Origin of the sequence: Ruminococcus sp. RTP21484sp1_RTP21281st1_A8_RTP21281_210402, from assembly GCF_040914025.1 — a bacterium.
GTDB lineage: Bacteria > Bacillota > Clostridia > Lachnospirales > Lachnospiraceae > Blautia_A > Blautia_A faecis.
On the sequence record NZ_JBCPGE010000009.1, the window covers coordinates 1 to 57671 of the forward strand.

The following is a 57671-nucleotide window of genomic DNA, read 5'->3' on the forward strand; positions in this document are numbered from 1 at the left end:
TTCATCTTAAGAATCCTGCGTTGCAGGATTCTTACCGCTTTTTAGTCAGGATTGCGAACTTGTTTCGCAATTACCTAAATGATATCTGCACCCTGAATACGCTCTGACAGCTGCTGTTCTGTTGTATCATCATATACTGTAACATCAGAAGATAAAACGGAAAAATCCAGCTTCCCATCAAAATTCATTTTCTTTGCATTCAATACCACACATTTATCGTTCATACTATAAATTTCTCCTTTTAAATTACTTTAGGCTATCGAGATTGCACCTCTTTATCAGTCGGCCATGATCTCCGAAGAGCCACATAGGATATTAAAAAGTTTGCAAACCAACCTGCTGGTACAGCAAGCCAGACAAACACAATGCCAAAACGCGGTGCACAAATCAAAGCAACCGACAGACGGATCGCCAGATTCACCATATTTGCAATAAGGAACGGGCGCATGATTCCAAGACCACGAAGGACCCCATCGGTTGCCATTTTGATTCCCATAAAGATGAAGAAGTAACCGAGCCATCTCATATAACCCTCGGATACCTGATAAGCCAGGGCAGTTCCATCTTTACCAAGGAATAGTGAGGAAATCTGAGTATGCAATGTTTCAATGACTATAAAAGCAAGAACTGCAAAACATACATCTAACACCAGTGCAGCGTGATATCCTTTTTTGATCCGTTCAATTTTCTTTGCACCAAGATTCTGGGAAACATATGGGGAAACCGCATTGCCAATGGATACAAAAATCAATGAAAAAACATTCTCTACCCGCATCGTCGCCGCATAACCCGCAAGTGCCTGTGTACCGAAAGGATTTACAACAGCCTGTACGATCATCATACCGATGGACACTGTAGACTGCTGAAGAACCGAAGGTACAGCAATTTGAAGCATGGAATATAACTCCTGCCTGTCAAACCAGTCAAAGCGACTTTTATATCGACGCATCCGGCTAAGGAAAAGAAAAAGTGAAAACACCGCAGAAATCCCCTGTGCTATAAGAGTCGCAAGGGCTGCACCAAACACACCGAGACCAAGTCCTGCCACCATCCAAAGATCCATAAAAATATTTAAGATTGACGAGAATACCAGGAGCCCCAGTGGGATTTTTGATTCACCAATGGAAGTGAACATGTTGGAAAGAATGTTATACATAAACAGAAACGGAAAGCCCACAAAATAGACCCGCAGATATAACACTGCATCATTCAGTATATCGCCAGGGGTTTGTAATACTCTCATCATCGAGTGGGAAAAGCAAAAGCCAAAAACACCAAGGACTATGCTTAAAATTAAAAAGCTAAACAAGGACGTTGACACGATGGTCTTCATTTTTCCATACTCCCTGGCACCGAAATAGCGGCTCACGAGCACACCGGCACCGACACCTGCCCCCAGTGCCACACAAATGAAAACATTGGTCAGCGCTGCGCAGGCCCCGACAGCTGCAAGTGCAGAGGAGCCAACAAATTGGCCGACGATGATAGAGTCAGCCATATTGTATATTTGCTGAAAAAAACTGCCCAAAATCATTGGCATTGCAAAAACCGTCAACGCTTTAAGAGGCGTATCTGTGAGCAAATATTCATCTTTTGACATTATCATATTCCTCCAAAGCCTTTATAATTTCGCTTATTCTTTCCTTCACCAGAATCTATTCCATACATTCAAAACGCAAGTTTTAAATTACGTTATGAAACAATTATATGTAGCTACAGCTGCTAAGTCAAGCCCGCGTTTACTTTCAGCTAAATAAATGATATGATATTTAATATCCGGAGGATATTATTTTACAGGAGGGACACTTATGTAACTGAACGGTTTAGATGAACTGGATCAGAAAATCATCCAGTTGCTTATAGAAAATGCACGTATTTCTTACTCTGATATCGGTAAAGAAACCGGTATTTCCAGAGTGGCAGTAAAAGCCCGGATTCAGGCTCTGGAGAAACAAGGCATAATTGAAGAATATACAACTATAATAAACCCTCAAAAGATCAGCGGTGCTGTTTCATGCTATTTTGAAATCGAGATAAAACCAGACCATCTGTCGCAGGTGACAGATATATTACATAATAATGATACTGTCACGCAGATTTACCGTGTCACAGGAAGAGACAAGCTGCATGTACATGCCGTTGCTTCATCAAGTGATGAAATGGAACACTTCCTGCACACAGTCATTGATACACTTCCCGGCGTTATCAGCTGCAGCTGCAATACGATCTTATCACGTATTAAAGATATTAAAGGATTACGGCTATAGAAGCCGACATAAAAGGAAATGATTTTTGCTAAGAAAATGCCGGTTTTGACTGGCAAATTTATAAGCTACTTTCATATTTTTAAACACGGACATAACCAGTAGATGGACCTGCACCAACTTTTGCGATATACCCACTCTTAACCAGATTCGTCAAAGTCCTTTCCACGGTAATTTTGCTTATATCAGGACAAAGCTCCATGATTTCTTTCTTTGTAATTTTGCCAACCTTGTTATCAATAACCGCTTTAATTCTATCAGGCTTAGAAAGACTCCGATGCTTCAAATACTCTACACGGCTTTCGAATTCATTGTATGCTTTCAACATGATACCCAGATAATATTTAACAAAAGGCTCATAGCTGTTTTCGCCCTCATGCCAGCCAGTAGAACTTGCTTGAAGGGCTTCATAATATGTTTCTTTTGTCTTTTCAATCAGCATTTCCATACTGACATATTTTCCAACGATGTATCCCGCCTTGTAAAAAAGCAGTAAAGTGAGCAAACGGCTCATCCTACCATTTCCGTCATGCAATACCACATTGGGACTCACAAAGAAATCTATAATTGATTTCCACTTTTTGAGTACGTTCTTTGCCGGTTCCCTCTGCTTGATACACATATATACTGTCAATCAGTTCAACCAGCATAGAACGGTTTAACTCTGTTACATTTTCATACTTGCGTATGGTTTCTAAAAATTTGTTTGTATTTTTCGTCTTGTAGTCCTCGGCTTCGATTTTCTCTTTTAATGCCTTACGCCTTTCTTCAAGTTCTCTCTGCTCATTTTCATAAGTTACAGACATTTTCTCAAAACGTCCATCAGAAATCTTTCCTGCTACATTCTGCTCAAACAGCTTCATTATGATACTGTCAATTTCAGCAATACGCTTTTCTGCCAGTTCCAATTCCTGTTTAAACTGCTTGATTTTCTTACCGCCGCCGGATTCACTCAACACCCTCATTTCTTCAATGAACTGGTCGCCTAATGTTTCCATATTCTTGATATGCTTTTGAATGTCGTCCATGACAATCTTCACTAATGCGTCATAGGAAATTGCATGAGTTGTGCAGAGGTTGCTGTTTCTGGCATATGTCCTGCAACGAAATCTCGGCTCTCTCCCGTTTGGATTGGAGAACGCCATATTGCGTCCACAGTCCGGGCATTTTACAAGCCCCACAAACATATTTGGTCGTCCAGTCTTATTTGGTCTTTTCTTTACACTGATGAATTTCTGTACCAGTTCAAAGGTTTCTTCATCAATGATAGCTTCATGGGTGTTTTTTACAACAATCCAATCTTCCTTAGGAACCGCTACCAGTTTTCTGTTCTTGAATGATTTTGTCTGTGTCTTGTGCGATACCATATGACCGAGATACACTTGATTTTCCAAAATCATCTTAACATTTTTTCCAACCCAGTCGGTAGGGAATCGGAACCCTGTGCTTGTTTCCAGCGTGCCATTCTTCATTGCTCTGTAGGCTCTCGGAATCAAAATCTTTTCTTCACACAATGTTCTTGCTATCTGATGAACACTGTTTCCCTGTTTCGACATTTCAAAAATACGCTTGACGATAGGCGCTGTTTCCGGGTCTATCAGTAGTTTACGCTTATTGTTCGGGTCAACCCTATAACCATACGGAGCGAATGAACCGCAGAACCCGCCACTTAAAGCAGTTGTTTTCTTGACGCTTCGGATTTTCTTTGAGGTATCACGTGCATAATACTCATTCATAATAGATTTGAATGGCATCATCTCGTTATCCTCATATCTTGTGTCAACATCATCATTCAGTGCGATAAAGAGAATGTCATTGTTCGGGAAGATTTCTTCCACGTAATACATGAACATGGCATTGTTGCGACCGAACCTTGACATATCCTTTACCATGATTCCACTAGGCTGTGTATCTTCCATAGCGTCCTCAATCATGCGGTTTAAATCCGGTCTGTTGAATGTTGTGCCGGAATAGCCATCATCTACATACTCGTCAATGATTTCAAATCCTTTTTCCTTTGAATAATATCGGAGCATTTGCAACTGGTTTGTGATACTGTTGCTTTCTTTATCAGCGTCACCATCATCTTTGGATAAACGTGCATATAATCTAACTCTTAATCTTGCTTGCTGTTTCGTCATTTTTACTCCTTTCCAACAGCAAACAAACAACTTATATCCTGTTAATATTATACCACGCTACTTAATTATTTTCAGCCGCTTATTACACTGTTCTCAATTTAATATCCATTGTTTTCCTGCTCGATTTCCTTTTGAATCAGCCTTTTAATCAAATGCTGCAAATCCACTGTACCGGAGAACACTGACGTTACATAAAAGGTCGTATTTCCTATTTTTATTGTATTGGACTGTACTGTTTTTCCTATAATCCCACCTCATTTCTTCCAACAAAAAAACACCATTTCTGGTGTCTTTCTGCTAATCTACACTGATTACTTTGCGTTCATACTTCTTTTCCTGCAAATCAATCTCCGCATAAACCATGTATTTGTCATTAAGTTCCGTCTGTCCAGTCTGAATACAGGTTGTCTGATGAATCTGGTTTATCCACTTTCCTTTCTCTGTGTCAGGACTTTCATGTATATGTCCGTGCAGAGAAAGAAGTGGCTGTTTTTCTTTCAGAAATTCGTAAATATCAACAGAGCATATATCCAAATCTTGATAGCGCAACTGTCCTAATCTCAATCCCGCAGGCGGCATGTGCATAACGTAAACCGCTTTTTGTCTATCGTCCGGCAATGGAAGTTTCTTCAGCACATCACACATATGCGGTAATTCTGTTCTGGAATATTCCAGCCAGTTGTAAATCCTGTCATAATCAACAGCATTAGAGATTCCGGCTACAGGACTTAACTGACGCTGCGGAATATAATGTGTTTCTGTAACAACCCTGTCTTTACAACCGAACGGATGGTCTAAAATATAGTTCATGCCGATAAATTCATATCCATTGACAGAAAATTTCCTACCAGCTATATTGCAGACATTTTCAAATCTGTCGCAAAGATTGTCAAACATTTCATCTGCTGCCAGTAAATCATCATTTCCAAGCATGGCAAGGTATGTGATGTCCTGCTTTTTCAGTTCCTCAAAATATTCATCAAGGAATCCATTGATAAAAAACGATTGCTCACTGTGGCGGTCACATTGTTTTGGTAACATATCCCCGCCATTTACAATGACTTTGATTTCCTTTTCAATGGCTACGTCCAGAATCTTTCTGTACTTCTTTTTATCTCCGTGTAAATCTGTAACATACAATATCTTCATATCACTTTCTACCCCTTTTAATACAGCATTTCTTCCTAATCATAGTTAAAAGTATACCATATCAGAGATAGATTATCAGCAGCTTATATCTGACATACAGACTGCAAAATTTTTGCCTTATGCACCTCCTTTACTGTGTGTTTCCGAAGCAGTCAGATGGCTTTGGAAGCTCCACTGGACTTTCACCATTCTCATTCCTATGAGCAGAACCGCACCATGCGAGTGTATCATTATTCAGATATACAGGTCATGGCAGAACGACCATTCCACAAGTCGCTCTCGGATCATTGCATGAATCGCTCGCTTTTTTAGGTCATGGCGTACAATTTCCGCTGGCTCGCTGCATATCAAACGTATCTGACTGCTTTATTCAGTTGTCAAAGAACTACCGACTGTATTTGCCAGTCTATGAAAATCCACTACCTAGATAATGGACTTTCATAGATTGACAAGCGGAGCAGAGGAAAGGGGAAAATGCTCCGCCCGTCTGAATGATTAGATTACGACTATCTCAAAGTTTGCAATCATATCCATGACTGCTGCCTGTATTCTGCCTTTTAATTCAGAATCCACTACCATGTAGACGTTACCGTATTCGTCATACAATTTGCGTAAGCTCAACTTTGATATGTACCCGTCATAGAAATCCAAGATTTCCTGTATTGCAGTTTCATCACCATTCGTAGCCGCCACAATCACAGCAAACGGTATATGTTTTTGGTCTTTGTCCATGCTTATTCCTCCTCCATCATTTTTCGTAATTCTTCCAGAGTGCTTGTCCTGTGACGGTAAACAGTAGTGCGTACCACGTTCATAAGCTCTCCGATTTCTGCGTCAGACATATCCATAAAGTATGACAACAAAATGATATTGCGTTTTCTCTCTGGCAAACATTTGAGTGCTTTGCTTAACTGGTCGTCAGATACTTGTACTTCCATGCCAAGAACATTGAACGCTGTATAATCGCTGGAATACTTGTCATAAACGCCTGCTTTGTTCAATTCCAAATCTGAAATTTCAGAAAACGGAACTTCATGTTTCAAGCGTCTTGAAATATCACGGTTATACTTCATTGCTGCTCTTTTAATGACTTTCTTTGTAAGGCAATCAAACTGTGCTTGAATAGCCTGTTGGAAAGAAGATGACTTCATGCTGATTCACCTCCTTTCTGCGTGAGAGTAGATGAGGGTGTTTTCCCTCTATCCCCCTTTCCGCACAGTAGCTACCCACGCAGCAGCTATTTGTTGCGTTTTCAGAAATGAACTTGAAAAATATTTTTACGCACGAAAAAAGCACAAGAGAAAAGGCTGTATAGCGTTCTTGTGCTTTATCATTTGTACCTGTTATATGATGTAAAAAACCACATTCAAGGGTGTATTGTCCTGCTATGGTAATTTCAGTTTTTTTGACAATAAAGGGTATGTCATAAAATGTCGATTATGAGATTCTTTCAATGCGGCTACCTCCTAGAGCCGCAAAACAAAAAAACCTTATATGATTTATCCACCGAATTGAGGAAAAAGAAAAACGGCGGCTTTATCTTGACCGCCATCAAATCAGAAATATTTTTGGATAAGCAAAAAGGTTACTGCCGATAACGGTTTTTTTTATTTACCGTATAACAGTAATTTTGTTCTTTTAACACACTAGGAACTGACAAACCATATAACACGTTTTTCTATACCTGTTAGAAAATCAACAGGAACAGTAAAATGTATTGAGGTGATTACATATGCGTAAAAAAGAAGATAAGTACGATTTCAGAGCTTTTGGTCTTGCCATCAAAGAAGCTCGTATGAAACAGGGTCTAACCCGTGAACAAGTGGGAGCAATGATTGAGATTGACCCACGTTATCTGACAAATATTGAAAATAAGGGGCATCACCCAAGTTTACAAGTGCTTTATGACATTGTTCATTTATTGAATGTATCAGTAGACGCTTTTTTTCTTCCTGCTTCTGATCTGGCGAAAAGCACCAGAAGAATACAGTTAGAAAAGCAGCTTGATAACCTGTCTGATAAAGATTTAGTTATCATGGAAAGTGTCGCTGACGGAATTATTAAATCTAGGGAAGTGGAGGAAGATTAAACTTCCTCTTTTTCACTCCCTATACGAGTTGATTCTTTTAATTTTTGAAAACACTCGTCACTGATTACGTGTTCCAGTTTGCAAGCGTCTGATTCTGCTAGTTTTGGGTCTACACCCATTTCTGTAAGATATTTTGTAAAAAAGCAATGTCGCTCATAAATTTTCTCAGCCATAGCCTGCCTACTGTCTGTTAAAAGCAATTGACCATTATTATCCATTAGTAGGAATCCTTGTGTTTTAAGTTGCTTTACTGCATGACTTACACGAGGCTTTGAAAATCCCATATAATCAGCCACATCAATAGAGCGAACCATGCCTTTTTTGATTTTAAGTATAAGTATTGTTTCTAAATAATCTTCTAATGACTTTCCCAATGTCACATTATTATCACCTCTTAAATATTTGATTCAATCAGTTTTTAAATTGTCCACCCAAGACTTTCTTGCTGAATATGATACAATTTTTGATATACACCTTTTTTCTTCATCAATTCATTATGTGTGCCATATTCAACTAATTTGCCATCATCTAATACTAATATTTGGTCTGCGTCTACAACTGTTCTTAAACGGTGAGCAATCATAATTACTGTTTTGTTTTCAACCAATTGAGCTATAGCCTTTTGCACTAAAACTTCGTTCTCCGGGTCAAGAGAAGCAGTTGCTTCATCTAAAAAAATAATTGAAGCATTTTTTAATAAAGCACGTGCAATAGATATTCTTTGTCTTTCACCACCAGATAATGTACTACCATTTTCACCTAAAACAGTTTGATAACCGTCTGGCATATTACGCACAAATTCATCACAGTATGCAGCTTTAGCAGCCGCCATAACTTCTTCCTCTGTGGCGTTAGGGTTTCCAATACTGATATTGTTAAAAACAGTATCATTAAATAATGTTACGTCTTGAAATACAAAAGCCATTTTTCGCATAAGACTTTCTGGCTCCATTGTTCGTATATCTTTACCACCAACACGAATTGTACCTTTCTGTATATCCCAAAATCTTGCAATCAATTTTGAAATTGTACTTTTCCCGCTTCCAGATGAACCTACCAATGCGGTGATACTTCCTTGTGGAATTTTACAAGTCACATCTTTAATGACATCTTTTGTATTATATCTGAATGTAACATGTTCCAACTCTATATCACAATTTTCAATTTCTTTATCATTTCCTTGCATTACAGATGTACTTAAAAGAGTACGCATTCTTTCTGTAACAACATTAAGATTTAGTAATGTAGTTAATTGTGAAAGAATCGCAAGAATTGGTCCATATATACGAGTAACCATCAAAAAGAACATTAGTAATGGGAGCAGTTCTATTTCACCTTTAACTAACAACATTGTTCCAACAAAAATGACAATACCAATTCCGGCTTGCAAAATCATGCTTGCACTCGACATAAATACGCCACAAATCATTTCTACTTTCACAGCAATCTTTTTCATAGATAATAATGCTTTGTTAAGAGCAGAAAAGTGAGAACCACTTAAATTACATGATTTAATAATTTTCATTCCCTCAAGGTATTCTTGTACTTGACTAGAAGCGTCTAGCTTTGCTTGTACTTGTCGTTCAAATAATTTTTTCTGATAGTTCTTACTTAACCAAATTATCAAAAATGCAACTGGCAGCGTAATATACATACATAACGCTAAACGCCAATCAAAGAAAGCAAGTAAAATACAAGTAAGAGTAACAGTAATACCATTTGCAATGAGAGGTGGAATTGTACTACTTAACATTGATTCCATGCTGCTACAATCAGACATCATGTTAGTTGTCAATTCTGACAAATCCTTTGTATTGAAGAAACTCATTGGTAATTTTCTTAAATGCTCTGCAATATTAAGTCTTGTTTTATTTGATTCTTGATAAGACGCAATGTATGTCTTTCTATAATCATTTCTTGCTGCTAAAAACACCAAAACAGCAGAAACAACTCCAATTCCCCAAAGCAACCATATATGATTCCATGCAATTTGCTTTCCTACATACGGGTTCAGTAATTCATTAAATAACATTACTGTAACACAAAACGGTAGCATTAAGGCTAGATTTGTTATCGTACAAGCAACAATAGCTTTTTTTAAATCTTTATAACCTTTATCTGATAGAAAAAGAAACTCTTTTAGTTTTTTCATCTTTATTACACCGCCTTTCCGCTGATTTTCCAATCAACCGCTTCTGTGTAATGGTTCCACATTTGCGAATAACGTCCACCAGCAGCAACTAATTCATTATGTTTACCTTCTTCAACTAGATGACCTTTTTCCATAACAATAATTTTGTCAGCATTACGAATCGTAGATAAACGGTGAGCAATAATAATAACTGTTTTATTCTGCATAAGTTTCTCGAATGCTTTTTGAATTAAATACTCATTTTCTGGGTCGCTAAATGCAGTTGCTTCATCAAGAACAATAATAGGGGAATCTTTGATAATAGCTCTAGCAATAGCGATACGTTGACGCTCACCGCCAGAAAGATGAATACCTTTTGTTCCAAATACAGTTTTGTAGCCATTAGGAAGTTTTGAAATAAATTCATGGCATTGTGCAGCTTTCGCGGCTTCAATGACTTGTTCTTCTGTAGCGTTTGGATTTCCCATGCGAATATTATCTAAAATACTCTGCTTGAATAAGAAAATATCTTGAAATACAAAGCTAACATGATTCATTAAGTCTTTTTCTGAAATATCTCTTATATCAACACCGCCGATTTTTACACTTCCCTCTGTAACGTCCCAAAAGCGTGAAATTAAATTTGCAATTGTACTTTTTCCACCACCAGATAAGCCAACAATAGCTGTTATTTGTCCTTGATTGGCTTTAAAAGATACATTTTCAATAGCCATTTCTTCTTTTTTTCCTGTATATGTAAAGCTAACATTATCAAACACAACATCATCTTTTTGAGTTTTTTTAGGACTGGTAGTTTGTGGTAGAACAGGTATATTGAAAATTTCGTCCATTCTTGCTACATTTCCGTCAATTTGCATAAATGATTCAGAGATATACATTATTTTGTTTAAAATACCAGCGATTGCCGGAACAAAAAGCAAGTAAAATATAAATGTCATAGTAAAGCTCTTATAATCTTGTGCATTAGCTCCTAACAAAATACCTACAGGAACGATAACCAAATATATATTGTTAATGATGGTAGTAAACGCTGGCATATAATTTTGCCAACCTAGAGAGAACTTTAGAACCCATTCTGTGTATTCTTTAATAGCATGTTCTAAACGAGCAAATGAAGAAGCTGTTTGATTAAATGCTTTCACAACAGGCATACCACGAACATATTCTACAGAAGCATTGTTCATATCTTCCAATGCGATCTGATATTTTCCCATGTTTTCTTTCATTGCTCCGCTACCAAATCCACTGAATTGTACGACAAAAGCAAGCACAATTCCAACTAATGAAGCAATACCAAATCGCCAATCAATAGCCAGTAGAATAATAACCATAACAATAGGCGCAGTTACAGAAGCAACAAAATCTGGAAATTGATGTGCAATGAAACCCTCAATGCTCTCAATGTTTTCATCCATTATTTTTCTTAAACGACCACTACCTATGGTTAAGTGATAACCTAAAGGAATTTTGGTAATATGTTCTGCGAAGTGAAGTTTTAATTCATAAAGTGTTCCAAATGCTGCCATATGAGAACTGAAAATTGCTAAAAAATATAATAGTATATTAGCAATAATACCAGCTAAAGCTATCCAGCCATAATTCATAACCTTGCTCATATCCAGCAATTCTAAATTAGGATAGACTTTTAAAATGGAACTAATAATAAAATATACCGCAATATACGGAACAAACGACGCTATAGCCGCTAACGAGGAAAGTATAGCCGATAAAAATACTAATCCTTTCTTATTGGAAGCTAATTCTAAACATCGTGCTAAACCCGTTTTGGGTTTGTTTTGTTTTGGCTTTTTGTTTGCCATAGTACGAATCCTCCTTAAATATAAAATACGTGGTGGGTTAGCTTAATCTAACCACACCACGTATTCTAAAGGAAATACTATTTTTCTTCTACTCCATCTCTAGTATATTTGGGTAAAAATAGCCCAAAAGTGTTATTTTTGTTTTCTGTAATCTTTCGGTAAAATACCATAAACAGATTGAAATGCTATTGCAAATTTACTAGCATTATTATATCCAAGACTTACCGCTATATCTCCAATTTTCATATTTTCATTTAAAAGCCAATGTGCTGCAATATTCATCTTATATTTCTTTAAATATGAATATGGTGTGTCACCATATATCTGTAAAAAAATTTTATGAAACAGTGATAAGTTAATTTGATTCCGAAAGGCGAGTTGTTCTAACGATACTCGTTCATCTAAATGAGTTATCATATATGTTTGAATTTCTTTAGTAGCTTGAATCTGACGTTTATCATAATATTTGAAATCACAGCCATGATTTTTAGTTAGCTGGTCTATATGGTAAAGTAATTCAATTGCTTTAATTTTGAAATATCCTAATTGTTCTATGTTAAGTGCTTCATATAATTCAGAAAATAAATGATGTAATTTAGGTGGAGTGGAACTTAAATATCCATTATTCTCAATCCCTAATGTTGAACCAATTTTATCAAGGTTAAGCGGAATAGTTTCCATCATTTTTTTGATTTCTTCTGATAAGGATTGTTTATCAATCACAAGGCTAAGTCCATAATATTTTTTTAATGGAAACGAGAAAGAAACTGGTAAATGTTGTGTTCCAGTCACACTAAAATATCCCTCTGGTAAATACGAAACTGTATGATTGGCATACTCACATTCATAGCGTCCAGAGCGACAATGTGTAATTGAAATAATATTAGGATTGAATTTTTGAGAAGGCATACTTATGTCTGTATCAAAGTCCAAAAAAGAGAGTTGAATACCATCAAAAAGCGTGTAACTTGTAACAATTCCTTTCCCTTGACACCCATAATCTATAATCATAAAATTTTCATCTTGCTTGATAATTTTTGCCTTATCACTGTACCAGTCTTTATTAAATGTAGAACTCACATTATGTACCTCCATATGTCGATTAGCAACATCTAACTATTATCATACTGTATTTTTTATCCCAAAACAATAAAAACATAAGCGTGCAAATCCGATTTATGTGAAAATGCACGCTTTTCTTCATGTTATTTTACAATCTTCCAGTTACTATCTTTTTCCAGCGTTAAGTCAAACTGTGAAATTTGCGTTGCTTTTGTCCTCTGGTCGAGATACTTTACCGATACCGATACTTTCACTTGTTCTCCATCTTGTATAAAGATAGGATTTACCAGCTCCGAGAACATATAGTCACAGTTGACAGGTTCAAGCACATTCCCCGATACATAGTAGGCAAGCTCTTTTTCCGTTGCGGTAGGGTACAGCTTAAAGAATGTTTCCAAAAACTCTGTCACTTCCTCTGTAGTGGCAGCGTCCACCGTTCCGTCCGATTCCTTGACTTTTGGTTCATAGCCGGATTTTGTTGGTATGCTGCTGATGGTCGGATTCTGTGTAATAACCAGATTTCCGTCACCATCTACATGAACTACCACCATGTAAGCGGAAGTGTAACCGATAGAAGTCTCTCCCTCTGTTACCGTTTGATCTACCGAGTAGACAACGGTAAAGTCGTCCGTTCCAGTCGCTTCAACCTCCCAAATCTTAACGTCCGTTACCGTAGAGCTTGTAGGTATGTCCATACAGACAGTATCAACATTCAAATCCTGCAAGCTCTTTGTAAGGTACTGGTTAATGGCTGTGGTTCTTTTCTCAATGGATTCCTGCGTGTTGCTCCAAGAATAGTAGGACTTCGCAAATGCCTTGACGAAATTCTCTATCTTGTTGGTATCAACAATACGCTGCTCAATGACTTCTTTCTCATGTACCGTGTGCATATCAATGGCGGTGAAATTCTTATACACCCCAAAGCTGATACTGGCAATCAACACCAGCCATAAGGCAATCACGGTTTTTTTATGCGTGCCAACTTTCATCACAGGCACTTTCTTTTCCTTTTTTGGTTTTGATTCCTTATCCTTTTTCTTAAATAGCATAGCACCATTCCTTTCTAATTGGTTTTCACCCGTCCGGCACCAATCAAGTGTTGCTGCCAGTACGAGCTTGTTAAATCTGCATATCCGATAGGGTCGCCAGCATGATACATTCTGTTGTTTCCAGCATAGATTCCTACATGAGTGACGTATGTTCCAGCGTTATAGGTTGAATGGAAGAACACCAAGTCACCAGCCTTTGCCTGTGACAGCGGTATGTGCTGTGCAGCGTCATACTGTGCCTGTGCGGTACGAGGTAAGCTGATACCAGCTTTTCCATAGCACCAAGACGTAAGACCAGAACAGTCAAAGCTAGTGTTGGGATTGCTGCCGCCATACACATATTTCCAGCCTTGATACTTCAACGCTTCATTGAAGATTGCCTGTGCGGTAGCGTCACTGAGACTAGGCACAGCCAAATACTGACTGACTAATTTCACATAGAACATATTCCCGTACTTGTAACGCCAGCCGCCATTTTCTTTTATGGAAATGTCATTCTTATAGGTGACTTTGACACCGCCGGATTTACCTTTTGCGAAGCTGACCGCCAGCTCAAAGGTGTACTTCTTTCCGTGTTTTGATACATAATCAATGAAGCCGCCACCATAGTTATAGGACTGTACCACTGTGTTGATGTCACAGTCTTTTGCTTCTGCGGATTTCAAAAGCTCCGAGAAGTATTTACACCCCTGTTTGATGGAATCCTCCACGGATAGGGAGTTAAGCGGTAATCCTAAAGATTCACTGGCTTGCATAACGTCTGTCGTGCCAGTGCCGCCGGATTCCACCTGCATAATCGCAAGCAGATAGTTCACATAGTCAGAGATTCTGTATTCCTTTGCATACTTTTCTACCGTAGACTGATGTTTCAATACTTCCGCTGATAGGTTCAGTCCAGAAAAATCAAGACTGGAAGAACCACTTTCTTCATCATCTGAGGTCACGATAAACAGAAACAGAAGCAGACAGATAATCACTGTGAAAATCCCACCGAACACAGCAAAATGCCTTAACTTCATTTCTTGCCGCCTTTCTTACTTGTAGATTTCTTCATTGTTGATTGATTTGTGGTCTTTTTCTGAACCGTCTTTGTCTGCTTCTGACGTTGTACCGTTTGCCTTGAAATATCTGTGGTAGCTTGTGAATGTTTATTTACTGCTGATGAAGCCTGTTTATCTGCCGGACGGGATTCTCTGACAACCTGTGTTCTTACATTCTCCTGTGATTTTGTCACAGGCTCTTTACTCTTGCTTGATTGCGGCTGCTCCTTTGTCACTGTGACAGGACGCTCTTTGACATTCTGCTCCGGCTTTAAAGCTGCCGCCTGTGAATCCGATTTTACAGGAACAGGCGTTGTGGCTGGTCGCTCATGCACCGGGGCAGCTCTCTTTGTCGCTGATCCGTTGCTTTGTCGCTCCTTATCCACAATCGGACGCTGCGGATTCTTTTTGTCTGACTGCGGCTGTTTCGATACCGATTTTTTATCCACAATTCCACGCTTTGAGGTAGACTGTGATTCCTGTGTATTGCTTTGTGAACTATGTACGGTCTGTGAGGAATCCGTCTGACTTTTCTTATCCGGCAATGCAAACGGCTTCTGTGATTTGGAATCCGGCAGAGCTGGCGGCTTGCTGTTACCTCCACTGGAAGAAGCAGAAGTATTGTGATTTGCTCTGGTATGCGTATTACCTGTCTGTTTGGTATTGTCTGCCTTTTTTGTAGAAGCAGAAGCCGCCGCAGCACCAGCTACACCACCAGCAGCACCAGCCGCCATTGTCCTACCGATTTTACGCTCCAAGCGTCTTGCCCTGCGGTTGAGGAACATATACGGGTGTCGCATGATTCGTCTGCTGACTTGCTGTGTATCGGAGGATTGCAGGCTGAACATTGTCATCAAGTCACCTAATTTAAAATAGATTCCGGCAAAGGTGACTATCTGTAGAAATGCCACCATGAAAAACGGATAGCCGGAGGAAATGGAGTAAAACATAGTCGAGATACTAAACGCTGTGGTAATAATCAGTGTGATTCCAGCTCTCATCATAACGGTATTGAACAGCTTCGTAAGAGCCTTTTTTGCCATGCCTTCATAGGTCGGTATCATGGACAAAACAAAACTAATCGGCAGAAACATGGCGTAGATGATAAATAACACCTGCGAGAAAATCATCATGCCCGTAAGCAGAAAAACAAACGCCGAGATTCCGATATTGAAGATAAACAGGAACACCACCATACCTAAACGGGTCATGGTCTTTGTGACGCTCAAATAAGCGTTGTCCTTATCTTCGATTTCTTCAATCACAACATCCTCTCTGTCGTCTGTGTCTGGGTTTGCCGATAACAGGCTTTCCACACGGTCAGAGCCGAGCGTTTCTATATCCGATTCCCCGTACTGTAAAAGCAGCCACGGTTGTTTCACCTGTATGGAAAACAGGCTGTCTCTTATTAAATCTACGCTGTCTTTTCCTTTGCTGTTGGAATCGGGCAGCACGATTTTTGTACCGAGCGATAATGCCGAGCTGCTTATATCTGCGGAAAAGTCATTGATTTTGCTGATATAGTTTGGGGCATAGGCAATAAAGGACGCTGACAGGATAAATACCACAAGAAAGTTGATAACCGCATGAATGGCTTTTGTGGTTTCTCTTTTTAACAGTCCTGTGTATGCCACATAGATTCCCATTACCAGAATGAGGATAAGCAGGAATCCTACATAAAATCCCTCACTGGAAAAGCCATTGGAAGTCACACCAGCTAATGTCTGAATGTTCTTTCCGATAGAACTTGCAGTATCAGAGATAAAGTCCAGCTTGTAGGCTTCCTGTACCACATAACCTGTCGCATTGGAAATGTATAAGCTCACCGTCCAGACAAAGTTTGTGATGGCATATAGTCCGTACTGAATACTTTTGCCGATACCGTCAAGCCAGTTCCACGGCAGCCAATCCCAACTTGAATCCACATAGAAATCAAGCTGGTAGTTTTCCAGCGGATATTTGGAATAGGTGTTAGCGTCACTCACCGTATTGTCTACCAGACCAGCCGCATGAGCTACCGTACCCGTGATAGATAAAAATACCAGCACACCGAGAATCACCGAAAGCGTGATAAGCAGATAACGGACTATTTTTCTCTTGTCCATAGGCTTCACCTCATTTCTTCCGTCTGCACTGGCGGTCTGGTATCAAAGGCATGGAACAGGTCAGAGAATACAGGGTGAATCTGGATAACGCCCACACGCCCATACAAATCTTGAAACAGGCATTGTCCGTTTTCCAAATCCCTAAGTCGTTTCTGGTTGCCCTCGTCCTCCTTATCCACACCGAAAAATTCAAGAGTATTCTTGATTTCCTTTATGTCTGTAGAACGGAACGCAAACTTTAAGCCGATATTGTTCTTCATCTTTTCATCGTCCACATCACCAGAGTTTTGTGTAACAAAGTAAACAGCAGCGTTCATGGAGCGTCCAGCACGAATCAGCTTGTTAGACAATGCTTTCCCCTGTGCCACCTGTAGGAACGTCCACGCCTCGTCCAAGTCCACCATCTTAAAAATGCTCCTGTCGGAATGAATAAAATCAAGGGCAAAGGTACTAATGACAATCAGCATAGCCACGGACAATAATTCCATTGTGGTGTATTCTTCAAACTTCGTGTCCTTATCCGGCAACACAAGGTCTGCCACCTGTATGATGTTGAGCTGCCTGTCTAAACTGATGGACTGCTCCACATCACCGTCCGAGAATAAAAGGTGTGCAAAGTCATAATCGGTCATGCTCTCGATATGGTCTGCGATATTTTCTGCCACAGGAGAACCGTCTTTCCTTAATTTATCAATGACACGGAGCAGTCCTCGTTTTTTGCTCTGTGTCACGGAACGGATTGCACGCCTTAATACAGGGAACTTCTCACCGTCACGGGACGAAATACCTGTAAGGAATGTCAGAATGTCGATTGCCAGACTTTCAGCGTCCTTTGTTCGCTTCATAATCACATACGGGTCAAGAAGTCCTCTGTTTTTGTCCTCACTGGTGAGATTAACTATCTTGATTTCCTGTGCAATGTCGGGTAGCGTTTCCTGCCAGTTGCCACGCTCTGATTTTGGGTCTACAATGACCGCTTTTCCTCCAAACAGCACCGCATAATAGATGATAAGGTTGTTACAGAAAGACTTCCCACCACCGAGCGAACCGAGAAAAGCAGCCGCAAGAGCATTTGTCACAGAACCTTTTACGCCCTGTGCTGCAAGGCTAGGTTTTAGATAGACGTTCTTTCCTGTATCAAGGTTATAGCCGATATAGATACCGTCCGTTTCCCCAAGCTGCTGTGTTGCACCGAAGCCAAGTCCGGCGAGAAAGTCCGAAGTGACGTATTGGATATAATCATTGATATATCTTTTGCTGGACGGGATAAACTCACCATGCAACCCCAACATATCACCGAATGGGCGAACCAGCTTGACATTCAAATCATCATAGAAATCTTTGACTTCATCACAGCGGCGTTTCAATTCTTCCAGAGTATCAGCCGCCACACGGATAACGTAGGATAATTTATACATGGATTCTTTGGACTGGTCTAAATTTGTTTCCAGTTCATTCACCGAATCCAGAGCGTCCATGACGTTACTTCCCGTTTCGTTGTTGGATTCCCAAGCATGATTATCCAAGTCTTTCAGCTCTTTCTTTTTGTTCCTAACAGTCGTCAGAGCCTTTTTGTTGGTAACGATTTCAACATTCATAGAAGTGGAAACGGGGAACGTGAATTGCTGTTGCTGATAATAAAATATCTCGCTTGACGGAAAATCCAGCTCACCCACGATATTGTTAATCGTGAAGTAGGCAACAAAAGTTGTCTGATCTTCACGCTCAATCTTTAGGTATCGCTGGTTTTCTTCAATCATGCAGCGTGTCGGACGGATAAGGTCATATCGCTTCACCAGTGTTTCACGCTTTGACTTTTTTATCGGGAGGTCATAACTGTAATCACTGTAGGCAACGCCGGTATTCCCGTAGATATGTTCCAAGAGGTAGCCGAAGTCGTTCTTATCTAGTCTGCGGAACTGAAAGCGACGTGAGATTTTGCTTTCCAAGAGTTTTTCCATCTTTAGGAAACGGTTGATTTCATCATTACTCATGGAAACGAAGTCACCCATCAGCTTGTGATTGACTTCATAGATAAAATCCGCAAAGGTCATAGCTGCTGATTTTCGCATACCCTTGAAGCTGATTTCTTCCTCATTTACCAGCAGCTTGAAGCCAAGAAAAAAGCGGTAGTCAATCTGATTTTCACCAATCATTTCAACCAACGCTTCTGTCTGTTCATCTACCTTTTTACAGGCAATCTCTTTTAATCTGCCTGTGATTCCCTTTTTGGAACGCTCCTGTACTGCACGCAGGCTGTCCTCTGTGGCAATCTGTAGGGCATGGATTTTTCCGTCACGGTTCTGGGCGATAAGCTGACGGAAGTTGTCATGCACCATGTATTTTTCTTCTGGTGACAGGAACGAATAATTGTAAGGTGTCAGCTCATAGTAGGCAAAGCACTCACCGTCATGGTTGAACACCAGATTGTTTTCTATGTACTTAATCGGGAACATACATCACACTCCTAACTGCGGTCACGCTTGTATTGAATTTCTGATTTTTCAGTTTGATAGCTTTTCCTGCATAGGTCACTTTTGGTCGGAGGAAAAAGCTCACACAGGATTTTAGGAATCCAAAAGGCTTTTTTCCGTCAAAGGTCTTTTGCGATACAAACCAAGTGAACGCCACAGGGATTCCAAAGTATTTGAGAAATGCACCGTCAATCATGTTAAAGGGCGGTAGCTCCCCAAAGAGAATCACCACAAACAGCGACACCACGAACCAAGCCATCTGACTGAATGTGAGCGGGAACGGGAGTTGAAAATCGTTGATTGCATAAATGACTTTTTCCACGCTCCATATGCTTGTATAGCTTTTGATTTTCTTCAATTTTCACAGCTCCTTTCTGTTCTAAAATGGAAACAGCAGCCTATGTTTCAAGGCTGCTGCAAAAAAATAACCAGTGTCATTTCACTGGCAGATAAAAAAATTCAGTTGTAATTGTTAATACGGACATTCAAACACGCCATGATTAGTGACGACAAAACGCCCCTCTAAATCAAGGTCACGCCCGTAGGCTTCATAGTCTATGTAACTGCGGATTCTGTCTGGTATCTCACCCAGACTTTGACATTCATCTATGAAGTAATAGGCAACGTCTGTCATATCGTCACAATCGGGATAATGGATAATATCGTCTGCATGTTCGCACAAATCTTCCAAGCTGCTGTAATAGCCTAGCAGTTCCGATAATTCGTCCTGTATGTCTTCTGGTAAGTCCTCCACCATTTCACACAGGCGGTTGACTTCCTCAATGGGTGTGTACTCGTCAATCTCAAAGGGTAGCTCATAATCATGGATTGCGTATTCTTCGTATCTGTCATTCAAGCCGATACGTTCTGCCATCTCGTCATAATCAACGGGCGGCGTAAACCACGCACCCACAAGCTCACCCTCGTTGTATTTCCCAAGATTGGCGATATAGATTCGCATTTCTTCGATACCACATCACCCCTTTACTGATAGCGGAATACGCCGCTTGTGGTAAATAAGTATCTGTCGTCCATTTCCAGCTCACTACCATAGGAGTGATAGTCGATATGTTTCAATAGTTCGTGAGGAATCTCACCAAAAACATATTCTTCACGGATAAGGTATTCTGCCAGAGCTGCACCGTCACCCACATCATAGTAGCGTATCTCGTCCTTGTGGTCGATAAATTCCTCGAAGCTGGAAAACCATTTCTGCTGAATGGCTTTCATTTCATTGCCGATAGGCGTACCCTCCAATTCCAGCACCATGCGGCAGTTGGCGTTGATTTCCCAAAGTGGCATATCACTGTGTAAGTCAAAGGGCAGCTCATAGTCTGCAATCTCAATCTGTTCTTCATGTTCTACGCCGATTTTTTCTCGGACTTCCTCAAAGTCCACAGGGCAGTTGAACCAAGCACCGGAATATTCTTCGTCACCCTCACGATACGGTTTTGTATTGTTTAACAGGTAGATTCGCATTTCCTGCATGGTCTGTCACTTCCTTTCATCATATCCAGTATTCCCATTATAACAGCATAATCTACACCGAATACATAATGAGAAAACTTTTCTAACTGTTCTTTTGGATAATCAAGTGGTGAGTGCTGCTTGATGATTTCCCACACCATACGTTTGCGGTAGGGAAGGTCGGAAATATTTTCACAGCCGACACGCTCTTTCATATCCTCAAATATATCTGTTTTCATGTTGTCCTCCAATCTTAAAATTTGCATAGAAAAAGCAGCTAACTCAAAAGAATTAACTGCTCTTTGTCTATGATAATTTGATTCCTATTTGTTTCAAAATTAAAGTAAGTTCTTTTCGCTTTTCTGGGTCTGGTGTTCTGACTAAAGTATATCCTTCTTGCTGTATTTTTCTTAATATATCAAATGTAATATCTGCTCTAGCATTTAATTTATATAGAGTATCATCCGACATAGGTACTTTACGAAGATACCACCAGAAAGGTAAATCCAATTTACTTTTAGCATATTTTATAGTGTTGACAAAGTATGTGTCCTCATTATAGTAATTAAAATGTGGTTTATCCTCTAAAAGATGTTTTTCCATATTTTCATAGAAATCATCTAAATGATTGTCAACTAAAATCTTTTCAAGTATTTGAGGAGGAATTTCACTCAAATACTCTGTTATCATACCAGTATTCAAAATATTTAAAGGCGTATAATAATATTTCTTTTTAGCGGAAAGAACAATGCTCAATACTACACTTTGATTATCAAATGCGTCAAAATATACATTGACATTAACATTGTGATATTGATAGTAAAATTTTAAGCAAGTAGCCTTTGTTTTTTTAGGAATACTGTTATAAATATCTACTAAATAGGCTTTTGTACTTTCTTTCACACAAAACACTCCTTTCAAATTCTGCTTAAATTATACTACTTTTACACAAGAAATACAATTTACGCCCCGATAATCTTATTGAATAACTGCAACAGTACGTCTTTTACGCCAGAAGAATTGAATACCAAGCCGACAGCGATTAAGGCAATCACCAAGAATCCAATCAGTTTAGAAAACTCACGCTTGAATCCGAGATATACGCCGATAACCGCAATCGCCATGAGTACCAAACTCTGTGCGTTAGATAAAAACCAGTTGTATAAGTTCTGTCCGAAATTCATTATTTTCTGCTCCTTTCCATCATTTCAATTTCTCTTTCTGCGGCTGCTCCAAGTGAGAACAGGAATAAATCAAATAAGATATGCTTCATGTTGTCATTCCTCCGTTTCTGTAATCATTTCCTCTGTGGAAGTTGTCTGCTGTTCAATCAGCTTTTTGTGACGCTCCGTGAGCTTCGCATGGTCTAAAATGTCTTTGAGATAAGTCGTACCGTTGGTACTGTCAATCTTCTGTAAGACTTTCCAAGTGGGAGCTACCTGTCTGCTTATCCAGTTGAGCGTCCGAGTGAGCGTATAAGGCTCTGGTTTGGTCGTCAGTTTCAAACGCCCACGATCAGAGCCGATAAAGTACGCCCATTTCTCATTGGTCTGCCATTCGCTGCGTCTTTTCTCCACCTCCTTGTCAGCGAACCGCATATAACGGTTGATAATGTCAAAAGCGGTACGCTCTGCGTCATGATAGGTCAGCAGGTCACGCACCGCATAATAGGCTCGCTCATTTTTCAGCCGAATTTCAAAACGGTTCTTGATTTTCGTATCTTCAATGGGTATATCGTATTTCACATACTGCTCATAGTCCTTTTCATAGATACAGAAATAAACCTCTGATTTGAGCGAACCGATATAAAGCGTATTTCCCATTCCGTATCTGTCCTGTTCATTGCTTCTCACCAGCTCACCGCTGCGGTAGCTCTTGAAGCTGCGGAATACGGAAATACATTCTTCACGGTTGCATTTCTCTGTCAGCTCTGGAATATCCAAGATTCCTGCCATATCGTTGATGGCAAGGTCAAGACGTTTCATCACACCTCCTTCCACCAGAGCGTCCATGAGAAAGTCATACCAGCTCCTATGCTGTGCCAGCAGATAACTTTCCATCTGTCGACAGCCTTTGCCTTTCAGCTCCAGCAGTGTGCCTTTCTCTTTATCGGGTGATGTCAGCACGAACACATCACCAAGCACATAATGTTCCGCATAGGAGTAGAATCCGTAGTCCTCATGTATCATTACATCCAGCTTTAATTGCAGAATATCTTCAACAACGTGCCGAACGTCCTGTGTGGGGAATCGGATTCTGACGTAATCCAAGACCATTTCCAACGGATTCTCTGGATTCAGCTTTTCCAGAGCGTCCGTGAATTTCCCCTTGATTTCTTCTGTCAAGGCTACTTTTCCAGATTCAATCCTGCTGACATACTCACGACTGATACCAGCCATGACCGCAAGACGATTCTGGGAAACGCCGTACTGCGTCCGTTTTTCCTTAAAATCGTTTATCCAATCGGTATCATTCAGTTTCAATCCCTCCAATCGAAAAAGAAATGTGACAGTTACCGATTTTGTCACACTTCTTTGAATGTTTGAAAAGTCCTCTGTTTTCAAGGACTTTTTGATATGTAATTGACTGTTTCCAGATAATTTGTGCCCCCCTGTTAGATAATGGGGGCAGATGGTTGGGGCGGCTTACGCCACCCCAACACAGGCTAGTCCGTACCTGCGTCTTTCGCTTCGCACGCCGCCTGTCCGTCCTGCCTGTTTTGTGACAATCTTCCTATCTCTTTTAAAAAGTCATGTCCTTTGGGTACAAGGGGAGTGTAAAACTCGGATATGACACTGTTTCCCGTATCAACATAGCCACGCCCTTTAATCTGCTTCAAGAAAAAGTCCTTGTCTACTTCACCGAACATCATACTGTACCCAAGCTCCGACATACGCCCAAGAGCCACACGGAAATTGAACTGGTCACGGATTCCATCACCGAGATACTTTGCGTCTGGACGCTGACAGGCGAGAATGAGAAAATATCCTGCCTGTCGTCCGAGCATGACTATCTGTTTCAGCTTGTTAAGGACAGCAGCATTTTCCTTTGTGGTGAGCATTTCCATGAACGCCACATATTCATCAAAAATAAGGAAGTGGGGCGATAGTCCTAAATAGGCATAGTTTTCACCTGTCCTGTAATTCTCCATGAGCTTCATTGCTTCACTTCTTGCCATCATACCGTCATAGAACCTGTCAATACAGGCGGTTATATCGTCTTTCTTGTACCAGACTTCCGGCATGACAACGGACAAATCCGCAAGGTCGGCGTTCTTTGGGTCTAAAATATACATGACCGCATTGCTGCGGAGCAGAGCTTCAATGATAGTAAGGATAAAGTAGGTTTTACCACCACCAGTGCCGCCAGCAATTAGCATATGTGGGAGCTTGTCATACTCCCACCAGACATTTTTCATCAGACGCAAGCTGCCATGTTCAGCCTGTACCTCATTGATAGTGATTCTGTTCGCAATCGTATCATAGAGCAGCACATATTCCACATAGCTGTCTTTCAATTCTTTGGAAACCAGCTCACAGTATAAGCCTGTTTCCAGCTTCTTTTCCAAGTGTAAAAGCTGGTCTTGATATTTCCCTAATGTAATTTCCGTACGGATATATAAAAGTCCATGCTCCATATGGTAATACAGTTTTGGAAAATAGGTGATTTTCTCTTTTTTAGTAGTAGCTGGCAAGTCCTTGAAGAATCCGCTATCCTGTGTGGATTCCGATTCATACCAGCCATTTTCCAACAGCATACGAGCCAGCTTTTGACGGTGAAAGAGCTGTTTCACTCTGTCATACTGGAATCTGCGATAGAAAAGGGTAGCCAGTACACAGACCAAAGCTGCCAAAACGATAGTCATTATCCTATATGGTGTGACCGTCAGATGGACACTGCCATCTTGAAAAAGCGAGATTACTTTCCAGTCCGTAGTGATGATTGTTTTTAGGTTCAGCAGCATAACCACCGCAAGGAACAGCAGGAGCAACGAACCAGACGAGAAACGAAAAACCAGCGATTTGTCACTGGCTCTGATACGATTCCCACGTTTATTGAATTGTGGCATAGGCTAAATCCTTTCCTTATTTTTTATGCTGTGGCTGCTGCGGATTGTTGGGAGCGTGGTTATTTCCGGCTGGCTGACCGTTCTTATTCTTCAAGACAATATCATCTGCTTTGATATACCAGTCAACGTCTGCACCTTGAAATGTAGCGGTTGCCACCGTATCAGCTACAGGATTGATGATTTCCACCTCTGTGTTGTAGTCAAATTCCTTTAACGGAACAGAAGCCGGAATACTCACCTGAATCATGCGTCCTTGCTCCTTACACTTCAAATCGTAGGTACGTTCTTTAATTTCTTCAGAAACCGTACCGTCCTCATTTTGAATATGTACCTCTCGTCTTAATGCAGAGAATTTCAATACTCCGAAAGTCTTTTCCTTGTCTATAATGATTCCGTTTGCTAATCTCATAATCTCTGTACCTCCTTATGCTTTCACCATATCGTCTGCTGACAGGATATAGTTCGTGAATCCTCTTGTGCCGATTTTATAACCCTCTGCGGTGATTTTAGGATTGATAAGTTTCACTTTTTCCTCTGATTCAAAGTTCTTCTCACCAGCAGAAGCGGGCAGCACCACGATAATATCATCTGCCCTCTGTACATCCGAATAAAGGTTGAAGCTACGGGAAACGACCGTCATACGTCCGTTGATCCTACGCTGTTCCACCTTATTCTCACCTGCAAACTCCAAATTCCCGAATGTCTTTTCCATGTTTGGGATAACGTGTTTTAATTCCATAAATTGTTTACCTCTTTTCTTTCTGATTTTGATTGATTTGTTATTTAGTGTCATTCTGCTGTCGAGATAATATCTGTCTGCCTGTGAATTATCAAGGGCAAGCGTTGTGCTAAAAGCACCCTTGACAATCCCCATTCAGAAAGATAAATCGTAATCAAGCAGAAGTTAGATATAGTGTCAGCCACAGACTGACTTTTTTATGATGGGCGGTGAACGGGGCGTTGCTTTCATAAGCTGATACCTCCCGTATTATTTAGACTTTTTTACTCTGCGGAATCTCTTATAACATGCAAAGATAAGACCAGCAGCGGAAATCCCCATCATGGCGAATAATGCGGCAAATGGCGTATTGTCACCTGTCTTTGGTGATGTGCTTGCCTTAGTTGGTGTGCTAGGTTCATCTGGTGTGGTAGGGGATTCTGGTTTCTCTTTGATTGTTACAGTCTGCCCCTCATCTTTGATGTCCTTATGTTCAGCCACTTTGATAGGCTCGTCTGGATTGGTTACGTCATATAATTCTTCAAAAGTAACAAGCTCCTTACCTGCAAGCTCACTGGCATTGAATGTAAATTCAATCTGAACTTCCATCTTCGTGTCAGTAGCGGTAAAAGTAAGGTCATTTTCCACACGTTTACCATTCGCCAGAAGTTCAGCATTTTCAGACTTCACCATTTCCCAACCTTTAAGAGTGTATTTCACGCCTTTTTCCAAACCGTCTAAAGTGACCGTATCAACGATAGTTACTTTGTCGTCTACTTCAATCGTCTTTTCACCTGTTGCCTTATCGGTAGCGATTGTGTGCATAGTGATGATACGTTCCGTAATCGTCACTGTTTGCCCTTCGTCCTCAATGTCCTTGTGTTCTGCCACCTTTGTAGGCTCGTCTGGATTGGATAAATCGTATAATTCCTCGAATGTTACTAGGTCTTTTCCTGCAAGCTCACTGGCATTGAATGTAAAGGCAATCTGGACTTCCATGCTAGAATCTTTTGCAGTAAAGGTATAGTCACTTTCTACAGGTTCACCGCCAATCAAAAGCTGTGCGTTTTCAGACTTCACCATCTGCCAGCCTTTGAGCTGATAGGTTGTACCTTTTTCCAAGCCATCTAAAGTGACCGTATCAATGACAGTTACCTCTTTACCAGCAACAATCATCTTTTCACCTGTGGCTTTGTCGACAGCGTTGGTATGAATTTCAATCACTCGTTCTTCGATAGTCACGGTCTGCCCCTCATCCTCAATGTCCTTGTGTTCTGCCACTTTGATAGGCTCGTCTGGATTGGATAAGTCGTACAATTCCTCGAATGTCACAAGGTCTTTTCCGCCAAGAGCAGAAGCATTGAACGTATAGGAAACCTCAACTTCCATTTCTGATTTTTTCGCAGTGAATGTGTAATTACTTTCCACAGGTTGACCGTCAATCAAAAGCTGTGCGTTTTCAGACTTCACCATTTGCCAGCCTTTCAACTGATATTTTGTGCCTTTTGTCAAACCATCTAAAGTCACAGTATCAACGATAGTCACGTTCTTTCCAGCAACGATTGATTTTTCACCTGTCACCTTATCTGTGGCAGTCGTATGGATAGTGATTTCTGGCTCGTATTCATCTGTAAGCGTACCTAAATCCACGACTACTTTATTTCTTGACACCACTACATCAAATGCCGGAATTAGCGTCATTCCCTTGTTGGAATCGCAGCGTAATTCTTCGATTGTGTAAGTATCATAGAGCAATGCACCTTTGCTGTCGTCTGGTGTGGAAGTACCGAACCAGATACCGTCCTCACTGGTCTTTCCGGCGTTGGTATTCTGCTTATGAGATACCCAATCAGAGGAAGTGGAAAGCTGACCATTTGCGTCTGTCACAATGATATGGCTCTCACCAGTCGTCTTGCCTGTGATCCTAAAGGGAACATTCGCAAGTCGCTTGTGAGTGCCAGCACCGATTTTTACACCCTCAATATCTCCACGCTTAATCTGGTTGTAGATGGAATGTGCTTCATCTGTTAAATCCACGATTTTTCCATCTTCTGTGATTTCAAATTCAATCGGTTTTGCACCGTCCGTCAAATATCCCTCTGGGGCGTTGCTTTCCTCAATATGGTATTTTCCGTATGGTAATGTATCGGCGGCAGTTGTAGCGATACCGTCAACGCCAGTATGGATTGTTTTGACGACTTCATTCTTGTTGTATAACTTGCCATTTACCAAGACAGCGTTATCATTTAAGGAAATGATTTCAAAGGCAGTATCTTTCAAAGTCGCACCGCCTTGTGCTTTTGTATCTTTGGTTTCAAGGTCACGTTTCTGGATTTTGACACCGCCACGGATAACCTTGTCTAATACGGAATACTGGTTGCTGCCGCTTAACGCTGCAAGCTCACCATCTTCTGTAATCTGTGCCACATAGACACCTTTTATCTGTTCAGAACTTCCGGCAGCCTGCATATAAGCACCCTCCAATAAGTAACCGTTTGGAGCTGTCTTTTCTTCTACAGTGATAGTACCAAGCGGCAAGCAGATAGTACCATTCTGTGTATAGAAGCTGTCACCCAATACCTTGTAGGAATCGGCTAATCTTGTGATGTAATGGACTTCATTGTTGCTGTCTTTTTCAGCGATTGTCTTTGTCGTCCATGTGCGTGTTGGTTCTGATGGAAGATTGTCTTTTGTATAGTAACCGTCATAATACTTCCAGACGAACTCCGCACCCTCTAAAGAAGCGTTACCCTGTGGCGTAGCTTTGGAAATTTCCATATCAATCTTGAAAAGCTCAACCAAAGTGTCAGTGACTTTTGGTTTGTCGCTGACTTTTAAAGTCGTAGTTTCATTAACCTTGACCGTCATAGTATAGACGTTCTTATCTAACTGGAATCCCTTTGGAGCTTTCGTTTCTTTCACATAGTATGTCGCAGCTCTTAATTCCACAGTGTCCGTATTACCATTGGCATTTGTCGTAAGTATGGCAACAGATTTCGTGCAGCCTTTATCAGAATAGACACCATAAGTCGCACCAGAGAGAGAATAGCAGTCATTCCCGTTTGTGACTGTGGTATTACTGGAAGATTTCTGAATCTTGCCATTGCCGACAGCCAGCTCTGCGAAGAACTGTCCTAAATCCTGCCCCTCACCAGTGTAGATATAACCGTAACAGTCATAGCGTCCTTTATTTTCTCTTACAAAGGCTTTCGCTCCGGCGAATACTTCATCTTGCACGGATTTTGAGATTTCATCATAGGAAGCTCGTACATTGTCACAGCTCCACCCAAGATGGACGCTCAATCTCTGCCAGACTACAAGCTGTCTTAAAAGGTAGGCGTGCTGGCTGCTCAATCCTGTATGGCTTTTCGTGTACTGTTTGACGTATTCAAGAGATAAAGCAACGTCCTCTATCTGGTCAGCAGTCATGCGTGTACTTGCGTCACTTCTGGTCTTATATCCATTCTTAAAGCCTGTGTTGATGTCGATACAATAAGCGTCCTCGCCCTCAACGGTCATATGCCCCTCATTAAATGTAGAGCCGATAGAACCATCATTCATTACTTTCTCAACAATGCCGACACGTTCCTCCGATTCTGTCCAGTATTGTGTTTCCGCAGCATGGACAGCAGTTGTGGGTAGAGCAGTAAAGACGGTTGCGAGAGTAAGAACACCTGTAAGCAATCGTTTCAATATCTTATTCATTTTTTGATTCTCCTTTCATTTGGGTAAAAAAATAGACGCTCATTTCTGAACGTCTGGAAATAAAAAAGGAATACCGTTTTTCAAGTATTCCTAATTCTATATGTTATTTAACTGTATTTATGTGATATGAAGTTGTTTGCTGCTGTTATGCCGCTATTTGTTGTTGGTATCTCAATGGTACATTACCATCATTGAAAGGATGAATGCACAGAAAGTCCAGAATGAACATGGGAATCAAAACCAGTTTATCAATGCGGTCAGCTTCCCATGCTTCAAGGAAGCGAGCGCAAAGTTCTTCCATCGCTTCAGCAGTCTGAAATGCGGGAACTGGAATAAAACGTGCCTTCTGATGACCCTCGGCATCTGTTTCTGCAATTACATTATCGGAATTCTTATAACTTCCACCAGCAGATCCCTGTGAATAGGAGTACAGATCTCGATGTAACTGCAAAATAATGTTCGGTCTTGGGTTGATATATTCATAACCTTCGTAAATTGTGGAAAGTACTTCACGATAACCAGCAATTTCCTGCTCAGATCGGTTGCGGGGTTCTGCTTTTTGACTTACCAATTCTTCCAAACGCTTATCGCTTGTAAATATACCTTCGATTCGGTTGGATGCTCCCGTACTCTGAACCAATGCAACTTCTAAGAGTGTTTTCAATTCATCTACATTGGCTTCGAGAAATAATTCCTGTTTGCCTTTATGTTCATGAATGCTGCTAACCATCTGAACAATTTCAGGTGTTAACAATTTTTCAGGACTTACAATAAAATCAAAGTCTCTCATAGGAATCTCCTTCACTTCAGATTTATTTCCATCATTCTATCAACAAATGATGGAGATTTCAATAGATTTGATGGAGATAGAATATCCATATACACAATAAATATCCTCATTTCATCCATATATTATATCGTTTTATGGATTGTTTTTCATTAAAATTACACTATTTTTTCACTATTTTTCATTACTTCATCGTTTTCGCCAACGAATTGAGCAACGCCCGCCTCTCTGGATTCAGATTCTTTTTCTCATAAAATGCTTCTTTAAAAAGCTCTGCATTTTTCCTTTGGTCATCATCCGGAATTTGAGAGTACGCATCCGTAATCATATTGACCTGTGCATGGCCGGAATCACCCTGTACTGCTTTGATATCAGATAATGGTACACACAAGCACGGAAAACACTTTATGCAAAATCTTCCACAGTAAAATCTATAAATGATCCGCAAAGGCAAAGGAAACCGACAGTTTACCATGTTTGGAATTATGGCAGTTCTTTTAGGAAGTGGAGATGCATTCCATCTGGTTCCCCGTGCAGTAGCGCTTTGTACAACTGGACTTGAGAACTTTACTGTACAGATGGGGTTAGAAAAGTGGATTACCTCTATCACTATGACTATCCTAAAATCATCCCCGCCTCAGAATTTGCAACAAGTTGTTGCAAATTTTCTATATCCTTTTATTTTACAGAAGTACTTATTTTTAACTTTTTTCCTTCAGATTTTATATTGCAAAAATCATATCACCATCTGCAGTATATCCTCTATATGTTCTGCATAATAATCAGCCCCATTCAGTTCCCCTTTCTCACCATATCCATACAGGCATCCTATAAAAGGGCTTTTGCAGGACCTGGCACATTCCAGATCCTGTCTCCTGTCTCCGACTACCAGATAAGGGCCACTATATTCCCGGATGATTTCCTGCACAATTTCTGTCTTTGGACGGAATCTGTATGATTCACAGTCATAAAAACGATCAAACCATCGTTCCATCCCAAATTCCTTCCAGTGTGCCTCACGATATGAAGCTTTACAGTTACTTAAGATCACAAGGTGATATCCCCGGTTCTTCAAAGCTGTTAGCATCTCCTCTGCTCCCGGATACCACACTGCCTTATGTTTCCTGATCTGTCTTACCATCAGATCTCCTACCATCCTGCTTGCCTGCTCTTTATAGCTCTGATCCAGTTCCGGCAAAAATGTATTCCACATCTCCTTACTGTTAAGTCCCAGCCAGCCGGCAATTTCCACCGAGCCTATCTCCCGTTCTTCGGTAACCTTCTGTTCTGTCAGCCACTGATAGGTTTCACGAAATGCCGGTTCATAGATTCCAAGGGTATGATGGATCGTTCCATCATAATCGAATATGATCGTTTTTGTCATCATTTATTTTCCTGTCTTTTAGAGCTGCTTCATCAGATTGACCATCTCAATCGCAGATAATGCACAATCATAGCCTTTATTTCCCGCTTTGCTTCCTGCACGCGCAATAGCCTGCTCGATATTTTCAGTCGTGATCACTCCGAATAAAACCGGGATTCCTGTTGCAAGTTCAACCTGTGCGATTCCCTTGGCAGATTCATTACACACCAGATCATAATGTGAAGTATCTCCACGGATGACAGCTCCAACGCAGATAATTGCATCATATTTTCCTGACTGTGCCATCTTCTGTGCTGTAATCGGAATCTCAAATGCTCCCGGTACCCATGCTGCAGTAATGTTCTCTTCTTCTACTCCATGTCTTACCAGTCCGTCGACTGCCCCTCCCAATAATTTATTCACAATAATTTCATTGAATCTCGCTGCCACGATACCAACCTTCATTCCCTCCGGTGCTACTACTTTTCCTTCTACTAAATTGATCTGTCTCATTTTTTCTTCCTCCTGATATTTGCTGTTTTTTATAAATTTATTTCTTTAAAAATATGACCCATCTTTTCCTGCTTCGTCTTCATATACTTCCGGTCATACTTTTGTGCCGGAATCTCCAGAGGTACTCTCTCATTGATCTTCAGTCCGAATTCGCCAAGTCCATAGACTTTATCCGGATTATTTGTCAGTAATCTTAATGATTTCACACCAAGGTCTGACAGTATCTGTGCCCCGACCCAGTACTCTCTGAGATCCGGTGCAAACCCTAACTTCACATTAGCCTCCACAGTATCGTATCCCTGCTCCTGAAGCGCATATGCTTTGATCTTATTGATCAGTCCGATTCCTCGGCCTTCTTGTCTCATATACAGAATAATTCCTCGGCCTTCTGCTTCTACCTGGCGCATCGCTGTCTGCAGCTGCAGGCCACAGTCACATCTGAGCGATCCGAATGCATCCCCTGTCAGACACTCCGAATGTACCCGGCAAAGCACATCCTCACCATCTCCCAGATCACCTTTTACCAGTGCCAGATGATGCTCTCCTGTAATATCATTGATATAACCATACATTTTAAAATCACCGTACTGCGTTGGGAGGTTTGCAACGGCTTCCTCCTTTACATGCTTTTCATGTATTCTTATATAATCCTGCAGATCACGGATCGTAATAAATGTAAGGTTATGCTCTTTTGCCATTTCCCATAGCTGTGATGTACGCATCATAGTTCCATCTTCTTTCATAACTTCACAGCACACGCCGCATTCTTTCAGTCCGGCAAGTCTCATAAGATCTGTTGTTGCCTCTGTATGGCCATTTCGTACCAAAACCCCGCCTTTTCTGGAAATAAGCGGAAACACATGTCCCGGTCTTCTGAAATCCTCCGGTTTTGACTGATCATCCACACACTTCATGATAGTATAGGAGCGCTCTTCCGCAGAGATACCTGTGGTTGTATCTGCGTGATCTACTGCCACGGTAAATGCTGTACTGTGATTGTCCGTGTTCTCCGCAACCATCGGCGGAAAGTTCAATCTCGCCGCAATTTCTGCACTCATCGGTGTACAGATAAGACCCTTTGCATAGGTCGCCATGAAATTAATATTTTCCCTGGTCGCAAACTCTGCCGCACATATCAGATCTCCCTCATTTTCTCTGTCCGGATCATCTGTGACCAGAACTATTTTTCCTTCCTTAAGATCCCTAAGTGCTTCTTCAATTGTGTTGTACTGATAATTTTGTGACATAGTGTATATCCTCCTGTTCTAAAACCCGAATTCTTCAAGAAACTCCATCGTAATTCCGGATTCTTTTTTCTCTTCTTCGTTTTTTCTGATGCCAAGCAGTTTTTCTACGTATTTTCCGATCACATCATTTTCCAGATTAACCAGATCCCCCGGCACCTTTTCCAAAAGAGTGGTTTCTTCTCCTGTATGTGGAATGACCGACACCTGAAAACCAGCTTCATCAACCCTTGCAATTGTCAGGCTGATCCCATCAATACAGACGGATCCTTTTTCCACGATCAGATGCAAAATCTGTGGCGATGTCTCAATTGATACCCAGATGGCATTTTCTTCCCGGAGCATGGAACGTATCACGCCAGTCCCATCAATATGGCCGCTTACTATGTGTCCCCCGAACCTACCGTCTGCAGCCATTGCACGTTCCAGGTTTACCTGGCTTCCGGCCTTGCAGCTGCCAAGACTGCTTCTTCTGATCGTCTCTGCCATCACATCGGCAGTAAATCCGTCCGGCTGAATCGACGTAACTGTCAGACACACACCATTCACAGCGATACTGTCACCGATCCTTGTCCCTTCCAGGACTTTCCGGGCTTTCACTGCCAGGATCCCTGATTCCCCTGTCAGCTGTATATAACGGACTTTTCCTTTCTCTTCTACGATTCCTGTAAACATGATTCCTCCTGTTTTTTATCACACACCTGACATTTTATCCGGATATCCTCACCGATCTGACAGATATCTGTATATTTCAGTTCCACTGCTTCAGACGGCAGTTCAACTCCAATACCCTCTACCGGTGTCTTCCCAGCCACACCGCCAAACAGCTTTGGTGCCACAAAAGCCTGTACTTCCTTTACAATTCCAGCTCGCAGTGCACTGTCATTTAACGTACCTCCTCCCTCCAGGAGGATGCTGTCAATGCCTCTGTTTCCAAGATCTGCCATCAGCTTCTTAAGGTCTATCTGATTCTTTTCGTCGGGACAGTAAATGGTTTCAACTCCCATGGTATGTAATATTTTTATTTTCTCTTTTGCATTTTTCTGTTCTGCATAAGCCACGATCGTCCGGTACTTTTCCGCACTTTTTACAATCTGACTGCCCGGCGGGATCCTGAGCTTACTGTCACACACAATCCTGACAGGACTTTTCCAGCCTTCTACCCGGACGTTTAACATCGGATCATCTGCAAGCACAGTTCCAATACCAGCCATGATTCCCATGTACTGATGCCGCATATGCTGTACTTCTTTTCGTGCAGATTCTCCGGTGATCCATTTTGATGCTCCTGTTTTCGTTGCGATCTTCCCATCCAGTGTCATGGCATACTTCATTACCACATAAGGGGTCTTCGTAGTAATATAATGGAAAAACACCGGGTTCAGCTGATCACATTCTTCTCTCATAAAATCTTCAACTACTGTTACACCGGCTTCCCTTAACATCTGTACACCTTTTCCTGCCACTTTCGGATTCGGATCTCTGGAACCGATCACCACTTTTCTGATCTTCTGTTCAATGATCGCTTCCGTACATGGAGGTGTTTTACCATGATGACAGCAAGGCTCCAACGTGACATAAATCACCGCACCTTCTGCTGATTCTGTAAGAGAAGCAATTGCATTACGTTCCGCGTGAAGTTCTCCATACTTTTTATGATAGCCTTCCCCGATGATCTTTCCGTCTTTTACGATCACTGCCCCTACCATAGGATTGGGATTCGTCCAGCCTTCTCCTTTTTTGGCCAGTTGAATAGCCCGAAGCATATATTCCTGATCCGTCATTTCTATTCCTTCTTTCTTATTCCTGTTCTTTGCCTGGGCTACGCCGAGGCTTTTAAACATGTGCAATCGGATTCACAGACAAGTGAATGGTATAGTTATTTCGAAAACGATGTACCAGATACAAAAAAAGCCTGCAGAAATATCTGCAGGGTGGAATTGATCTGTTACATATGATTGATAAATGAATGTCTGATTTTCCTATATAAAAAGCTCTGAAATGGATCACCATCTCAGAGCTCTGATACTACATTCATTCATACAAAAAATCAACTGTACTATCATCTTCTTCCATCCAGACTGTACTGTCGGCCCCGGAATCTCACCGGATCATGCCTCTCGGCTCGCGGGCTTTACCGCCGGTAGGGAATCTCACCCTGCCCTGAAGATATCTTTTTGTTTATTTTAATACTTTATCTGTTGTTTGTAAAGCAGAATTTTTATTTTACTTAGTTTACTGATGGAGATAGAATATCCATATACACAATAAATATCCTCATTTTATCCATATATTATATCGTTTTATGAATTGTTTTTTCATTAAAATTACACTATTTTTTCACTATTTTTCATTACTTCATCGTTTTCGCCAGTGAATTGAGCAATGCCCACATCTCTGGATTAGCCAATACTTTTGCCAGAAGTTCCGGATCGACTTCATCAGCAACAGAACCGTCACAAGCAACCAAACGATAACGGTTTCTGTATAGAGTTGGTTGAAGCTTCTGGTTAAAGATTTGCAAAAGTTCCCATAGTGCATTATCTTTTAATTTTGCACGCTGGTGATAGAAAGCGGCTTTTGATGGTGTTTCATCAGTGCGTCCGAAAAAATGATAAAGTTCTCTCTCTCTGATATTGTATATCCACTATAGTTTTAGATGTATCATCTTTACCATCTTGAATTGATCAGAAACTGTCATACTGACCTTTGTGGATAGCTTTAAGCCATTTTTAGGGATGTAACGATAGTATGGTTCCTCCGCAATCACCTTCACATTACCCCCGATCTTTGCTGCCAGTTCTTCCGCTGAATTCACATAAAAGAACATTTGTGCATCGGCATGGCCGACCTGTTTCATATATTTTTTCTTCATCATGGTCATTCCTCTTTTGTTCACCGTATCAAAAACAACTTCCATATTTCCAAATTGCCCAATCATACGCAGAAGGGCAATGACCTTATGTTCCTCAAAATAATGAAATAACCCGCCTGCAGTAACGAGAATAGGAGCATCAAATACATCATTGCGAACTTTTTTGATCCAATCCTTTGCAAAGGCATCCCCGGAAATATATAATTCCCTTTCTGGTTCGGGAAGAAGTCCCCGCCGGTATTCGATTACATGAGGCAGATCCACGGCATACCAGTGTGTCTTTCCGTTATCACATCGGTGATAGGTTGTCTCCAGACCACAGCCCAACTGGACAATCACACCGTCCGGTCTGCGTTCCAGAAAAGTCCGAATAATCCGATCCATATTAGCAGACCGGGAAGCAGAGGCCAAAAGGGTATACTGGCTCTGCATATTCTGTTTAATCAAGTCTGAAGGCAGCTTCTTTTTCAATTCCAATGCTTTTTTATCATATAAAATTTGCGGGTAATGCTCACTAGCATAAATTCTTCCCAGCATAGGGACGAACAGTGTATCCTCCACGACTCCTAACTTGGACATAGCCAAACCTCCTGTTTTGATACATTACTTTCTACCGACAAGCAACCGGGAAGAACCTAGCATCATCATGGCAGCCCGACGGTGGGCGCCAAAAGCTTCCTGTGCGGTATCAACAAGTCGTACTTCCTCATACCCCATATCCCGCAGTTTCTGCGCAAAACCTTCCATGTCACCGTACATCTTTTGTTTCATATCATCGTTAAGTGCAAAGACGCCGCCTTTTTTCAATACCCGCAGGCTTTCCAGCAGCAGTTTCTGCATATCTGCACCCATGACATTGTGATAGACATAGTTGCTGATGACCACATCAAAGCTCTCATCAGGAAAATCCAGCTGCTTCGCATCACCGTGCTGAAATACACAGCGGGAAGCCACGCCCTCACTTGCAGCATTTTTCTCGCAGAGTGCCTTGCTGTAATTGTACACAGCGCCCCAATAATCAATACCGATTACTTTTGCTTTCGGCCATGTCAGAGCCGCACGGATTGTCAGCGCTCCGGAGCCGCAACCTACTTCCAGAATCTTGCCCTCACCGTCATAGTCTAGGTGCGAGAGGACAACCCGGTGAACCTGTTCCATGATTCTGCCACCGCCAAAGGCATACTGCCGCCTGATCCATGTGATCCAGATCAGCAAAACCACAAGTGCGATTGTGATGATGGCAAACAGCACACCGAGAACAGCGACATGAAATACATAAAAAGAGAGGACGGCCAGCACAGCGGCCAAAACTCCGATTCCGCCAATGATGTAAAAGACAGGATTGGACATCCAGCTTCCATAGTCTTCCCCGTGGGTGCCAAGGCGGATATTCTCCTGCTTCCATTGGTTCCTTTTCATTGCACTACCTCCTTTTCCTTCTTCACGCAAGTTTCCAGTTCTGGCTTTCTGTCTGCAGTTTTACCATATGGGCATATACACCATTCTTTTCTTCCAGATCCTTTGGTGATCCTTCTTCTGCAACTGTACCATCAGAAAGGACAACGATCTTATCTGCTCCGGCTACGGTACGCATCCTGTGGGCGATAACCAGAACGGTTTTATCTGCGATCAGACGGGAAAGGGCTGTCTGTATCAGAGTTTCATTCTCCACATCCAGGGAAGCAGTAGCTTCATCCAAAAGAATGATCGGCGCATTTTTCAGAAATGCACGGGCAATAGAGATGCGCTGGCGCTCTCCGCCGGAAAGTTCACAGCCATTTTCCCCGATATTGGTATGCCATCCATCTGGTAATTTTTCTGCAAATTCATCTACATTGGCAAGTTTCGCAGCCGCAATGACCTGTTCATCTGTGGCGTCTTTGTTTCCGATTCGGATATTTTCCAGAATCGTATTGTCAAACAGCGTAACATCCTGGAATACGATGGAATACAGAGAAAGCAGTGTTTCCGGGTCTATTCGGGATACATCCATGCCTCCCACGGTAATCTTTCCTCTGTTAATATCCCAGAACCTTGCTGCCAGCCGGGATACGGTTGTTTTTCCGCCGCCGGACGGGCCCACCAGAGCCGTAACCTCTCCCTGCTTTGCCGTAAAGGAGACATCTTTCAATACAGTTTCTCCGGTATTATAGGCAAACCCGACATGGTCAAAGACAATATCATACCCCTGATTGGAAAGCCTATCACTGCCCTGCTGGATGGGATGATCGAGAATTTCATTCATACGGGCAATATTGGTTCGTGTACTGATGACTGCCGCAAGATTCTGGAGTGCGCCCTGCAGAGGGTCATATAAACGGGATACTACCAGAAGGAACATAAAGAATGTAAGCACGGAGAGGCTTCCTTGCATGAGCAAAACAGCTCCCACCAGCGCAACCGTTGCAATACCAAGCTTCAGCACCAGCGATGCGGAAACCACAAAAACAGCAAGGCCGAATTCATTGAGGATGGAACGATGCTCCACGGCACGGATCTTCTTTTCCAGACCTTTTAAATATGCCTGCTCCGCATTGTTCGCTTTCAGGTCACGAACCGTTTCAATGCACTCCTGTATCCCGTCTGCGCAGGCCATCTTTACATCCATGGCTTTCTGATTCAGATTTTCCTGAATCTTTGCGGAAAATCCCACAATCGCAAAGGCAACCGGCAGAACCCATAAGGCAGCCAGTGCCATTCTCCAGTCCGTAAAGAGCAGACCAATGGAAATCAGAACTGTAGAAATGATCGAACCCGCAAGCTCAGGGATAAAATGCGAAAAACTCTGCTCCAGGAAGGTGCAATCCGCCATAATGGTACTGGTAAGATCGGCTAAATCCTTTTTCCCGAAAAAGGAAAGGGGGATTTTGCGCAGATGTTCTGCCAGGGTAATGCGGCGGATACCGCTTTCTTTGTAAGTGGCAAAATAGGTCGCATTGTATTGAAAGAAAGTGGTCAGCAGAATCAAGCCAATACACACCACGCAGCCTGCCACATAAAATGGAATTTTCCCGCCGGGAACACCCCCGTTCATCAGATCGCTGACCAGGTAATATAAAAGTCCCACCGGAAACATAAAAGACAGATTCTGAAGGACACAGGCCAGGCAGCCTTTGATCAGGTCTTTTGCTCCCTGTTCAGACAGGGCATATTTTTTCTGCAGTTTTTTGATCATATTACTGCACCTCCTTTGTTACCTTCCATTGCACGGAAGTCTGGTAATTTTTCCACATACGGCTGAATATACCGTCTTTTGCAAGCAATTCGCGACTGTTTCCGCACTCGGCAACCCGTCCGTCGCAAATGACAAAAATCTGATCCACATTTGTTACGGTAGAAAGCCTGTGGGCAATCATAATCACTGTCTTACCCTCGGAAAGTCTTGAGAAAGCAGCCTGTACGCGGCTTTCGTTATCCGGGTCAGCAAAGGCAGTGGCTTCATCCAGAATGATAATCGGAGCATTTTTCAGCATCACACGGGCAATGGCAATTCGTTGCTGCTCGCCGCCGGAAAGATAGACACCCTTTGTACCGATGACCGTATCCACACCCTGTGGGAGTTTTTCCAGAATATCATCGCATTGCGCGTGATGAAGGGCAGTCAGAACTTCCTCACGGGTAGCTTCCGGTTTTCCCATACGCACATTTTCCAGAATAGATGCCTTGATCAGACGGCTGTTCTGAAATACGAAAGACACCGTGTTCATGAGTTCCTCTTTCGGGATGTCTTTCACATTAACACCACCGATTTTTACCATTCCGCTCTGGGGATCAAAGAATCGGGAAATCAGGTTGGCAAGGGTTGTTTTTCCACCGCCGGATGGACCTACAAAAGCTACCGTCTGTCCTGCAGGAATGGTCAGTGAAATATCTTTTAATACTTCTTTTTCTCCATCATAGCTGAAATGAACCGATTTCAGTTCCACGGAAGCGTTTTGGGGATGCTTTGAATGTTTCGTTTCCTCCAGAGGCTTCAAATGCAAAACGCTGTCAATTCTCTGTAAAGCGTCGTCTACGATCATGGCGTTTTCACTTTGGAACATAATGCGTGTCAGTGTGACAGAAATAACCGGTGTAATGATGATATAGAAAATAAGATCCAGTAAGAAACCGGAAGTCACACCGTCTTGCGTAAGCAACAGTCCTCCGGCAATCAGTGTGGCAAAAACGCCGTTGATCGCAGCTGTATAGAACATCATCGGTGTCCGAAGCTGCCTGGTATAAGCAATCACCCATACTTTATACCGGTCAATGGAGTCTTTAAACTTCTTAAAGGAAAAGATCGTCTGGCCAAAGGTTTTTACCACCGGAATCCCACGGACATACTCTACCGCTTCATTGGACATATCATCCAGCGCATTCTGGTATTCTTTCATCTTTTCCTGCATCTGCTTTCCGGTCATTGCCATCATGATCAGAAACCCCAGCACAACCGGAACAAGACTCAATAGTCCCAGTCTCCAGTCAAACACGAACAACAGCACCAAAAGACCGCAGGGGGTTGCAATGGCATTGGCTCTGTCGGGAAGCTGATGGGCGAGATAGGTTTCGGTGGCTGCGCTGGATGCGTTGACAATCTTGCGCAGTTTTCCGCTGCCAAAACTCTCGGCAAACCCAAGAGGAAGCTTAACAATATGCTCCATGGTCTGGATACGCAGGTTTGTGGCGATACGAAATGCTCCCAAATGGGAACACATCAGCCCTGCTATGTAGACAAGCACCGCTATAACCGCAAACAATACTGCCATCCAGCCATTACCGGTCAGGTTCTGTGCCTGGCCAAAATTCGGTGCCACCTCCAATACTTCCTTGATCATTTTCCAGATGTAATAGAAGGGTACCAGAGCAATCAGGGCACTGATTGCAGAAAACACCCAGGAAGCATAGGTCAGGTACTTATGGCTGCCTGCAATTTCCAGCAGGCGTGATAAATTGGATTGTTTTTTCAAAAAAATTCCTCCTTTTCTTTGTGTTTATGATAAAGAGAACACGTCTATGTTCTTACAATATCCGAATTTAGGTTAGCAGCAGCTAACTGTCAAACAAAAATTATAAGGCATTACTGCCCCATAATTTTCATCCATCCTGCTGTATAAAAGGCGCGCATTTCTCTAACGTAGTTTTCGGCATCTTTTAGCGGCATTTCATGAATGATCAATTCAAAAAAAGTATGAAACATGCCGGTGATCAGAATATGCTCCAGCGAAGGATCGATATGGGGAGAGGGCCTTCCAAGCTTCCTTAAAACCTCCTGATAGGCATGAGTCCCTTCCACTTCAATCTCCACCATTTCATCAATTAGCCCGGCAAATTTTGTTCCTTCCGAACAGACAAGGATCAGTTTACATTCCTCTAAATGCTCATACGCATAATGAAGAATATTGTACATGCAGATTCCCGAAATATCACTCATGACTTCCGGCTGTCTGGCAGCTGGAAGTTCAGCAAACTCCTGCTGTGCCTTTATAAAACGGTTGCGAATATATTCATAATGCTCACCAACGATGGCTTCAAAAAGTTCTTCTTTACTTTTGTAATATCCGTAAAAGGCTCCGGTAGTCATTCCCACGGATTTCACAATATTCCGCAGGGAAGCGTCTTTATATCCTTTTTCTAAAAATTCCGCTTTCGCTGCCCGGTGGATATTTTCTAAAGTCATTCCATTTCCGTTTATTTTGCACACCTCCTATATAACAGTGCTATATAACGCTGTTATAATTTTAATCTCTGAAAAAGGTTTTGTCAATAGCAACAAGAAATAGTTGCATAAAAACTGCAATCCAAACATCATTCTGCACTTTATTACTGATAAAATTTTTAAATACTGGTTTTGACAAAAGTTTCCTTTTTTCTAATAAATGATAAGCAGGGTGGAGTTTGTTCTCACACCCTGCTTTTTGATTATCATGAATTACTCGAAGATCTTCTTCACTTTTTCTTTCAGCCTGTCCATGCACCTGTAAACTGCCTTTTCGGTAATCTTCAGATACCTGGCGATTTCATGAGTGCTGGTCTTATCATGAGTCAGTGCCTCGATAGCTCGCTGCAATTCGTCCTCATTCTCCGGGTCAACGCTGCTAGTTGCCTCGTCCAAAATGACAACCGGTGCATTTTTCAGCATGGCACGGGCGATGGCAATACGCTGGCGCTCCCCGCCGGAAAGGTGGGAACCGGCGCTGCCGACAACCGTATCATAGCCATTGTCCAGCCCGCGGATAAAGGCGTCGCAACCACTTTGTTCGGCGGCCTGTTCCACCTCCGCGTCTGTGGCGCTGGGTCTTCCCATGCGGATATTTTCCCGGATACTGCGGTTAAACAGGTAGTTGTCCTGAGATACATAGGAAATCTGATCTGCAATTTCAGACAGCGGTATATCCTTCAGCTCATGACCGCCGAGGGTAATGCTGCCGGATGTAACATCCCAATATCCGGCAATCAGCTTTGCCACCGTCGATTTGCCGGAGCCAGACGGCCCCACAAGGGCGGTCATGGTGCCGGGCCGGATGGTCAGGCTCACACCATGCAAAACCTCTGTTGTCCCGTCATAGGAAAAAGACACAGACCTAAGAGAAATGCCGGTATCTTCCAGCTTGACCGGCGTATCCTTATGGTTCAGTTCTTCAGCGTTCAAAAGCTGGCTGATTTCTTCCACATTTGTCCCTAATACGGCCAAATCGTCCGTAAAGGTAAAGGCTGCAACAATCGGCCCAATCAGTCCCAGCGAGAAAATTACGATAGACAGGAAAGTGGAAAGTTCCAGGCTGCCGGAGATCCAGAACGCGAAGCCGCAGGGCAGCACACAAATCAACACCGATGGCAAAATGGCGTTGTAGGCGCTCATGGTTTTTTGGTTTTCTCTCATCCAGTCCACATAGTAGTTGGCGTTATAGTTTACTGCGTCAGAATATTTTTTGTAGGAACCGGCGGATTGACTAAACGCTTTGACTACCTCAATCCCACCAATGTACTCTACAATGACATTTGCCATTTGCTTGCCTGCCTTAACCGCGCCTTCCCATTTGACGGGATAATTCTTCATGCCGGCAGACATGACAGCAAGGCCCACCACCAGCGTAACAAGTGACAGAAGCGCCATGCGCCAGTCCAAAAGGAACAGGTACACGGCGATAACAAGCGGTACCAGCACATTTGCCGTCATTTCCGGGATCAGGTGTGCGAAGGTTGGCTCCATACCTTCTACCCGGTCAACAATCGTTGTTTTATACTGGCCGGACGGAGTATCTAAAATCGTCCCCATCGGGACGCGGGCCAGCTTTGCGGTGATATTTTCCCGCAGATCGCGCAGCGTGTAATAGGTCGCTGTGTGGGAAATCGTTGTAGAAAGACAGGAAAACAGCACCTTCCCAAAGTATCCGCACAGTGCAATAATACCAGCGGTCACATAGCGGGAATAATTCTGTTCCCCAGACAACATCATTGTGACAATATGCGCCACGCAGAAATAGGGCACCATCTGGCAGACAACGCCTAATACCGCAAGGATAATACTGCCAATGAATTTCCCGTGATAGGGTTTGCCCCATCCCCATAAGACGCCTATGGGTGACTCCTTCTTTTCCTCCTTCATTCTGTGGACACCTCCTTCTCCATATCATTCAGGAAAAACTTTAGCAGCCGGTTTCGGCCATCGCCGTTCGCTATGGAATAACTTTCCAGAATTTGCCCATTTTCTAAGTGAAGGACATAATTGCAGCAGCGTAGAATAAATTCCGGGTCATGCGTTACCACAAGCGCGGTTCTTCCGGCATTTGCCACCTGATTGACAACATTGGCAACCTGCCTCATGTGAAACAGGTCAAGGCCACTGGTCGGTTCATCAAATAAAATCAGAGGGCGCTCCGAAGCAATCGCAGAGGCAACCGCCACGCGCTGCTTTTGACCGCCGGACAGTCCCATCGGGTGGCAGTCCTCAAAGGAAAGCAAGTCCATCTCCTTTAAGATTTCTCTTGCCCTTTGCTTATTCTCGGTTCTCATACTGAGCAGAATTTCATCCAGAAGACTTTCGGTAAAGAGCTGGTGGTTTACATCCTGCATGACCATATAACAGAGTTTCAATCGTTCTTTTCTGGAATAGTTCTTGCTCTGATCCTGCACCGTTCCTTTGAAGTGCTTTTCCAACCCGCAGAGGCACCGGGCAAAGGTGGATTTTCCCGCACCATTATGTCCGATGATGGCCGTGGCGCTGCCGAATGGGAAAGAGGTTTCCGTTATATGCAAGGTTTCCGGCTCATGCTTATAGGCAAAGGACACATTCTTTATCGTCCAAACCGCCTCATTCATTCTCTGCGGCGTGCCTTCAACTTCTGAAAGCCCCGCAAGATCAAGAGGGCGCAATCCCATATCATCGCGCTGTCTTGCCGACAGGCCGCAAAATTTCTCTGCTGTATAATCACCTTCGATTTCTCCATCTTTTAGGTACAGGACACGGTCAAAGAGGCCGGACAGATAATACAGCCGATGTTCAGAGATGATGATGGTCTTTCCCTGCGATTTCAAAGTAAAGAGTAGCTGTCGGAAATCAGCGATAGCGTATGCGTCAAGGTTGGATGATGGCTCATCAAGCACATAAATATCCGGGTCAATTGCCGCTGCCGATCCGCAGGCGATTTTTTGCTTTTCACCGCCGGACAAAGAAAAAATACTTCTATCAAGCAGCGGCTCCAACTTTAGCTGTGCAGCTACACGCTTTACACGGTCACGCACAAGATCTTCCGCTATGCCGTGATTCTCTGGGCCGAAAGCCAGTTCGCTGGTCGTGTCTACATTGAAAAACTGAGAACGCGGATTTTGAAATACAGAACCGACTTTCAGAGAAATATCAAACAGTGACAGGTCACGGGTATCCTTTCCATCCAGATAGACGGAGCCGGTATAAGTCCCCTCATGATAATGGGGGATCAAGCCGTTAAACAACCGGGTCATGGTTGTTTTCCCACAGCCGGAAGTCCCGCAGAGCAGGACAAAAGAACCGTCCTCAATAGTGCAGGAAATATGTTTCAAAGCGCCACCGGCCTGCCTCTCACTGTCGGGAAGGGTACTGGCAGGATAAGAAAAGGACACATCTTGACATTCAATCATTTCCTTCACCCCCTTGCGGAAAGCACATAGATTTGCGCTGCAAATGCTCCCAGACAGATCAGCAGGAAAATAACATCCTGCACATGAAAACCCAGCTTACAGATATTCGTCCGTTTTACCGGGCCTCCCAATCCCCGCGTAAGGGCTGCCTGGGACAGTTCCTCTCCGATTTTGACGGAGCAGATCATCATGGGGACAATCCGATACTCTAAAATCGCACCGACTTTTCCACCACCAAAGCGGACGCCACGCATCCGCATGGCGTCCCCAATAGCGCTCCATTCTTCCGCAACCGTGGGAAAGAAGCGAAACATCACAGACATAGGAATGGTGATCTGCTGCGGCAGGTGGAGCCGTTCCATCGCCGCAACAAATTCGCTGACCGTGGTTGTCGTTACCACAAAATATCCCATGACCACGCTGGGGGTGAACCTCAGCAGAATGCCAACAATGGCTACTGCAATGTAGTTTGCTACGCCAGCCAGTCGTGACAGACCGAACATTTCCAGGCACAGACTGCCTCCAAAAATCAGGATATAGAAAACAGCGCCTTTCCATTTTCTGGCCGCTGACAAAAGTAACAGCGGGATCGCCGCCAACACGATGATGTAATACTGCATGATGCCTTCATACGAACCGCCTAAAATAAAGACAGCTATGGTAATCAGTACCGCCAGTTTTGTCCGGGGGTCTAATAAAATTCCGCTATTGTTTTTTTGACTTGCAAGAAGTTCGCGGCTCATTACACAATTCCCGCCCGCTCAAAGTGCTTTTTGAAAATCTTCCGTCCGATCAGGCCGCCGACAAGACCGCTGACGAAAGCAGCAATAAGCAGTACCGGCAAAATCCAGTCGGGCATATAAGCCATGAGCGTATCGGCATATTCCTGACCGTAGCCGGGGAGCAGGTTCTGGTAGTAAGCGTCACGCGTCACAACGATGGGAATAAAGGCGCCGATTACCCACATGGAAAAAACGCCGTGGATCAGCACTTCGCGCTTGGCATTTTTGTAGTCACAGGCTTTCATCATAAAATCGGAAATCAGCCCGAAGATCAGCCCGGTAGGGATGCACCACCAGCCCATGCCGGTCAGCAGCATAATGATACCCAGCAGCACTCCGCAGATGGTAAGCATACCGAATTTTTTGATTTTGGAGAAGAACAACATCATCGGAATACCGCCCACAAGCGGCACGATCACGCTGATAAGCGGAATAAAGATCGGGATAAAACCGATAGACGCCGCTGCGAAAATGACGATAAAGTAAATCGCCGTAAAAATACCGATGTTGATTAAGTCCTTTCCTTGCAATTTGTTGTTCATTGCGAAACCTCCTAACATGATTACTTTCGTCTTTGTTAGTTCTTGCTAACTAACCATAATGATAGCATACAATCAGCTGTGCTTCTATGCACATATCGGTATTTTAAGCCCGTATAGCAAGGAGTTTTTTCGCTCTGCCAGAATATCCATTGACCGGGAGTTTTCTCGCAGGTATAATAATATCAGCGATTTTGCATGATGAAAGGGGCGAAGCAGTTGCGTAACATGATATGCAACATTTTAGAAAACAGCGATGCTGTTTCTGGTGTGACCTTGAAAAACAGTCCAAATAGCAGCACATTGCTTTTGGATCGGGCAGATGGCAAGGGACGCATGACATTCCATACGCTCTTTCCGGGGCTGACTTTGGCTTTTATTTTTGTAAACGCTCCCGTATGGCCGGAGTCGGATGAAAATTCAAATCTAAAGCCTTTGCTGATTAACTATTGCGTTTCGGGCAGAAGTGAATTGCTTCTGGATGACGGCTCCTACATTTACCTGAAGGAAAATGATTTTTGTGTCAGTGAACAGACCGCACAGAAAGAATATATCTTTCCCACACGGCAATATCAGGGCATAAAAATATACTTTGACCTGCCACTTCTTTTACAGTCCTGCGGTGAACTTTTGAAATCTTTTTCACTTGACCTCCCTACGCTGGAAGAAAATTATTGTGGCAACCATAAGACATATATCAACGGAGCGGACAGTGAGCTGGAAAATATATTTCAAAAACTCTGGCGGCTATCTGAAAAGCCCTCTGCCTTCCATTTGCAAATCTATACGCTTGAACTTCTCCACCGGCTTTTTAACATGGAAATCCGGCCTTCGAAAACCTGCGGCTTCTACACGGAAACGCAGGTTGAAATTGCAAAAAGGGCAGCGCAAATTCTCTCAGATGATCTTTGCCAGCACATTCCTGTACGGCAGATTGCAGAACGCTTTTCGGTCAGTGAAACCAGCCTGAAAAATTATTTTAGAGGCGTATATGGACAGAATATATCCACCTGGCTGCGGGAAATCCGTATGAACGAAGCCGCAAGGCTTCTTTCGGACACAAAGCGTCCGATTGCCGAAATATCCGAACAGGTCGGCTATTCTAATCAAGGGAAATTTGCAGCTGTATTTAAAAAACAGCTTGGATTATCACCCTTAGAATATCGACGATTCAAAAATTTGGAAAAATACTAAAGCCGAGATAGATTAATACTCTCGGCTTTACTCATTTCACATTCACAATTTGGTATTCAAAAACTAATTGTTTGATCCACTCCTTCTCTTTGATATTTGTTTGTTCGTAATAATTATAGATTTCCTCTACAGAGAGTTCTTTTAAAACCTTCTCTCCATTTTCTTCACATTCTTGTACTAAGCATCACTTAGCAAACTCATCAGATCAACCATTCCTTTCCCTCAGATATTCAAACAGTGCCTCGGTAAACTCTTCTTTCTTTGCTCTTGAAACATTCAGTTCTATTCCGCATTTCAACCGTAGTACGCCTTTTTCTAACCCTTCTACTTTTCCAAAATTAACAATGTAACTATAATGTGTCCTAAATGACCTTGTCTCTTATAAAAAATGAAACGAAAGTAAGTTTCTTTTACTGCCAGCCTTAGAAAATTACTACCAGCAGCATCTTGAACTGTTCCTGTCCATATACTGCATGGGGATGTTTTGCTGGCATGACGATGGAGTCGCCTTCTTTTAGGATATATTCCTCGCCGTCAATAGTTACTTTTCCTACACCATCCAGACAGGTCACGAAGGCATCCCCGCCAGATTCATGGGTGCCGATCTCTTCGCCTTTGTCAAAAGAAAACAGAGTAACACTTACGTGTTCGTTCTGCGCCAGTGTTTTGCTGACTACCTGTCCGTCCTGGTATTCTACCTGCTCTTTTAAAGCCATGACTTCTGCTTTGTTGATGTTCTTAATTCTTGTCATTTTTTATGTCTCCTTTTTTAATTTATATTGTACCCAGTACAGTGAAAATTAAGTATCTGCTATATTGACGCAGTATATGAAAAGTCAAATTAATCAACATAGTGGCTACTTAATATTCGCTGTACTAAGCATAATGTGCCTGTTATACTTCACAATAATACAAGAAGGATCTAAGTTTCTCCCATCCTGCCTCGTCGAAGTCCCCATCCAGGGACAGGTCATAAACTGGTGCCTGGCAGTGGTCGTGGATTCCTCTCATATTCAGCACCATAGCAGTGTTTTCATAGCGTGGTGCCATCATCAGGATACCGCTGCAGTTCTCACCCAGTTCCAGTGCTTTTGCATAACGGTATCGTCCATTGGCACCAGAGTAGTCTGACAGATACTCATCGGCACGTTTTTGAAGCCCACTTAGGTCTTGGCTGAAGCTGCTTCTATCTCCCAGGCGCTCATGGATTGCCAACAGCTGTTTTTCCAATTTCTGGAAAAACTCTGTCGCATTTTTATTGCCAGAGGCTTCTTTCCACAGAAACAGCATCATCTCAGACAGCGGTGCCCGGCGGCACAGGATTCCTTCATACTCCAGCTGCTCCAGGATTCCCTCATTTAAGCTGGTCAGGCTGGCAGAGGTTCCAACTAATCCCAGTGATTTGGCTGAGGTACTTTCTTCTCCGATCTCCTTCGCCCAGCGGCGCAGGTCTTTCCACTCATGGAGGCTGCCATCTGGAAGCAGAGAGCGGTAACACTGATCCCGCATATGCGGATCGGCACTGTAAAGGATGTCGCCGCAAACCAGAGCCTTCATCAGAAGCTCCGGATCATCTGCGGTCACTGGAAGTGTCTCCAGGATCGGCGCGATAATGTCCACATGCTCATATCCCTTGCGGTCCAGTACCGTCCGGACGGCTCTTGCATACTGTCCATCTGCATCTGCACCCTCGTTAAATGGGATCAAGAACTGCAAATCCTTCTGCTCTTCTTTCGGTGTCTCTTCCAACAAGGTCAAAATCTGACCTAACATCACTGGGAACGGCAGATATTCCTTGGAGTTGGTCTCTGCACGTCCCTTCATCAATACTTCACGGGAATAGTCTGGCAGTGTTTTTCTCTTTTTATAGCCGCACTGTTCAAAATAGTTTTCCAAGTACCAAGTGTGGTAACCAAGATCCGGCAGTACAAGTGTCTTGTCCTCATCCGGCTTGAACTTAATATTGGCTGGCTTCATCTTCACATCCAGGATGTTAAAATCTTTTGGCATCTGGGCTGGCGGTCTGTGGGAGATACTGTTAAGGAACGCCTCAATACGGGTAATAATACCGACTGCCGAATACTGCTCATCCACCTCGATCTGAAGGTACGGCTTATCCCCCATCTCTTCACGGAACATATGGTTTACAAGGGTATCAGGACCGCATCCGTGGTTGGTAAGGTAAACGGCATACAGGTTCGGATGGTGGGCCACGATCTTCGCACCGGATAACAGGTGGTCACCGAAATGATATTTTTTCTTTTGCGAATGATTCCGTTACACTCATTAATTAGTATTCGGGTGATCCAGGTTCGGAAAAATTTCTCTTTTTTTAATGTATCCAGCTTTTCATATGCTTTGAGAAGCGTTTCCTGAACAGCATCACAACAATCTGCATCATTTTTTAAAATGGATTTGGCCACATGATACAGCATCGCTTCCGCATCGTGGACCTCCTTAATAAATGCACTTTTTGTCATAGCCTGTTTCTCCTTTGGTCCGGACATTTATACACGTGTTTTTTTATTTTACATCAATTAGATGCATTTGAACATCAATCGGTTCTCCCCAAACAGTTTTTTCTAAAAATAAAACAGTTTTTTTGAAGTAACTGGTTCTTGACACATAATATACCTTGCAATATTGAAGGAAACTGATTTAATCCGAAACCAAAGAGAAGAAAAGTTTATTTATTAGGAATTAAATACTTCCGTATTGAAAGATGTCATGCTGTGGATCACAGATTTGAAAGGAACATCGGACGATGAAGGAAATGATAAAAAAATATAGAGGTTCATTAATTAGCTCTATACTGATAATCCTCACAGAAATGTCACAGACAGGTGCCTTTTATCAGCTGAAATCTCACAATTTTGTGACATTTGAAAACGGCCACCCTTTCGGATGACCGTTTCTCGTCTGTGTATCTTATTCAGCAATGCGTAGCCGTTCCACAACTGTTTTCTGTGCCATTTTGTTATAGCAGACCAAAGGTACAAAGGCGGTAATGAGAACTAACGGTATTACACAGAGGAACACAGGAAGCAGGGTAAAATGCCATGTAAAATAACTTAATTCTGCCCCCATCATTCGAACCACTGTCAGACTCCCCACGATAGAGATGAGCAGGGAACATATAAGCCCCAATGCGGAATACCCAATCCCCTCAATCATTAGCATCTGTTTGACTTGTCGGCCGGTCATACCTACCGATTGCAGCATGGCCAATTCTTTGTATCTGGACAAAATAGAGGTCATCATGGAATTGATAAAGTTCAGTATGTCAATCAACGCCAGAATCGCACAAAGAGCACCTCCCACAAGACGGTACATGTTAATCATCCCATCAAAAGTCTGCCGCAGTGTCACTTTTGACAGATAATCCAAAGCTGTGTCCGTATTTGTAGTGTAGTTTTTCAGCCAGTTTTCCGTGGCAAGCTGGTATTCATTATCTACATTGAAGATGGTTTTCATGGCCGGCTGGTCGGCGGATACCATATTTCCCAGCAGCTCATTTGTCGGGAAAATATAATCCAGTCCCATATCTACTTGTAAAGGTGTTTCTAACGCTTTCGGTATATCTACCACAGCCAATACATCATGTATTTTGTTTGTTCCATCAAGCTGCTGCACACAGATCTTGTCTCCCGGTTGATACAAACAGAGAGAACCGTCACTCATCATCCGCAGCGGTGTTACATACACGCCGGTTCCAGCTCTCCATTTTTCCATGTTCAGCTCTCCATCCAAAACCCGCACATACTCTGCCGGAAAGTCGTCTAACCCGTACACATTGACACCATGTTCCTGTCGAACCCTATAATTTCCCAGCTCATTTGCTATATCACGGGAAGAAACTGCAAGTTCCTGCAACTTTGTAAGATCATGTTTGGAAAGCGGCTGTTTGGAAGTCCACAGGTACACATTGCCTATATCTTCAAGACCATTCAACCTTTCAGCCTCACGAATGAAATCCTGGCTCACATTCGCCGTGTTATACGGGGCATAGCTGTTGATTACCGTTGTATCGGACACTGTAAAATCCGTAAGACTAAAATCAGCCACAAACTTATCGAAATCAAAGGAAGTTACATAGGTATAGACACTGTTCAAAAGAACGATGCTGAGTGCAAAGGACAAGGTGACAATCGTTACTTTTTTCTTATTGCGGCCAAGATTGCTTTTTGCCATCATAACTGTGCTTATACGTTTACTGCGACGGTCTTTCTTTTTTCCTCCTGCCTGCTCGACATAGTGTAGCGCCTCTATCGGGGAAACCTTGGCTGCCATCGCAGCAGGTTTTTGGCAGCTAATCAAAACAGTAATCATAGAAAAAACAATCGCCACCAAAAAAATCGACGGATTTACCGTAGTAACGACCCTTATATCATCCGTCAGCATATTTACAATCGCAGGCAGCAGCAATCGACCAATTGGCCATCCCAACAATAGACCAATAGGTATACCCATAAGAGATAGCTTAATTGCTTTTCTATAAACGATTTTTCTTATTTGTCTTGCAGTGGTTCCCAGTGTTTTCAACATTCCATAAAACCGAATATCCTGTGCGATAGAAATATAAAACACATTGTAGATTAGAAGATACCCTGCGATAAAGATAACCGCAATACCAGCTACAAGGGGCAGCATGGAAGAAAAACTGACCGTTGCCGTTTGGTAAGCGTCGTTAATACTTACCCGTTCATCTAAACCGTATTTGGAAGTCACATCTAATGCCTGCTTTTCAATGTTCCATGCCGTAGGCATCATCATAACAGCATCAATATAACCGGTTCCCACAGGTGGGGTTGTTCCGTCCGTTTCCCCGTGGATGACAGGAGCTACCTGTTCCGTATATTCTTTGGATAATAGAATTGTTTGACGATACGCCACAGCATCCCCATCCCAAATGCCGCAAAGCGTAAAGGTATCGCTAAATGTATCCGTATCAGTTATAAAGGTCAGTTCCATCTGTGTACCAACCTCATCAGGTAATCCCATCGCTGCCAGAACAATACGGCTGGTGGCAATCTCATTTTTCTGTTCCGGCAGATATCCGGTGTCGGGGGTGTTAAAAGTTAGTTCTGCATAGGTTTCATCACTATATCGCAGTTCCGTGGGTGTCTTGTTGAACTTATCACCCACGGCATTTCCTATGATAATCGAGTATCCGCTGTCCTTCACCCCTGTATCCGATGACAGCCGTTCATATTCTTCCCAAGATAAACGCTTGATACCTGCATGGGCAGAAGTGCCGGTTGTCCTCATATTACTTTCCTGCATAGCAGTCTGCAAGCTAATGGCAATTGTAAACAGGCTGGTAAAAAGCAGTGTGGCAAGCAAAATCGCCAATACAGCAATGGTGTTTCTCCGGGCTTTCAAAGAACGCTTTGCCAGAAGTTTCAGGACAGGTCTGTTGTTATTCCCAAATAAAATATCTGTCATATTTTCGCCCTCCTTTACTTGGAAATTCTGCCGTCCTCAATACGGATAATACAGCCGGCAAGCTGGGCAATCTCATTGTTATGAGTAATCATCACAATGGTCTGATGGAATTTCTGGCTGGTAACTTTCAAAAGTCCTAATACATCACTACTTGTCCTGCTGTCAAGGTTTCCGGTCGGTTCATCGGCCAAGACAATGGCTGGTTTGGAAACAAGGGCACGCGCAATTGCCACACGCTGTTGCTGACCGCCGGAGAGGTTGTTGGGCATATTGTTTAGCTTATCCTCCAGTCCCAGCATCTGCACTACTTCTTTCATAAACTTCTTATCTACCTTGTTTCCGTCCAGTTCCACAGGCAGCACGATGTTTTCGTAGACATTCAGCACCGGCACCAGATTGTAGTTCTGGAAGATAAAGCCGATGTTACGTCTGCGGAAGATGGTAAGCTGTTCATCCTTGAATTCAGAGAGTTCTTTTCCTTTTACTTGAATGCTACCGGAAGTCGGTGTATCCAAACCGCCCATCATATTCAACAAGGTGGGCTTACACCTGCCGGAAGTACCAACGATGGCAACAAACTCTCCCTCCTCAATGGAGAGGGTTACGCCATCCAATGCTTTTGTGATGTTCGGCTCAGTGCCGTAATATTTTTTTAAATCTGTTGTCTGCAATATGCTCATATAGAACACCATCCTTTCTTTGTGATGGTTTTATCATAAAGACCGAACCTCACAGAAATGTCACGAGCTACAAAGAATTTATAAGAAATTCGGTTCCAAATGTCATAAGTCTGTGACATTTCAATTTTGAGGGAATGTCGGTACTACTTTCGGAGCAGGAAAACAGAAAAGGTTGAGCCTTGCCCAATCTCTGATGCCACCCGGATATAGCCTTCCTGCAAGGTCACGATCTCACGGGCCAGATACAGACCAATCCCAATCCCCTCCACATCATGTACCGCATCTTCCCGGTAAAACCGTTTGAAAATCGTCCCCTGATGCTGCTCCGAGATGCCGATGCCGGTGTCGGCAATGTTGATCTTTACATACATTTCCCAGCCTTCCACAGACACACGGATCTGTCCGCCTGCCGGGGTGTACTTCACTGCGTTATCCAGAATGTTGAACAGAGCTTCGCTTGTCCATTTTCTATCGTGTCGCGCATCCAGATGCTCTGGACATTCCACCTGTATATCTATTTGTTTCTTTTCAGCATTGAACAAAATCCAGCCCAGGGCTGTGGCAAGGGTATCATAAACCGGCTGCTGTTTTTGATCCAACGAAATGACTCCAGTTTCCAAGCGGGAAGTTTTAATCATGGCCTGCATGAGAAAGTCCAGCTTATCAAGCTGACTAGCCTGGGCTGTCAGAAATTCCTTTTGCTTCTGCGGAGGAACCTCGTTTTCAAGCAGCGTGTTGTTGATCATCTTCAAGTTGGCAATCGGGGTCTTGACTTGATGGGAAATATCAGAAATCAGCTCTTGCAGGTCAGCCCGTTCCTTTGCGATGTTGTTTTTATTTTCCTGCATGACTTCGTACAACCGCCCCAGCCGGTAGTTGATTTTATAGAATAGGCTTTCTTCCTCAATCGTCTGCTTCGGCTGCATAATATCCCCGGAGAGCATATCATCCATTTGACCACAAAAGGAATCGGAGAACATGACCAGTTTCCGACGGATCAGGGTCACAAAGCAGATGACGCAAAGCAACACAAAGACACTGAACAAGAACACATACCCGACAGCGGTTATATTCTCGGTCAGCAGATAAATAGCGGCAGAAACCACACCAACTGCCAGCAGCAAGAGTATTCCCAAAAGGATACAGGCTTTGTTGATGGAGAATTTTCGTATATTCATTTCAGCGTCCCTCCAATCCACATATAGCCCATGCCGTACACCGTCTTAATGTACTGGCGGCCTTCCGTTTCAATTTTGTTTCTCACCCGGCTGATGGCTGCGGTCAGGGCGTGTTCATCCACAAAGTTCCCATCGGCATCCCACAGTTTTTCAAGTAGCATCTGCCTAGTCAAAACAATCTGCGGATTTTTGGTCAGGATTTTCAACATCCGATATTCCAATGGAGTGAACACCAGCGGCTTACCGGACAGTGAAGCAGTCATCTCCGAGAAATTGATGGATAGTGCGCTATCCTCATAGCAATCTCCGCCAGTCTGTTTCGCCAGCCGCCCCAATACCACGGACAGCTTTTTTTGAAAGACGCTCATGGGGAAAGGCTTGGTCACATAGTCCTCAGCGCCCAGCTCATATCCTTTGAGCATATCACTCTCCATATCATTTGCGGTCAGGAAGATCACCGCTGTATCTGGCCGGCGCTCTTTTACCTCACCGCAGAAATCAAAGCCATTCCCATCTGGCAGGTTTACATCCAGCACGATCAGGTCATAGTCCTGCTTAGTTAGAAAATTACTGGCTGTTGATTTTGTCAATGCAGAGTCCACGACATAGCCCGCAGCATCCAAGTTATAGCACAAGGTATTATTCAAAAGTCGGTCATCCTCGACTACTAAAATTCGCATTGTATCACACTCCTTCATTCTTAGTGTAGCATTCAAATGTCACAGAAACCTCACAAGAAACTATTTCTTGTTTCCTTTGTATCTCTTATCGAGTGGTTTTTGTGCTTCTTTTGGTATCAGCCAAACACCGACCATTTTCACAGCACCGGGGATACGCTCACCAGCACAATAATAATTTATCCTATGAGGTGCCACGCCCCACTTTTCGGCGGTCTCTTTCAATGTCATATAGTCCATTTCGCACCTCCAGTAATAAAATGTCAATAGTTTTTTGATCACTTTTTTCAAAAAGGCAAAAAAATAGAACGTATAGATTATTTCCATACGCTCTGTCTCACATTTCATATTAAATTTTTGAATTCTACAAACTTGAATTGACATAACTCACTTAGATTGCTTATGCCAAGCATATAAGTAGATAGCAAGGAACACTCCCGCAAAGCAACTAATGATTATGCCTGCAATCAAAGCAGGATAATAACTTGTAATCAAGCCTGTATCTGCTGTTACGATGAAGATAATGCCAATAACGAATGCTATAACATAGATAATGGGCATAAACTTTTTCAAAAATCACCTCCTCGTCATTCATATGTAGCCATGAGTATAGATGGAAAAATATTGGTCGTAAATGGTGCAAATGATTCAGCGACAAAGGAAATCTATCATACTATTAGCGAAAAGGTGTCAAATGAATTAAAATAGCATCAGAAATGCTGGGAAAATGTTCCCGACTCATCAATAGATCTAATTTTTGCTATGCCAGAATTGTCAGTCAAGATTTCTTGAAAAGCCCCAAAAAACTGCATTTATTATTAAAAGTTGCCCCCTCAAAAAAAGGACAGTCGATTTTCCAGGCTGTCCTTGTGGATATTTATCAATTTTTAAGTCATGGAAATGGGTTCATTTTTAGAAGACAATATCTTTTGTAACTTTTAGCCTGTGATACCTAACTGTGTTTAATACGCAATTATTATCGTGTTGCCATGCTCAAAAACAACTTTTCCAAACGAAGCTAAAAACTCACTATTTATTTCTCCATATTTCTCATACTCGCAGCTTCCAATGAATAAATAAGAAATGTGGTATTTTTCTATCAATGTTTTTACCTGTTCCGCATCACTTGAAGTGTATATAGTCTGTACATCCTCTTTTCTCTGATTTTCTTCTTCCAGATTATTTCTCCATAACCATTCATGCACATACCAGCCTAAAACCGTTGGCAGTCCTGTCATTGCCGAAACACGGTCATCATAATCCTGGTAACTGTCACCGCTGGCTTCCAGAACAACAGGCTGGCCAGTGACGTTGTCATTCAGCCAGCGGATCGCAGCAGCGTCATCTGGAATTGCAGTTTCCAGATAATTTGTTGCATTTAGTGTCTGGTATGCACTCCTTTTGGGGAATCCCTCAAACCAATGCGTAATCGCATTTCCCAGGTATCCGCAGGTTGAAATCAAAACCAGGATCGCGATGATCCCTGTCAGAGCCTGGCGTCTTGGACACCTCAGCAGCCCTTTGCATATTATAGTACTGTCAGCACCACTACATCTTTTTATCCTGGTTACTGTAAATGAAACCAATATATATGCCATCATAATCCCAAACATGATATATGCCTGATAAGTCAGTTTGAACATGGTGTTAGCTCTTGGGGCTGTTTTTTCATAAATATCCCGTATATAAACGAACTCGGGAATAAAGATCAGCCCTATAGCACAAAGTACAAGAACCAGACCATACAGATCTGGATAGTTTATACCGTTAAAAAAGTTGCGAAATTTTTTCTCTGGAAACATCCCTATACTTCTTAGAATCCCGATAACAAATGGTACGCAGACCAAAAGCGGGAATGCCCATAATACACAGAACTGGTAAAAAGCAGTATGTATTTTTACAATTCCAATTCCCTGGACCATTACATTTTCAAAAGTCATATGAAATGGAAGGGATACAAGAAATGCAGCTACCAGCAGTTCAACCCATTG

At 42.5% G+C, this 57671-nt stretch carries 54 protein-coding genes, 3 pseudogenes and 1 riboswitch (1 of these 58 running past the window's edge); of the genes and pseudogenes, 4 read left to right on the forward strand and 53 right to left on the reverse strand.

The features are described 5' to 3' along the window. Window positions 1–74: 74 nt before the first annotated feature. The gene (locus AB5170_RS05905) at window positions 75–224 is read right to left on the reverse strand and encodes a hypothetical protein (protein WP_368361835.1); all 150 of its coding nucleotides are present in this window, start codon (window positions 222–224) and stop codon (window positions 75–77) included. Window positions 225–256: 32 nt separating this feature from the next. Beyond that, on the reverse strand, window positions 257–1600 hold the full coding sequence (locus AB5170_RS05910; protein ID WP_117855163.1) for an MATE family efflux transporter: 1344 nt from the start codon (window positions 1598–1600) through the stop codon (window positions 257–259). Window positions 1601–1814: 214 nt separating this feature from the next. On the opposite strand from AB5170_RS05910, the gene AB5170_RS05915 reads away from it, so the two are divergent. After that, window positions 1815–2267 (forward strand): Lrp/AsnC family transcriptional regulator, encoded by a 453-nt coding sequence (locus AB5170_RS05915; RefSeq protein ID WP_226815844.1) that lies wholly within the window; start codon window positions 1815–1817, stop codon window positions 2265–2267. A gap of 79 nt (window positions 2268–2346) precedes the next feature. Here the strand turns inward: AB5170_RS05915 and AB5170_RS05920 are convergent, their stop codons facing one another. The 5 genes from AB5170_RS05920 to AB5170_RS05940 form a co-directional block, all read right to left on the reverse strand. Continuing rightward, window positions 2347–2769: a hypothetical protein gene (locus tag AB5170_RS05920; RefSeq protein ID WP_330602509.1), complete on the reverse strand. Its 423-nt coding sequence runs from the start codon at window positions 2767–2769 to the stop codon at window positions 2347–2349. Window positions 2770–2791: 22 nt separating this feature from the next. Further along, a complete protein-coding gene (locus AB5170_RS05925) occupies window positions 2792–4405 on the reverse strand; it encodes a recombinase family protein (protein ID WP_009203313.1) in 1614 nt (537 codons plus the stop codon). A gap of 297 nt (window positions 4406–4702) precedes the next feature. Next, window positions 4703–5554: a metallophosphoesterase gene (locus AB5170_RS05930; protein WP_009203312.1), complete on the reverse strand. Its 852-nt coding sequence runs from the start codon at window positions 5552–5554 to the stop codon at window positions 4703–4705. A 495-nt stretch (window positions 5555–6049) separates the two neighbouring features. Then, window positions 6050–6286, reverse strand: a complete 237-nt coding sequence (locus AB5170_RS05935) for a helix-turn-helix domain-containing protein (RefSeq protein WP_005335589.1) — start codon at window positions 6284–6286, stop codon at window positions 6050–6052. A 2-nt stretch (window positions 6287–6288) separates the two neighbouring features. Next, window positions 6289–6705: a sigma-70 family RNA polymerase sigma factor gene (locus AB5170_RS05940; protein ID WP_005335591.1), complete on the reverse strand. Its 417-nt coding sequence runs from the start codon at window positions 6703–6705 to the stop codon at window positions 6289–6291. Between the two features lie 581 nt (window positions 6706–7286). Here AB5170_RS05940 and AB5170_RS05945 point away from each other — a divergent pair. Next, window positions 7287–7643 (forward strand): helix-turn-helix domain-containing protein, encoded by a 357-nt coding sequence (locus tag AB5170_RS05945; protein ID WP_005335595.1) that lies wholly within the window; start codon window positions 7287–7289, stop codon window positions 7641–7643. Here AB5170_RS05945 and AB5170_RS05950 read toward each other — a convergent pair. The 21 genes from AB5170_RS05950 to AB5170_RS06050 form a co-directional block, all read right to left on the reverse strand. Beyond that, a complete protein-coding gene (locus AB5170_RS05950; RefSeq protein WP_005335597.1) occupies window positions 7640–8023 on the reverse strand; it encodes a metal-dependent transcriptional regulator in 384 nt (127 codons plus the stop codon). The genes AB5170_RS05945 and AB5170_RS05950 overlap by 4 nt on opposite strands. 38 nt (window positions 8024–8061) lie before the next feature. Next, window positions 8062–9795, reverse strand: coding sequence for an ABC transporter ATP-binding protein (locus tag AB5170_RS05955; RefSeq protein WP_005335599.1), 1734 nt, complete (start codon window positions 9793–9795; stop codon window positions 8062–8064). Between the two features lie 5 nt (window positions 9796–9800). Next, on the reverse strand, window positions 9801–11615 hold the full coding sequence (locus AB5170_RS05960; protein WP_005335600.1) for an ABC transporter ATP-binding protein: 1815 nt from the start codon (window positions 11613–11615) through the stop codon (window positions 9801–9803). A 132-nt stretch (window positions 11616–11747) separates the two neighbouring features. Continuing rightward, on the reverse strand, window positions 11748–12695 hold the full coding sequence (locus AB5170_RS05965; protein WP_008788620.1) for an AraC family transcriptional regulator: 948 nt from the start codon (window positions 12693–12695) through the stop codon (window positions 11748–11750). 125 nt (window positions 12696–12820) lie between these two features. Then, window positions 12821–13726 carry a conjugal transfer protein gene (locus AB5170_RS05970; RefSeq protein ID WP_005335602.1) on the reverse strand — a complete coding sequence of 302 codons (906 nt, stop codon included), beginning with the start codon at window positions 13724–13726 and terminating at the stop codon, window positions 12821–12823. 14 nt (window positions 13727–13740) lie between these two features. Beyond that, the gene (locus AB5170_RS05975) at window positions 13741–14745 is read right to left on the reverse strand and encodes a lysozyme family protein (RefSeq protein WP_009203310.1); all 1005 of its coding nucleotides are present in this window, start codon (window positions 14743–14745) and stop codon (window positions 13741–13743) included. Next, the gene (locus AB5170_RS05980; RefSeq protein ID WP_040344134.1) at window positions 14742–16871 is read right to left on the reverse strand and encodes a CD3337/EF1877 family mobilome membrane protein; all 2130 of its coding nucleotides are present in this window, start codon (window positions 16869–16871) and stop codon (window positions 14742–14744) included. The genes AB5170_RS05975 and AB5170_RS05980 overlap by 4 nt, the downstream gene beginning before the upstream one ends. A 5-nt stretch (window positions 16872–16876) precedes the next feature. Further along, window positions 16877–19327: an ATP-binding protein gene (locus AB5170_RS05985; RefSeq protein ID WP_009203308.1), complete on the reverse strand. Its 2451-nt coding sequence runs from the start codon at window positions 19325–19327 to the stop codon at window positions 16877–16879. After that, a complete protein-coding gene (locus tag AB5170_RS05990) occupies window positions 19314–19703 on the reverse strand; it encodes a conjugal transfer protein (protein WP_021865983.1) in 390 nt (129 codons plus the stop codon). The genes AB5170_RS05985 and AB5170_RS05990 overlap by 14 nt, the downstream gene beginning before the upstream one ends. Before the next feature lie 114 nt (window positions 19704–19817). Next, window positions 19818–20315, reverse strand: a complete 498-nt coding sequence (locus tag AB5170_RS05995; RefSeq protein ID WP_199669519.1) for an antirestriction protein ArdA — start codon at window positions 20313–20315, stop codon at window positions 19818–19820. Between the two features lie 14 nt (window positions 20316–20329). Beyond that, window positions 20330–20833, reverse strand: coding sequence for an antirestriction protein ArdA (locus AB5170_RS06000; RefSeq protein WP_040015660.1), 504 nt, complete (start codon window positions 20831–20833; stop codon window positions 20330–20332). Next, window positions 20806–21051 carry a hypothetical protein gene (locus tag AB5170_RS06005; RefSeq protein WP_015530244.1) on the reverse strand — a complete coding sequence of 82 codons (246 nt, stop codon included), beginning with the start codon at window positions 21049–21051 and terminating at the stop codon, window positions 20806–20808. The genes AB5170_RS06000 and AB5170_RS06005 overlap by 28 nt, the downstream gene beginning before the upstream one ends. Before the next feature lie 67 nt (window positions 21052–21118). Next, window positions 21119–21715 carry a hypothetical protein gene (locus tag AB5170_RS06010; protein ID WP_005335616.1) on the reverse strand — a complete coding sequence of 199 codons (597 nt, stop codon included), beginning with the start codon at window positions 21713–21715 and terminating at the stop codon, window positions 21119–21121. A 59-nt stretch (window positions 21716–21774) separates the two neighbouring features. Beyond that, on the reverse strand, window positions 21775–21996 hold the full coding sequence (locus tag AB5170_RS06015) for a hypothetical protein (RefSeq protein WP_005335619.1): 222 nt from the start codon (window positions 21994–21996) through the stop codon (window positions 21775–21777). Between the two features lie 93 nt (window positions 21997–22089). Then, window positions 22090–23304 (reverse strand): MobT family relaxase, encoded by a 1215-nt coding sequence (gene mobT, locus AB5170_RS06020; RefSeq protein ID WP_179988315.1) that lies wholly within the window; start codon window positions 23302–23304, stop codon window positions 22090–22092. Window positions 23305–23477: 173 nt separating this feature from the next. Continuing rightward, window positions 23478–24881, reverse strand: a complete 1404-nt coding sequence (locus AB5170_RS06025) for an FtsK/SpoIIIE domain-containing protein (protein WP_009203305.1) — start codon at window positions 24879–24881, stop codon at window positions 23478–23480. A gap of 16 nt (window positions 24882–24897) precedes the next feature. Next, complete coding sequence (locus AB5170_RS06030) at window positions 24898–25290, reverse strand: YdcP family protein (protein WP_009203304.1); 393 nt, start codon at window positions 25288–25290, stop codon at window positions 24898–24900. Between the two features lie 15 nt (window positions 25291–25305). Next, window positions 25306–25620, reverse strand: coding sequence for a YdcP family protein (locus tag AB5170_RS06035; protein ID WP_005363246.1), 315 nt, complete (start codon window positions 25618–25620; stop codon window positions 25306–25308). A gap of 249 nt (window positions 25621–25869) precedes the next feature. After that, on the reverse strand, window positions 25870–29304 hold the full coding sequence (locus tag AB5170_RS06040; RefSeq protein ID WP_009203302.1) for a VaFE repeat-containing surface-anchored protein: 3435 nt from the start codon (window positions 29302–29304) through the stop codon (window positions 25870–25872). Window positions 29305–29449: 145 nt separating this feature from the next. Beyond that, complete coding sequence (locus AB5170_RS06045) at window positions 29450–30094, reverse strand: Fic family protein (RefSeq protein ID WP_202020680.1); 645 nt, start codon at window positions 30092–30094, stop codon at window positions 29450–29452. Window positions 30095–30275: 181 nt separating this feature from the next. Then, complete coding sequence (locus tag AB5170_RS06050; RefSeq protein WP_179962580.1) at window positions 30276–30482, reverse strand: hypothetical protein; 207 nt, start codon at window positions 30480–30482, stop codon at window positions 30276–30278. 40 nt (window positions 30483–30522) lie between these two features. Between AB5170_RS06050 and AB5170_RS06055 the strand changes: the two are divergent. Next, a pseudogene (locus tag AB5170_RS06055) lies at window positions 30523–30711 on the forward strand (hypothetical protein); the annotation flags it as partial. 116 nt (window positions 30712–30827) lie between these two features. On the opposite strand, the gene AB5170_RS06060 reads toward AB5170_RS06055, so the two are convergent. The 14 genes and pseudogenes from AB5170_RS06060 to AB5170_RS06125 all read right to left on the reverse strand — a co-directional run bounded on the left by AB5170_RS06060 (window position 30828) and on the right by AB5170_RS06125 (window position 46509). Next, window positions 30828–31478, reverse strand: a complete 651-nt coding sequence (locus AB5170_RS06060) for an HAD family hydrolase (protein ID WP_004844981.1) — start codon at window positions 31476–31478, stop codon at window positions 30828–30830. A gap of 15 nt (window positions 31479–31493) precedes the next feature. Then, on the reverse strand, window positions 31494–31967 hold the full coding sequence (gene ribE, locus AB5170_RS06065) for a 6,7-dimethyl-8-ribityllumazine synthase (RefSeq protein ID WP_004844980.1): 474 nt from the start codon (window positions 31965–31967) through the stop codon (window positions 31494–31496). A gap of 29 nt (window positions 31968–31996) precedes the next feature. After that, window positions 31997–33214, reverse strand: coding sequence for a bifunctional 3,4-dihydroxy-2-butanone-4-phosphate synthase/GTP cyclohydrolase II (locus AB5170_RS06070; protein ID WP_055230843.1), 1218 nt, complete (start codon window positions 33212–33214; stop codon window positions 31997–31999). Between the two features lie 18 nt (window positions 33215–33232). Next, complete coding sequence (gene ribE / locus AB5170_RS06075; protein WP_173717225.1) at window positions 33233–33886, reverse strand: riboflavin synthase; 654 nt, start codon at window positions 33884–33886, stop codon at window positions 33233–33235. Beyond that, window positions 33868–34995 carry a bifunctional diaminohydroxyphosphoribosylaminopyrimidine deaminase/5-amino-6-(5-phosphoribosylamino)uracil reductase RibD gene (ribD, locus tag AB5170_RS06080; protein WP_009243651.1) on the reverse strand — a complete coding sequence of 376 codons (1128 nt, stop codon included), beginning with the start codon at window positions 34993–34995 and terminating at the stop codon, window positions 33868–33870. Before ribD ends, ribE (AB5170_RS06075) begins: the two co-directional genes overlap by 19 nt. Window positions 34996–35271: 276 nt before the next feature. Further along, window positions 35272–35386, reverse strand: a riboswitch (FMN riboswitch). Between the two features lie 472 nt (window positions 35387–35858). After that, entirely contained in the window at window positions 35859–36665 is an 807-nt protein-coding gene (locus AB5170_RS06085) for a class I SAM-dependent methyltransferase (protein WP_173719076.1), read from the reverse strand. Between the two features lie 24 nt (window positions 36666–36689). After that, window positions 36690–37505: a class I SAM-dependent methyltransferase gene (locus AB5170_RS06090; protein WP_173719077.1), complete on the reverse strand. Its 816-nt coding sequence runs from the start codon at window positions 37503–37505 to the stop codon at window positions 36690–36692. A 22-nt stretch (window positions 37506–37527) separates the two neighbouring features. Beyond that, window positions 37528–39261 (reverse strand): ABC transporter ATP-binding protein, encoded by a 1734-nt coding sequence (locus AB5170_RS06095; protein WP_004844974.1) that lies wholly within the window; start codon window positions 39259–39261, stop codon window positions 37528–37530. A 1-nt stretch (window position 39262) separates the two neighbouring features. Continuing rightward, entirely contained in the window at window positions 39263–41035 is a 1773-nt protein-coding gene (locus AB5170_RS06100) for an ABC transporter ATP-binding protein (protein ID WP_368361875.1), read from the reverse strand. 110 nt (window positions 41036–41145) lie between these two features. Next, entirely contained in the window at window positions 41146–41745 is a 600-nt protein-coding gene (locus tag AB5170_RS06105; protein ID WP_173719079.1) for a TetR/AcrR family transcriptional regulator, read from the reverse strand. Window positions 41746–42120: 375 nt separating this feature from the next. Beyond that, window positions 42121–43674, reverse strand: a pseudogene (locus tag AB5170_RS06110) (ABC transporter ATP-binding protein); the annotation flags it as partial. Beyond that, on the reverse strand, window positions 43671–45185 hold the full coding sequence (locus tag AB5170_RS06115; protein WP_173772296.1) for an ABC transporter ATP-binding protein: 1515 nt from the start codon (window positions 45183–45185) through the stop codon (window positions 43671–43673). The gene AB5170_RS06115 and the pseudogene AB5170_RS06110, both read right to left, overlap by 4 nt. A 5-nt stretch (window positions 45186–45190) precedes the next feature. Further along, window positions 45191–45928: an energy-coupling factor transporter transmembrane component T gene (locus tag AB5170_RS06120; RefSeq protein WP_173772297.1), complete on the reverse strand. Its 738-nt coding sequence runs from the start codon at window positions 45926–45928 to the stop codon at window positions 45191–45193. Continuing rightward, window positions 45928–46509, reverse strand: a complete 582-nt coding sequence (locus tag AB5170_RS06125; protein WP_044930260.1) for an MptD family putative ECF transporter S component — start codon at window positions 46507–46509, stop codon at window positions 45928–45930. The genes AB5170_RS06120 and AB5170_RS06125 overlap by 1 nt, the downstream gene beginning before the upstream one ends. A gap of 225 nt (window positions 46510–46734) precedes the next feature. Here AB5170_RS06125 and AB5170_RS06130 point away from each other — a divergent pair, with 225 nt between their 5' ends. Next, a complete protein-coding gene (locus AB5170_RS06130; protein ID WP_173772298.1) occupies window positions 46735–47700 on the forward strand; it encodes an AraC family transcriptional regulator in 966 nt (321 codons plus the stop codon). A gap of 205 nt (window positions 47701–47905) precedes the next feature. Here AB5170_RS06130 and AB5170_RS06135 read toward each other — a convergent pair. The 11 genes and pseudogenes from AB5170_RS06135 to AB5170_RS06185 all read right to left on the reverse strand — a co-directional run. Continuing rightward, a pseudogene (locus AB5170_RS06135) lies at window positions 47906–48061 on the reverse strand (DNA-binding response regulator); the annotation flags it as partial. Window positions 48062–48122: 61 nt separating this feature from the next. After that, on the reverse strand, window positions 48123–48452 hold the full coding sequence (locus AB5170_RS06140) for a cupin domain-containing protein (protein ID WP_173772299.1): 330 nt from the start codon (window positions 48450–48452) through the stop codon (window positions 48123–48125). Between the two features lie 142 nt (window positions 48453–48594). Next, entirely contained in the window at window positions 48595–49914 is a 1320-nt protein-coding gene (locus tag AB5170_RS06145; RefSeq protein ID WP_173719085.1) for a hypothetical protein, read from the reverse strand. Beyond that, window positions 49845–50180: a sigma factor gene (locus AB5170_RS06150; RefSeq protein ID WP_330590286.1), complete on the reverse strand. Its 336-nt coding sequence runs from the start codon at window positions 50178–50180 to the stop codon at window positions 49845–49847. Before AB5170_RS06150 ends, AB5170_RS06145 begins: the two co-directional genes overlap by 70 nt. A 448-nt stretch (window positions 50181–50628) precedes the next feature. Continuing rightward, the gene (locus AB5170_RS06155) at window positions 50629–53145 is read right to left on the reverse strand and encodes an ABC transporter permease (RefSeq protein ID WP_173774174.1); all 2517 of its coding nucleotides are present in this window, start codon (window positions 53143–53145) and stop codon (window positions 50629–50631) included. Between the two features lie 14 nt (window positions 53146–53159). Beyond that, window positions 53160–53825, reverse strand: coding sequence for an ABC transporter ATP-binding protein (locus AB5170_RS06160; RefSeq protein ID WP_173774173.1), 666 nt, complete (start codon window positions 53823–53825; stop codon window positions 53160–53162). A 143-nt stretch (window positions 53826–53968) separates the two neighbouring features. Continuing rightward, the gene (locus AB5170_RS06165; RefSeq protein WP_173774172.1) at window positions 53969–55003 is read right to left on the reverse strand and encodes a sensor histidine kinase KdpD; all 1035 of its coding nucleotides are present in this window, start codon (window positions 55001–55003) and stop codon (window positions 53969–53971) included. Next, window positions 55000–55683 (reverse strand): response regulator transcription factor, encoded by a 684-nt coding sequence (locus AB5170_RS06170; RefSeq protein ID WP_173774171.1) that lies wholly within the window; start codon window positions 55681–55683, stop codon window positions 55000–55002. The genes AB5170_RS06165 and AB5170_RS06170 overlap by 4 nt, the downstream gene beginning before the upstream one ends. A gap of 60 nt (window positions 55684–55743) precedes the next feature. After that, a complete protein-coding gene (locus tag AB5170_RS06175; protein ID WP_173774170.1) occupies window positions 55744–55920 on the reverse strand; it encodes a DNA-binding protein in 177 nt (58 codons plus the stop codon). A gap of 147 nt (window positions 55921–56067) precedes the next feature. Then, on the reverse strand, window positions 56068–56253 hold the full coding sequence (locus tag AB5170_RS06180) for a hypothetical protein (protein ID WP_173774169.1): 186 nt from the start codon (window positions 56251–56253) through the stop codon (window positions 56068–56070). A 389-nt stretch (window positions 56254–56642) separates the two neighbouring features. After that, window positions 56643–57671: the end of a DUF2298 domain-containing protein gene (locus AB5170_RS06185; protein WP_173774168.1), read on the reverse strand. 1197 nt of this gene lie beyond the right edge of the window; 1029 of the gene's 2226 nt are visible here — the last part of the coding sequence; its start codon lies off the right edge, out of view; its stop codon occupies window positions 56643–56645.

Coding starts and splice junctions, on each gene's coding strand:
- AB5170_RS05905 (WP_368361835.1), bottom strand. CDS start 224: ATGAACGATAAATGTGTGGTATTGAATGCAAAGAAAATGAATTTTGAT.
- AB5170_RS05910 (WP_117855163.1), bottom strand. CDS start 1,600: ATGTCAAAAGATGAATATTTGCTCACAGATACGCCTCTTAAAGCGTTG.
- AB5170_RS05925 (WP_009203313.1), bottom strand. CDS start 4,405: ATGACGAAACAGCAAGCAAGATTAAGAGTTAGATTATATGCACGTTTA.
- AB5170_RS05930 (WP_009203312.1), bottom strand. CDS start 5,554: ATGAAGATATTGTATGTTACAGATTTACACGGAGATAAAAAGAAGTAC.
- AB5170_RS05935 (WP_005335589.1), bottom strand. CDS start 6,286: ATGGACAAAGACCAAAAACATATACCGTTTGCTGTGATTGTGGCGGCT.
- AB5170_RS05940 (WP_005335591.1), bottom strand. CDS start 6,705: ATGAAGTCATCTTCTTTCCAACAGGCTATTCAAGCACAGTTTGATTGC.
- AB5170_RS05945 (WP_005335595.1), top strand. CDS start 7,287: ATGCGTAAAAAAGAAGATAAGTACGATTTCAGAGCTTTTGGTCTTGCC.
- AB5170_RS05955 (WP_005335599.1), bottom strand. CDS start 9,795: ATGAAAAAACTAAAAGAGTTTCTTTTTCTATCAGATAAAGGTTATAAA.
- AB5170_RS05960 (WP_005335600.1), bottom strand. CDS start 11,615: ATGGCAAACAAAAAGCCAAAACAAAACAAACCCAAAACGGGTTTAGCA.
- AB5170_RS05970 (WP_005335602.1), bottom strand. CDS start 13,726: ATGCTATTTAAGAAAAAGGATAAGGAATCAAAACCAAAAAAGGAAAAG.
- AB5170_RS05975 (WP_009203310.1), bottom strand. CDS start 14,745: ATGAAGTTAAGGCATTTTGCTGTGTTCGGTGGGATTTTCACAGTGATT.
- AB5170_RS05980 (WP_040344134.1), bottom strand. CDS start 16,871: ATGGACAAGAGAAAAATAGTCCGTTATCTGCTTATCACGCTTTCGGTG.
- AB5170_RS05985 (WP_009203308.1), bottom strand. CDS start 19,327: ATGTTCCCGATTAAGTACATAGAAAACAATCTGGTGTTCAACCATGAC.
- AB5170_RS06000 (WP_040015660.1), bottom strand. CDS start 20,833: ATGCAGGAAATGCGAATCTACCTGTTAAACAATACAAAACCGTATCGT.
- AB5170_RS06005 (WP_015530244.1), bottom strand. CDS start 21,051: ATGAAAACAGATATATTTGAGGATATGAAAGAGCGTGTCGGCTGTGAA.
- AB5170_RS06015 (WP_005335619.1), bottom strand. CDS start 21,996: ATGAATTTCGGACAGAACTTATACAACTGGTTTTTATCTAACGCACAG.
- AB5170_RS06025 (WP_009203305.1), bottom strand. CDS start 24,881: ATGCCACAATTCAATAAACGTGGGAATCGTATCAGAGCCAGTGACAAA.
- AB5170_RS06030 (WP_009203304.1), bottom strand. CDS start 25,290: ATGAGATTAGCAAACGGAATCATTATAGACAAGGAAAAGACTTTCGGA.
- AB5170_RS06035 (WP_005363246.1), bottom strand. CDS start 25,620: ATGGAATTAAAACACGTTATCCCAAACATGGAAAAGACATTCGGGAAT.
- AB5170_RS06040 (WP_009203302.1), bottom strand. CDS start 29,304: ATGAATAAGATATTGAAACGATTGCTTACAGGTGTTCTTACTCTCGCA.
- AB5170_RS06045 (WP_202020680.1), bottom strand. CDS start 30,094: ATGAGAGACTTTGATTTTATTGTAAGTCCTGAAAAATTGTTAACACCT.
- AB5170_RS06060 (WP_004844981.1), bottom strand. CDS start 31,478: ATGATGACAAAAACGATCATATTCGATTATGATGGAACGATCCATCAT.
- ribE (WP_004844980.1), bottom strand. CDS start 31,967: ATGAGACAGATCAATTTAGTAGAAGGAAAAGTAGTAGCACCGGAGGGA.
- AB5170_RS06070 (WP_055230843.1), bottom strand. CDS start 33,214: ATGTCACAAAATTATCAGTACAACACAATTGAAGAAGCACTTAGGGAT.
- ribE (WP_173717225.1), bottom strand. CDS start 33,886: ATGTTTACAGGAATCGTAGAAGAGAAAGGAAAAGTCCGTTATATACAG.
- ribD (WP_009243651.1), bottom strand. CDS start 34,995: ATGACGGATCAGGAATATATGCTTCGGGCTATTCAACTGGCCAAAAAA.
- AB5170_RS06085 (WP_173719076.1), bottom strand. CDS start 36,665: ATGTCCAAGTTAGGAGTCGTGGAGGATACACTGTTCGTCCCTATGCTG.
- AB5170_RS06090 (WP_173719077.1), bottom strand. CDS start 37,505: ATGAAAAGGAACCAATGGAAGCAGGAGAATATCCGCCTTGGCACCCAC.
- AB5170_RS06095 (WP_004844974.1), bottom strand. CDS start 39,261: ATGATCAAAAAACTGCAGAAAAAATATGCCCTGTCTGAACAGGGAGCA.
- AB5170_RS06105 (WP_173719079.1), bottom strand. CDS start 41,745: ATGACTTTAGAAAATATCCACCGGGCAGCGAAAGCGGAATTTTTAGAA.
- AB5170_RS06115 (WP_173772296.1), bottom strand. CDS start 45,185: ATGATTGAATGTCAAGATGTGTCCTTTTCTTATCCTGCCAGTACCCTT.
- AB5170_RS06120 (WP_173772297.1), bottom strand. CDS start 45,928: ATGAGCCGCGAACTTCTTGCAAGTCAAAAAAACAATAGCGGAATTTTA.
- AB5170_RS06125 (WP_044930260.1), bottom strand. CDS start 46,509: ATGAACAACAAATTGCAAGGAAAGGACTTAATCAACATCGGTATTTTT.
- AB5170_RS06130 (WP_173772298.1), top strand. CDS start 46,735: ATGATATGCAACATTTTAGAAAACAGCGATGCTGTTTCTGGTGTGACC.
- AB5170_RS06140 (WP_173772299.1), bottom strand. CDS start 48,452: ATGACAAGAATTAAGAACATCAACAAAGCAGAAGTCATGGCTTTAAAA.
- AB5170_RS06150 (WP_330590286.1), bottom strand. CDS start 50,180: ATGACAAAAAGTGCATTTATTAAGGAGGTCCACGATGCGGAAGCGATG.
- AB5170_RS06155 (WP_173774174.1), bottom strand. CDS start 53,145: ATGACAGATATTTTATTTGGGAATAACAACAGACCTGTCCTGAAACTT.
- AB5170_RS06160 (WP_173774173.1), bottom strand. CDS start 53,825: ATGAGCATATTGCAGACAACAGATTTAAAAAAATATTACGGCACTGAG.
- AB5170_RS06165 (WP_173774172.1), bottom strand. CDS start 55,003: ATGAATATACGAAAATTCTCCATCAACAAAGCCTGTATCCTTTTGGGA.
- AB5170_RS06170 (WP_173774171.1), bottom strand. CDS start 55,683: ATGCGAATTTTAGTAGTCGAGGATGACCGACTTTTGAATAATACCTTG.
- AB5170_RS06175 (WP_173774170.1), bottom strand. CDS start 55,920: ATGGACTATATGACATTGAAAGAGACCGCCGAAAAGTGGGGCGTGGCA.